Below are 57671 nucleotides of genomic sequence, written 5' to 3'. Positions count from 1 at the left end.
ATGAAGCTCACCATCGTCATCCCTTGCTATAACGAAGAAAGGACCATCGAAAAAGTCCTCGCCAAGGTACAGAGCGCCATCCCGTTCGAGAAAGAAGTCATCATCGTAGACGACTGCTCTCAAGACGGCACCCGCGAGCTCCTCGAAACCAAGCTCAGCGACTTCTACGACAAGCTCATCCTGCACGAAAAGAATACCGGCAAAGGAGGCGCCCTACAGACCGGGTTCGCCGCGGCGACCGGCGACATCGTAGCCATCCAAGACGCGGACCTCGAGTACGACCCCGCCGAAATCCCCGGCTTGGTCCAGCCCATCATCGACGGGATCGCGGACGTATCCTTTGGATCGAGATTCCGCGGAGGCAACGCCTCAAGAGTCCACCACTTCTGGCACATGCTAGGAAACCGTTTCCTCACCCTGCTCTCCAACATGTTCACCAACCTGCACCTCTCCGATATGGAGACCTGCTACAAAGCCTTCCGTATCGACGTTCTCAGACAACTCGAGCTCACGGAAAAACGCTTCGGAATCGAGCCAGAGATGACCGCGAAAATCGCAAAGCTCCGCGTGCCCATCTACGAAATCGGGATCTCCTACCACGGTCGCTCCTACGAAGAAGGCAAAAAGATCGGCTGGAAAGACGGAGTCCGCGCCATCTACGCCATCGTAAAATACAGCCCCTTCTTCAACCGCAAGTAGGCAATCCCCAACGGCAGCCCCCTAGCCTCACGAGTCCCACTTCACTCACACATCAGGCTTCCCCCTTTCTCAACGATGCCGAGCCTTCCCTACCAATCTTCGCTTGCGAAGCTCCTGCAGAGAAAAAGAACGCTGCTCGCGATCGGAACACTGCTTCTCGTATCGCTCGTCACCACCGCGGCCCACAAGCACTACAATCCCTTCGACCACCAGCTGCCGACCGGCTGCGACGAGTTTGGCTACCTCAACATGGCAAAAGCCATTTCCACAGGCCAAACCTTCGCCGACCACAGCCAGCGCCCTTTCCTTCCAGAGCTCCTCCCAGCCCTCAAGGAAAACATCCGCGATCCCAACCACTACCGCTGGATGATCGCTCCTCACGCCTATCACCTCGCCTACAGCGAAGACCGCATCATCAACCAATACCCGCCCGGCGTCGGTCTCATGCTAGCCGCGCTGCCCTTGGAGCAACGGCGAGACGCCTACACCATCGCTTGCGTTCTGATCGGATGCATCGGCCTTCTCATCGCCGCCTACGTCGACGCAGGCAAAAAGCTCACCCTCTGGCCACTCTTCCTCATTCCCGTGTGCGGCTTGCTTCTTCATTACTTCGAGGCGAGCAATCTGGAATTTCGGCGCGTCGGATCACTCGCCCCCACCTATGGACTGTTGATCGCCGCAGGCTGGCTAATGCCGAGACACCCCGCCTGGAGCCTCGCTCTCCTCTCGTTCACCACCCTCTTCCGCATCCCCAACGCGTTGCTCTTCCCACCAATCGGGCTCGCCTGCCTCTTCCTCAGCGCCCCTCACGCCAAAGGAATCGGGCAACATCTCTCCAAAGCCATCCGGCTCGGCATCGCCATCTTCGCCAGCGGATTTGGCATGTACCTGCTCTACGCCTACCTGCGGCTGGGAAGCCCCTTGGCCCTCACCTACTCATCGATCGATCAAGACTTCACCGAAGAAGGCGGCATCAGCAAAAACCTGCACTACTATTTCGTCGAACACAGGAAGTGGCTCTGGCCTCACGTATTCGCCATCGGACTACTCGCAGGCTCAGCGCTATTCAGATCCAAGTCCCTGAAGTGGCTTCTCTTCGGGCTCTTTGTATGCCTTTTCAACTACGCCTTCTACCTCACCCATAAAGTCCAGATAGAATATTACCCATACGCTTCCGCCCTCATCTGCATCGGTCTAGCCATCGGCAACCTCGAGCTAGATAAAACGCCTCAACTCCTTCGCCGATCAGCCGCAGCCGCCGGAATCCTCATCGCCCTCTATTCCCTCTACAAAGCGCCTTCTTTTCCCAAGCTCGACTCCACAGCCAACTTCCAAAAGCACGCCGCCCCCATCCAGCAAACCTTCCAAGAGTTCGACGCCATCTGGGCCGAGCACAGATCCGGCACCATCGAATACGTAACCGGTAAAGCAGGCCTACGCTACAACTGGGGCCCCGACCATTCTCGTGTGTTCATCATCAAGTGGCTCCGAGATCACGGCTACACTCAAGCCATCTGGCACAGCGACCCAGGCATCAACCCTCTCGCCGATATAGAAAAGCTCCTCCAGCGAAACGAAATCGGATACACAAAAAAAAGTGGTCCTGCAGGCGACTACCTCGAGATCGCAAGCGCAACGCAATAGAGCTCCAACTACGAGAGACTGCTCAAACCTCCTGCCATAGCCAATCCAGCAACCCATGCGTCAACAAACGATCCAAGTCCTTTCGCATATCCGAAAACGACCTTGGCACTACCTCTACGCTGGAGTGGTCCTCTATTTCGTCACAACCATCGCCGCTCACTACGCGCCGCCCGAAGGCTTCACAAGCTTCCTAAACTTCGGCGACCGCTTCTACGCTCAATCGACCGACGCCTTCAAAAGCGCCGAACCCCGAGTCTTCGAAGATAGCCCCGGCTACGACGGGCAATTCTACGCTCAAATCGCCCTCAACCCCACCCTAAGCGATCCGCAGCTACAAGAGGGGCTCGATAACTTCGACTACCGCGCCCGGCGCGTTCTCATGCCGTCCGCCGCATGGCTCCTCGGACTCGGCCAGCCCGTTTGGATCCTAAATGCCTTCGCCCTGCTCAACCCGCTCTGCTGGCTCGCGTTCGCCTTGTTGCTCACCCATTGGCTCCCACCTAGCAACTTTCAAAATTTCATACGCTGGGGCGGAATTCTCTTTGGAGCAGGCTGGGCCACCAGTATCCAATCCGCCCTTACAGATGGTCCTGCCATCCTGCTCACCCTACTTGCGATCTACTTCGCCACAAAAGAAAAGCGGTTGTCCGCAGCAGGCTGTATCGCAGCCTCCGCCCTCACGAAAGACGCCAGCCTGCTCACGGGACTCAGCCTCTTCTCCGGAAAAAAGCCGACACTAAAAGAGCTCGTCCAAATAGCAGGACTCGGACTGATCACACTCCTGCCCCTCGTCACTTGGACCCTCTACATCGAATCCATTAGCGAAAGCAACCAAAGCACCACCGGCTCGCGCAACTTCGCTTTGCCCTTCGCCGGGCTCTGGCAAAAATATGGCGAAGTCTTCGAAGCCGTTTCCCTCGATCCCAAGGCCTACATCGTCATCCATCTTCTAAGCCTAATCGGGTTGAGCCTTCAAATCGCCTATTTCCTATTCTTCCCAAACTGGAAATCCGTCTGGTGGCGCTGCGGCATCGGCTTCGCCGTGCTCGGTTGCGTCCTAGGCCATGCCGTCTGGGAAGGATTTCCAAGCGCCGCTCCCAGAGTCCTGATCGTACTTCACCTCTGCTTCAACCTTAGCTGCCCTCGCGGCAAGGCATGGCTTCCCCTTCTCCTTTTCGCCAACGTCTCAGTCATCGATTTTCCCGAACGGCTTCAACCCCCTCCGCCCTCCGATCGAAATCTAGAACTCACCCAAACGATCGTCTTTCTCGAAGTCGACCCATCGATAGACCCCGCACTCTTCGAGCTCGATTTTCAGACCGGCTGGCACAGACAGGAAAGAAGCGGCGACCTTCACTGGAAATGGAGCGAAGGGATCGCAGAAGTCCACCTCTTGAGTCTCGCCCGCAATCCGATCGAAGCCCGACTACAATTCCTAGTGAGCACTCACTACGAGCGAAACTGCATCATTTCCTTAAACGGAGACGAAATCCTCCGCTTCGACCAAAAACCGACGCTCGAGCGATTCGCCAGCGAAACAGTCCTCATCCAGCCCGGCACAAACACCCTCTCATTCGGCGGCGATAGCCTCGGCAAAGAATCCAGCCCCCTCGACCCACGAAAGCTGGGCCTCTCGCTTTTCAAGATCTCCCTGCTTCCCGCCAACCCCGACGGCAGCAATTAGAGCACTTTTCTTTTGAACAGTCGCACTTCAGGCATCCTAAAGTGGGAAGCGGCCTTGTGCCGCGATTCTCAGTGCCTAAACAAAAGAAAAATGCTCTAGTCGCCAGATCCAGAGCCGCGGACCACCCTCGCAAGAGCAAAGCCGCCGGCCAGCGCAGCCAGCACCGCAAGCGCAAGCACGTGCATCGCGATGCCGATTCCCAAAGCGGTACTCAGATCGATACCGATCAGCTTGAATCCAAGCGTCCAGCCCGCTTCCAGCGTGCCAAAACTTCCGAAGGTATTAACAGGCAAAAACTGAGTGATGTGCGACAAGGACGACCCCAAAATCACCTCGCTAAACGAAAGCGCCACATCCGTCTTCCAAAAAAACAGGTAGAAAAAAACCGAAAGCAGAACCCAGATACCAACGGAGAGCATGAACACCGCAAGCCCCTTGCCAAAGCTAGAATACCGAACAACCGCTTCCCTCGTACGCGTCACAAACGAATCTAGCTTCTGCCCCATTTTCCTCAGCTTCGGATATCGGCTAGATGGTATCATAAACGAAAGATCAACGCGCAACGCCACATACATCCCCAAGCCAACCAGCACTCCGAAAACAATCGGTAGCGAGATTACCAATACAAGATCCGATCCTTCTTGATCCGTCCTTCCAAGGCTCGCCAGATACCAGCCAGCCGCAAACAGAACGACCAACGCCAGCGACACAGCGTCAAAGAACCGAGCGACCACTAAAATTCCAGTCGACCGAGATACCTCTATCCCAAATCGCTTCTTCAACAGCAGCGGAAACGAAAGCTCGCCCAAGCGAGCCGGCAAGAGGTGATTATAGAACTGGTGGATACAAACGATCCCAAACAAACGAAAGAAGTTCCGCAAGAAACGCCCCTCAAGCAAAACAGAGAATCGCGACGCTCGTAACGCAATCGTGCACACATAAAAAGCAGAAGCTGCCAGCACCCAGGAAACTCCCATCTTTTCGAAGACCGAAGAAACAACCGCCAGATCCGTTATCTCCAATGCCAACCACAACAAGCCGATAGTTAGCAGAACGGATAAAACGATCCAAAAGGTTCGATTCTCCACCAAGAGCTTCATCGCTTAGGCCGCACGACTACGATAGTCCAAGGAAGCGGACGATACACCGCTTCGATCTCAAAATACGTCGACAAAAAGCGAACAATTCCCCGCGAGCTCCAATGATTGAGATGCCCTGGCGAATTCCCGAAATCCCTCATGTACTTGAAGGCCGCGAAATTCAGCATTCGAAAAATCGGCTCATTCGGCACGCTAACGATTCCGCCCACCCGACAGAGTTCCGCTAGCTTCTTAAGAGCTTTTTCCGGCCCCTCAAGGTGCTCAAACACCTCACAGGCGGATACAAAATCGACGCTATGCGATTCATCGAGATCGAAGATATCAACCTGCTTAAACTCGATGTCAGGATTCTCCGATTTAGCCGTTTCAATAATCTGTTTCGAGAAATCCAAGCCGACAATCGATTCAAAGCCAACATCCTTGAGCAGGCGCGTCGACACCCCTTCACCGCAGCCAACGTCAATCGCGCTCTGGCACTCTTTCGCGAGAGGTGCTGCCGCCCTTCTAAACGTATCCAAAAAGTTCTTAACGAGATATCGCTGTACCGGGTTCTTGCTCTCGTACTTGTTCCAAGTACCGGCAGGGATGCCATCCTCTACTATATTGTCACCTTTTTGGCTCATACCTTTTTCTCCTTCTCAATACCAACCGACTCTCTTATCAGAGCCGACACAAACGGACGGTTCGATTGCTTCGTCATCAACTCAGCCAACAACCCGAACGAGATAAGCTGAACCGACGAAATCACGCACAAGATGCCGAGGAAGAATAGGGGCCGATTACCAATAGGCCCCGCTCCGATACACCACAAAATGCTCAAATAACTAAGCACACCAAATCCAAGCAATCCGAGAATACCGCCAATCGAGCCAAATAAATGGGCCGGCCTCGCAATATAACGGGTCGTCGTCAGCACAGACATCAAATCAATCGACCCTCGAATAAAACGCTTGTATCCATATTTCGATACTCCGTGAGTACGCGGCCTATGCTCCACCTTCACTTCAGACACCGAAAAGCCCACGCTATTGGCCAAAATCGGGATAAATCGATGTAGCTCGCCATAGAGATCGATCGATTCGATCACCTCGCGTTTGTAGAGCTTAAAGCCACAATTCATGTCGTGAATCTTGATCCCTGACAGCAAAGACGTGAGCGAGTTAAAAACTTTAGAAGGCAAAGTCTTATCGATCGGATCCTTTCGATCAAACTTCCAACCGCTCACAACATCATAGCCCTCGTTCATCTTTTCGATAAACTTGGACATCTCCGAAGGGTTGTCCTGCAGATCCGCGTCCAAGGTGAAAATGAATTTCCCCATCGCGTGACGGAATCCAACCGCGAGCGCGTTCGCCTTCCCAGCATTCGTCCGCATGCGAAGCCCCTTCACGACACGAGGGTGTTCCTTCTCAAGCGCCTGGATACGATTCCAAGTCTGATCGCTGCTGCCGTCATCTACGAAAATGATCTCGTACTCGCCGATCTCAAACTTACTCGCGGACTCGCTGATTTCCTCACAAAGCGTAAAGAGCGTTTCCTCCTCGTTGTAAGCAGGAATCACAAAACTGTATTCGCAAGAACCTGACGCCTCTAATTCATTCATTAGCTGTAACCTCACCCTTCATCATTAGTGTCACGGAGGAAGATCTTCCGTAGCGATATACCAAGGAGTCTCGAATCATCAGAAAGACCAAAATCCTTCGGAGACCTCAAATCCTCAAACTCGAAAACGAGCTTCAACGTACGCTCATCCTTCAAAAGAGATTTCGGCACAATACAGCTCGGATTCGAATGATTTTCATTCGCGATCCTGTCTGAGGAAACCAATTCCCCATTGGCATAAATATTGACCTTTCGAACATCACTTTCGTCACCGAGAAAATAGTGAGCATCGAAATCTAACTTCAGATCGCCATCTGGAAGACTCCCAACCGGAAAGCCGACCTCCACCCGCTTTTCATCGCTCCAGACCCAACCCTCTTCAGGATCCGCCCATCCTTCACCCAAGTACTCGAATCTGCCGCCCTCCTCATCGAAGCTCAACGTATCGCCCACTTCGAAACGAGTCGGCCCCATCGCCATCGACTGTATCCAGAAGGCCATACAACGCGTATCATTCGAATGTCCAAGGTCTTTGGGTGAATCACATCCACTCCGCGAAACGAACTCGATGCGTTTCCATTTCCGGTCTAGCGGCAAAGGTATCACTAACTCCTCGGAACTGGTTCCAATCAGCTTCGAATAACAAAGCTCACCCTCGATCGATATATCCAAAACCCGTTCCTCATCCAAGCCGGATCGAATTGTCAGATACAGATCAGCATCTCCAGCCGCAGTCCCCCGGATAAACCCGGTAAACCTATCTTCAGTCCAAAGCCCAGTACGCTCCTTGTGATGAAAGCCCTCCAGAGGAATTAAATTCAGTCGATCGCTCTCAAATAAATAAGCGCGTGACTCGGCATGAGCCGAATAAATTTCGTAGTCACGGGAATGCTCCAACAAACGACCAGATCCGCTAAACAAAATGTCCCCAGGGGAAAGAATCGTCTCCACACCAGGAGCATTCAGTGCAGGCAGCACCGTTTTGCTTTCATAGTCCAGCAAGTACATCTTGTAATCCGGCAAGTACCATTGGACGAAACGCGGAACATCAAACCAGAAAACAACCGTGCTTTCCGCTTCGCTCATCCGTTCAACCTCCAAAACCGTCTGAATCGGAGCCGGAACGAACGTCCTCAACCGGTACGCCTGTTTTCCGGTTGAAACGGTTTGACCAACAAAGAGGACAAGAAGCAACGCCACGACCGCCATCGAAAACAGGTTCCGCCTATCAATCGAAAACGCAGGTCTCAGCAGCATTCCTAAAATCAATGCCGCAGAAGGAAGCATCATCACCGTGACCCGATGCAAGTGCAGCGGATGAAATTGCAGCACGGAAAATGACGCGATCGCGAACCACAAAACAACAAGCGCAAGGCAAATACCGCCACCTCGCTTTTCACCTTCCCCCTCGCGAGACGCCCCAAGTCGATCCCACAAAAAGACAACAAGTCCACACAATACCAGTCCACCCAATACCCACTCCCAACGATCCGAGAATAATCCCCATAATTCAACTACACTTTCGAGATCGAACTGAGCTCTGACATCCGGGTGGTTTTGATACTGTTTCTGAGAAAACTGATAATACCTCGAAAACGAACCATGCCCGAGAGAGATCGGCACCAGCCAAGCAAGCGTACCAACAAGCCCCCCCGCCACAAAGAGCCCCCGCTGCGACCACAACCGGCAATAAACGATCAGCACCAACGCAAACGCCACACCCATGATGATCAGCTGAGGCCGCACGCCTACCGTCCACCCCAAAGCCAACCCGCTCAAAACCGGAAACCAAATCCCTCCCTTCCTGCAGTTCAGCCCCAAGCGAATCGACAACAACAGGAAGAAGACGGCAACAATGTCATTCATCGCCACCAGACTCGTCTGCATACGCGCCGGAGCGACCAACATGACAGCCGCAGCAATGAGCCCAACCTTCCAGTCAACGAGCCACTTCCCCAATGAGAACACCAACAAGATGCAGCCCACTCCCGTAAACACGCTCAGAAGCGTCAGCGTCAGCTGCGGGTCATCCAGCACCGAATCGATCGCACGAGCCGTGTAGACATAGGCGGCATACCCAGGAGGATGCGGCTGGTGCTTCAGAAGATTCAGCTCCTCGATCGCAAGGGCGAAATGAATACTATCCTGATCGTCAAACCAAACCGAACGAAACGGCAAATGAGCGACCACCAACAATACTCCCACCAGCAAGTATTTGGAGATTGGCGACCAGCGATTCGACTCTAGAGCGTTCGGCATAAATTCCTAAGGATGAGATCAAACAAGAGGGATTGAAGCTATCCATGCTCTATTCACCCTTTTCAACCAAATAAATTGGCCCTCAACGAGAGTCGCTCGCTCTGCCGTACGGCTAAAATCAGTTCGGCCAACCAGTCACCACAAGCAATCGATTCGCCCGCCGTCGCACTTGGAGAATCTATCCTCGCCTAATCGAAATCGTAGGCGAAATCTGGGGACAAACCGAGCTTCTCCGCCAGATCCTCGTTCAGGCGATCTCCGCAATAGCACGAAACGCCTTGGTTCGAATGAGCAGCGAAGTTCGCGAAGTGCAAAAGAGAAGTCGGGCAATATACCTTCTCGGCAACTTTCTCCGGCTGATGGTGCCAAGTCACCGCCCGTACGATCACCTCCGGCAAGCCCCACATCGCAAAGAGGAAGCCTCCCACCGCCGCGTGGTCGCAACCGTAATTCTCGCGCTCAAGCTTCCAGCAAGGCGTGTTGGAGTCCACCGATTGCCCCATCAGATCAGCGTAATCGTTCCCTTTCGCCGCTAGAAGAACCAGCTTTCCCAAGTCATGCAACAGGGCCAAACTGCTCAGCTGCTGGATCAGGCGCATGTTCTTCACGTGCTGCCTCATGCGAAGCCCAAATTGGCTCGCCTCGATCGAATGCTGCAAAATCGAATTCGCCAGCTCGTGCAAACCAGGGCTCAACCGGAGCTGCTTCTTCGCCAGCTCGGTGATCGCCAGATTCCGCACAAAATCCATTCCCAGGATCTGTAAGGCCTCCTCAAGCGTATCAACATCGCCCGAAGTTCCGTAAAAAGCCGTGTTCACCACCTGCAGGATCGTCGCCACCGCCGTAGGATGCTGGGAGATGATTCGAGTCAAATCCTCAATCTCGCAATCCGGATCGTCCGCCGTGCGCAACAGCTCCTGCATCGGAGCCGTATTCACGTGCAACTCTTTGGTGTCACGTACGATAGCAGCCACCTCGGGCTTACGAATCCGAAGATGCGTCACCAGCACCTGACGGATCGCCAAGGCCAAGGCCCCCGGCGTCACAGGCTTTTCCATCCGGCGATGCGTCAAGCCCACCGTCTTGCTCAACAAATCTCGCTCGGACTCAGCATACAGCAGGAATCGCAACGAATTTGGCGATAGCTCCTTGCTCTTCTTGAGAAATTCAATCGGTCCGCTGTCAGGAAGACCGCCGCCGACCACAAACACGTCCGCCCGGCCCTCTTTCAAAGCGCTCACCGCGGCCGCCGCCGAAGTCGCCACCCGCACAACCCAACCAGGCAGATTGAAGGCAGCATTAGATCGCACAGCATCGAGATGGTGGGCGTCGCCATCCACCACCAGTACACTTACTATTTTTTTCCCTGCGGAGCTCATTAAGTTTATTTCACCCAACCCCGCAAGGTTCTTGAGGACTTGGGCTTCGACCTCGTCGCCGTGCGTAATCATCGTGTTATGAATGAATTAAATAACGGTATTGATAAGCAATAACGACAAATTCCTAGCAATTTGAAATCCTTTTAACGGCTGTATCCAAGATTTGATAACCCAAACTAGCAAAATAACCTATAGAAAGAGCCGAAGATAACTAGACCCGCTTGCAGCGAACACCAACAGTCTCTACCCCAACTCCACCCAGATTACACTCCCTATACCGAAGCAAGGCCTCAACCCCACCCGTAAAGAAAAGTCCCGATACGCCTCAATTAACTCGAATCCGAGGCCTCTCATCCTACGTATAGCAATCCAGATGGCTACCGCCCACTACTCTCTCAAAGACAACATCCACCGCAGCGTCGCGACCCTAGCACTCTTCGCCGCTATCCAGACCACAAACGCCTTCGAACCCGAAGAAGAAGGCATCTACGCGGTCTTCGATACCTCCATGGGCGAATTCACCGCCAAGCTGGCCTACGACGCCGTCCCCTTGACGACAGGCAACTTCATCGGCCTCGCCGAAGGAACCATCCCAAGATTCGACCCCGAAACCGGCGACATCGTCGAGCAACGCCCCTTCTACGACGGCCTCGTCTTCCACTTAGTATTCAAGGATTTCCTAATCCAGGCGGGTGACCCGCTACCGGAAGACAATACAGTAAACGGACCGGGGTACACCATCCCCGAAGAGCTCCACCCCAACCTCTCGCACAATCCGGACTACTCCCTCTCCATGTACAACACCAGCTGCATCAGCTGCGACCCTGGCACTGCGGATATCAACGACATTTCCACCGGCAGCCAGTTCTTCATCACCGCCGCAGCCCTCCCCGGCCAGCCGCCAGCCGGCTACAATCTCGACGGAAAATTCTCCGTCTTCGGCGAAGTGGTGGACGGGACCGACGTGATCGACGCGATCGGGGAAGTCGCCGTCGATCCCGAAACCAGCCGCCCCACTGAAGACGTCACGATCAACTCCGTGACCATCGTCAGAGAAGGCGACGCCGCCAACGCGTTCTACGTCTCCCAGCTCGAACTGCCCTACCGCTTGCCCACCCCCAAAGTAAAATCGCAACCCGACCCAGACGAAGGAGCCCTCCTCAGCCTGGAAGCCATTCCCGGCGCCCCCTACGAGGTGGAGACCAGCAGCGATCTACAAGCCTGGGAAACAACCACCCTCACCAACACCGGGTCCACAATCGCGGACGCACCCATCGGTCCAGCCCCCCTCTTCGCTCGGGTAAAAGCTCCCCAACAAGCTCCCTACGACTACTCCGAGGTCTTGGACAACGTCACCATAAACGCCGTTATCAACGAAGCGGTTCCCGGCGAGAACTGGACCTTTCAGTTCAACAACGACGGCAAGGGGAAAATCATCTTCTCGGAAGAACTCACCTTCGACATCGACTTCTACACCTACCACCGCATCCCAGACGGCGGACGAATTCGCCTGAGCAGCATCGCCCTCAACCACGAGATGGTCATGCACATCAAGTACGTCGACGAAACCTCAGGCGGCCTCTACGTCTGGATCGACGACTACATCAGCGGAAACCCACTCCGCTATCCGACCACCGGGACCTTCGAAGTGGTCACCCCGTAAGCGGCATCCAGAAAAAGCTCGCCACAAAACGAGCGAATAAAGTCGGACCGGGCACCGTCCTTCTTGCATGAGAATCCCCATTGCCATTCTGCTCGGTTGCTGGAGCGTCGCCGCCAGCTTCAGCCAACCCACTGCAGACGGCATCTACGCGCTCTTCGACACGAGCGAAGGACAAATAACCACCCGCCTCTTCTACAAAGAAGCCCCCATCTCCTGCGCCAACTTCATCGGCCTCGCCGAAGGCAGCATCATCCTCTGGGACGCCAACGGCGAACCCATCGCCACTCCCTTCTACGACGGGCTCACCCTCCATCGCGCCATCCCCGACTTCATCGTCCAAGGCGGCGACCCTCTCGGCGACGGCTACGGCGGCCCCGGCTACTACTGGCCAGACGAAGTTCGCCCCGACCTCAACCATGACCGGCCCGGCACCCTCTCCATGGCCAACAGCGGACCAAACACCAACGGATCCCAATTCTTCTTCACTCTCGAAGCAGTCCCCGAATTCGACGGCCTCTACAACGTATTTGGCGAAACCATCGACGGACTAGAAACCCTCGAGTCCATCTCCCAACTCCCCACCACCGGCCCAGCCAACACAGTCTCCGACCCCGACCATCTCCTCGAAAGTCCCGTCGCCATAAACTCCATACAAATCCTACGAATAGGAGCAGAAGCCGAAGCCTTCCACTACCAACCCCACCTCTTTCCAGAACGCTTCCCGGCAGACATAGAACTCGTCCGCCAACCCAAGACCGACCCCAAGCTCCGCGTCCACAGCCTGCCCAGCGCCCGCTACCAAGTCGAAACCTCCGAAGATCTCGAAAACTGGTCCCACGCCGGCACGATCGCCGGCAAGTTCGACGAAGGAGACACCCACGACCTCGAAATCACCCAAGAGCTCCACAACGGCAAACCCGCCCACTTCAAACGCGTATCAGAAATCTACGGACACCTCTCGCGCGACGCCTCAGGCAGCACGCTCACCGTCACCACCGGCGAGGGCGAAGAGGCCTACACCGAGACGATCGACTTCGCCGCGGAACAAACCGCCACCTACTCAGTTCCCGACCTCAGCTACGATGCAGACTACGTTTGGTACGAGCTCAGCGACGGCCGAACCCAAGTCTGGATCTACCTGCTCGGCACAGACTCCAGCATCCCCGAAATCCAATACTTCCTCGAGTGGACCAGCCACAACGGCGGCTACGTCTACATCCGAGACGCCACCCCCGACTACGTCGAAGGCGAGTCACCCGACGATTGGGTCCTCGAAGGCAGCTTCACCTTCGAATAAACAAGCGAACCGCCCCCTCCAAAAGTCTCTAAACCCGCGGACACCACTCATCCTCGCAACCGCGAACGCCCCTACAGTTGAGCATCCCATAGGCCAGAACCGCTAAGCTCCTCTCGCAAAGCGACAGATTTAATTGCCCAAGCCAGAAAAATCGGAATTGTCACTCCCCTAGTGATTACCGTCCAAGAAGCCGAAAAACTCATCCTCGACAGCATCGGGGAGATCGACCCAGAAACAGTCGCCATCGACGCCGCTCTTGGACGCTGCCTACGAGAGCCCATCAACGCCGACCGCGCCCTCCCGCCCTTCGACCGGGCAACCATGGACGGAATCGCGATCAACAGCTCCACCTACAACACCGGCCAACGCAAATTCAAGATCGGCGGAACCGCCCCAGCCGGTGCCCCCCAGCAAGCCCTCCCCGAGCTTAAAGCCTGCCTCGAAATCATGACCGGCGCCCCCTTGCCGCAAATGGCAGACTGCGTCGTCAAAATCGAAGACCTCGAAATCAAAGACGACACCGCCATCCTGCCAGACGGACTCCAGCTCGATTTCCACACCGCGGTGCACGCCCAAGGGAGCGACTGCAAGTCAGGCGCCGAACTGCTCTCGCCCAACCGCAAGCTCACCGCCAAAGAGATCGCCATCGCCGCCTCCGTCGGCAAAGCAGAAGTCTCCGTATCGCGAAGCCCCCGCATCGCCATCGTCTCCACCGGAGACGAGCTTGTATCCATCGAGCAAACACCCGAGCCACACCAGATTCGCCGCTCAAACGACCTCACCCTTTCCACCGCGCTCGTCTCCGCAGGCTTTCCAAACGTCGAACGCGTACACATCCCCGACGACCAAGAGCAAATCGAGACCCAACTCCGCGAGCTCATGCAACGCTGCGACTCCATCATCCTAGCCGGAGGCGTATCCAAAGGGAAATACGACTACATCCCAGAGACACTCGCCAAACTCGGGGTATCCATCCGCTTCCAATGGGTCAGCCAACGTCCCGGAAAACCCATGTGGTACGGCCAATTCTCACGAGACGGAGCGCGGCTCCCCGTCTTCGCCCTCCCCGGAAATCCAGTCTCCTGCTTCACCTGCTTGCGCCGCTACGTGATTCCTGCCCTCGAAAAGTGGATCGGACTCCCGCCCGCCAAACCCTGCTACGCCAAGCTCAACCACGACCTTACCTTCAAACCCGAGCTCACCCTCTTTCTCCCCGCCGTCGCCGAACCGAAAGCAAGCGGCGAACTGTGGGCTACCCCAGCCCTCTTCAACACATCCGGCGACTTCGTGTCCGTGGCCAAAACCGACGGCTTCATCGAGCTCCCCAAATCCCGCAAAATCTTCCCAGAAGGCGAAGCCTTCCAATTCTACCCCTGGCCCATCTAGGTCAACCTACAGCCAAAAACCTAACGCCTAACCACCTCGTGAGCGCAGCGAACAAATTCACCCACCTAGACGAGAACCAGCAACCGCACATGGTCGACGTCACCGAGAAAGACGTCACCCGCCGCACCGCCACCGCCCGAGCCATCGTCCAACTCACCCCAGAAATCATGGCCCAGTTCGACGGCCAAGAACTGCAAAGCAAGAAAGGCCCAGTCTTCCACACCGCCATCCTCGCCGGAATCCAAGCCGCCAAAAAGACCAGCGACCTCATCCCCCTTTGCCACCCCCTCCCCTTGACCAAGTGCAAAGTCACCATCGAGCCCGTCGACGAAGTACGGGTCGAAGTCCAAGCCACTTGCACCACCGATGCCAAGACAGGCGTAGAAATGGAAGCGCTCACCGCAGCCAGCGGCGCCGCCCTCACGTTGTACGACATGTGCAAAGCCCTCTCTAAAGCCATCGTCATCGAAGACGTCCGACTCCTCGAGAAAACCGGCGGCAAAAGCGGCGACTACAAAGCATAGCAAACCACCCGCAACCCGGAACCTGAGTGAAACTCACCATCCAATACTTCGCTCTTCTCAAAGACCAACGCGGTCTCGACGAGGAAACCATCCAAAGCTCCGCAGCCACCGCGAACGACCTCTACCAGGAACTCGCCCAGACGCACGGCTTCACCCTCCCCACCACCGCCCTCAAAGTCGCCGTCAACGACGACTTCGCCAGTTGGGAAACCCCACTCGCCGACGGCGACTCCATCGTCTTCATCCCCCCCGTAGCCGGCGGCTGATCCCCCAACCCCCTTTCACAATTCAAACTTCATCCTTCATAATTTCCAAAGATCCGCTTCAGCCCGAAGAGCTGAAACGCGAACTGCTCGACGCCCACGCCGGAGCCCTAGCCACCTTCGAAGGCTGGGTGCGCAACCACAACGAAGGGCAACCCGTCGACCGCCTCGAGTACTCCTCCTACCCAGCCCTCGCCAACAAAGAAGGCCAGCGGATCGTCGCCGAAGCCTTCGAAAAGTTCGAGATCGACGCCGCCATCGCCCAACACCGAGTCGGCCTCCTCGAAATCGGAGGCATCGCTGTCTGGGTAGGCGTTTCCGCAGCCCACCGCGGGGCCGCCTTCGACGCTTGCCGCTACATCATCGAAGAAATCAAAGGCCGAGTCCCTATCTGGAAAAAGGAACACTACTCAAGCGGCACCACCGGATGGGTAAATTGCCACCAAGAAACTTAACCTAAGAGAAAACCGGACGATATTCCACATTGGTACGATGCGTTTCTAGCACATGCACTACGTGGAAAAATTACTTCAGTCTCTACAACCTCTCTACAATCAGCCGTGGTTTCCCTACGCAATTGGAGTTTTGGGGCTTATTTTCGCGTACTCGGTCTTCATGACCCTCAAATCACTACCGAAACTCGTCATGTATCCAATCATCGCGGCCACCGCCGTCATTATTTTCATGAATTGGATCTACCACCGCAACGAGCCGGAGATCCTGACCCCCATGGTCAACATGATCGCCCAATTTCTCCCCACCTCCGGAGCTTAGCTCCCCAAGCAGAAAGCCGCCCGCCCCGGAAAAGGCTCCTCACAAGGCTCTTGAGTCGCCGCCTTCAAAGCATGAAGTGTCTTCATAAACCAGACGCGGAGCCTTAATTTCTTTCATGCTTTTCGGGAATCAAATTTATTACCCGCACGAATAGAAGCCATAACCCTACACGTGTGGCAATTTTGCGCTTGCTGGGGAGATTGGGGCGTCCTTTACTCCCCGTCCTCTTAACACGATCCTACTATGTCTACAGCAACATCAGACATCGGACTCATCGGCCTCGCCGTCATGGGTCAAAACTTGGCGCTCAACATTGCCGACCACGGCTTCAAGATTTCGGTCTACAACCGCACCACGTCCAAGACGGACGAATTCGTAGCCAAAAATCCGGACACTCCAGGCGGCCTCTTCGGCGCCCAGACTCTCGAGGAGTTCGTTCAATCTCTCAAGCGCCCTCGCAAGATCATCATCCTCGTCCAAGCCGGCAAGGCGACCGACGCGGTGATCGCAGGCCTCACTCCACTGCTCGAGCCAGACGATATCATCATCGATGGCGGCAACGCTCTCTGGACCGACACCATCCGTCGCGAGAAGGAGCTCAACGACGCTGGCTTCCGCTTCATCGGTTCCGGCGTTTCCGGCGGCGAAGAAGGCGCCCGCTTCGGCCCATCCCTCATGCCAGGCGGCAAGGAGTCCGCTTGGAACGAGCTCAAGCCAATCTGGGAGGCCATCGCAGCTAAGGTCGACGCTGAAACCGGCAAGCCAATCGAAGGCGCAGCCCCAGGCAAGCCAGTCGAAGGCGGCGTGACCTGCACAACTTACATCGGCGAAAACGGCGCCGGCCACTACGTCAAGATGGTCCACAACGGCATCGAGTACGGCGACATGCAGATGATCTGCGAAGCCTACGCCATCATGGGCAAACTGCTCGGCATGGAGCCTAAGGAAATGTCCAAGGTATTCGGCGAGTGGAACCAAGGCGTTCTCGACTCCTTCCTCATCGAAATCACCACCGACATCCTCGCCCAGGACGACCCCGTAACCGGCAAGCCATTCGTCGACATCGTTCTCGACACCGCTGGCCAAAAGGGCACCGGCAAGTGGACATCCGTCAACGCTCTCGACATGGGCGTCGCCGCTCCATCCATCGCCGAAGCGGTATTCGCTCGCTGCATTTCCGCGGTCAAGGAAGAGCGCGTTGCAGCTTCCAAGATCATCACACCAGTCCTCGAAGCCTTCGACGGCGACAAGGAAGAGTTCGTCCAAGCCATCCACGACGCCCTCTACTGCTCCAAGATCTGTTCCTACGCACAAGGCTTCCAGCTCATGCGTGCCGCTCAGGAAGAGTACGATTGGAAGCTCAACTTCGGCGAGATCTCTATGATCTTCCGCGGCGGCTGCATCATCCGAGCTGCTTTCCTCCAAAAGATCTACGAAGCGTACCAGCGCGACGAAAACCTCGCCAACCTCCTCCTCGACCCCTACTTCAAGGGCGAGATCGAGCGTTGCGAAGCGAACTGGCGTAAGGTTGTCGCCGCAGCTGCGACCAGCGGCGTAGCGATCCCAACCTTCATGTCAGCACTCTCCTACTACGACAGCTACCGCAGCGATCGCCTCCCAGCGAATCTCCTGCAGGCTCAGCGCGACTACTTCGGCGCCCACACTTACGAGCGTGTCGATCAAGAGCGTGGCAAGTTCTTCCACATCGACTGGCCGGACAGCACTCGTCCACAGCTCGACGCGTAAGGAACTCGAATCAGTTCAATCACCTTTCAAAGCCCGTGCAGCCAGCCTGCACGGGCTTTTTTGCGTCTCCCATGGAACACTGAACGAATTAAAGTAAAAATAACGAAAGCAGCCGCTCTAATTCCTCGTATTACCAGAACTAAGGCGCAATTTTTTCATAACCCAACCCAATGTCCGCACGCCCCCACTTGCGGAAGAACCTAGGCGATCTGCCCATCGCCTCCCCAGAAACAACTTAGAACCCAGTCTCGTACAATGGCCCTACTCACTCGCTTCACTCGCGTGGCGACAGTCGCTATCGGCGCCGCATCACTGTGTCTCACCTACACCAAGGCAGCGGACGACCCCGATCCCTGGTTCACCAAAGAACACAAGAAACATGTCGAAGAAGATGAGAAGCCCAAACGCTCTGCCATTCCTGGAAAGGAAGAGGAGAAGGAGCCAACCGTCACCATCAGGCGCACCAATCCCTCAACCCTCGTCAAACGCATGCGCAAGGAGCTGCAAAGCGTACCGGAAGCGAACCTCGGTAAACGCATCGCCTTGCTCGAGCAGATCGTCTACACAGACCGACCCAAAGAAGAAGATATAGCCGCACTCGAGGAAACAACCGAACTAAGGACAAACGCCCTCAACGCGATCGACACCGCCAACCAGCCATCCCTCAGTTTGGAGGATTCCGTCAAGGCTCTCGCCCCCTACTCCCAATACTATCTCGGAGACTCCGAACTACTCGTCGAACTCCTCAAGTCCGACTTCTCCAACCGACTAAACGATCAAGTCAGCAGCCTAAGCCGCCGCAACCAAACCACTCAGCTCGCCCTCATCAAAACCCAAATCGACCAAGCCGGACTGAGCAAAGTCTTCGGCTCACGTATCCAAACCTCCGCAGGCGAAGCGGCGAGCTCCATGATCGCAAAGCGTTGGGCAGAGCTGCTCGACGAGACCACCCCACTTCCCGGCGAAGCCTACCTCGTCAGCCAGCTCCTCGGTCACTCCATCAGCAAACTCTCCCTCGCCGTCGAAATCCCGGCCAACACCGACCCACGCCTAAGCGCCAGCATCGTCCGTGGCCTCGAATCCGAATGGGGAAACGAATTTCAGCTCACCACACTTGATCAACGCGAAGCCGATCCCGAATTCGTTCTCAATATCGACATCCAGAATATCCAAAGTACCAATACAGTGGAGGAACGCCAAGTCGGCTCAAAGATCCCTGGGGCAGTCGTCGAAGAACCCAACCCCGATTTCCTCGAGCTCGTAAAGCGCTACGAAAAGGCAGCCGAAGCATATCAGTCCGCCCTCGAGCACTACGAAATCCTATACGAGGACTACATCGAAGCCCTCAACAACGACGAATACAGAAACGCCCAAGAAGACCTGAATCAGGCGAGAGAAAACCTGGCGGCTACCCCACCTCCCGTCGGAGACAACCCACAACAAGCCCAAGCCTACGCCTCCGCAGTCGGCCAGGTGCAAACCGCAGAAGCGATGGCACGCTCAGTCAGCCAACCCATCGCGATCGAGCCCATGCCCCCGCAGCCACATCACCTGAAAATCCTCGAAAATATCCACCTCGTACCCAGCACCCTCATCATTAGCGCTGAAGAGACCCCCTACGAATACACCGAAAAGAGCTTGGACTTCGTTTTCGAAGCCAAGGCGCCCGTCCAGCTCAGCGTCCCGCTCGCCCAAGAAGTCAATGTCCAATCAGAGGTCAGCCTAAACCAAAACCGAGAGTGGATCGCAAACGAGGGAGTCAGCCCGAGAGATCCGAGCGTCGACTCAGGAACGTATTCTGAAAGCGAATACCAATCAGCTCTCGACATGTTCGGCCTCGAGTTCGCAACCAGCTGCGCCAACGAACTCCGCTCCTTGCTCAAATCAGCGGGCCATGAGCTCGAAGCGCAGACCAATACAAATTCCCTCCAAGACAGCCTCCTGCTTCTTTCCCTCAAAACCGCCACAAACGATACAGCCAACCTGAAAGTCGGAGAACAGGAGCTAGCTCAACTCTCCCAACTCGCAATGGACCCGCAAACCGATGCCAAAAGCATGCGCGCCGCCTGCCTCTCAATCCTATTGTCGAAAACTCAGTTCGCCCACCTCGCCGACCAAAAGAGAATCGAGCAACTCCTCTAATCCCGAATCCCCCTCGCCGCCGTTCTCACACCGCCAAAAAGATCCTATGACACCTCGCGCCGCGCTCGCCGTCTTCTCAATCACAAGTAGCATCCTCGTTCTCCCGCATTCCGAATCTAGAGAATTAGACACGCTCAAGGACGTCACCGAAAGGTGGATACAAACAAGAAATCGCATCTCAGAAGAGCAAGCGTCCTGGGCAACCGAAAAAGAGCTCCTCCAAGGCTCCATCAACACCCTGGGATCGACCAAGGAGATCCTAGAGGAAAACGTCAAAATCCTGGAACTGCAAACCAACGACCTTCAGGAGGAAATCGACGCCGCCAACCAAAGAATCGAATCCTTCGAGCAATCCAACACCTTCATTCTCTCCAAGGTAGAGAGCTACGAGCGACGCATCCTCAAACTAACGGAACGCCTCCCCGAGCCCCTCAAAGAAGAAATAGCTCCCCTCATTCGGAAAATCCCAGACGAAGGAGGCAGCGCACCCCCGCTCCCAAACCGTCTCCAAAACGTCGTCGCCATCTCCACCTTGATCGACGAGTTCAACAACGACCTAACTCTCAACCACACCATCAAACCGCTCGATGACGGCTCCGTCATCGAAGTACGAGTCCTCTACTGGGGGCTAGCAGGCGCCTACGCCTCGAACGCGGACGGCAGCAAAGCTTGGATTGTCAAACCCGCCTCCGGCGAATGGAAGTGGATCGAGGAGACCCAAAATCCGATCGCGATCAAACAGCTCTTCGACGTCTACGACAAAACCATCGACCCTCAACTCGTAGAAGTCCCCTACTCATTTCTCAACGCGGGAGGTGAAGGATGAAGATAAAGCCCGCACTCATCTCCCTCGCTGCTCTCTGCCACTGCTCGCTACCCACCCTCCAAGCTCAAGCGGAAGTCGAATTCGCTGAGCTCATCGGCAAAACGCAGGATCGGATCGAGCAAACCCTAGCCGAATACCAAGCCTTCCTAAAGGAAACCCAAAACGAGAAGCTCGAGATCGTCTCACAAATCAACCAAGTCGAAAACGAACTCGTCCGCCTCAGGCACCAAGAGATCAACGCAAAACGCCACGCAACCGAAAGCGAGTTCGACCTCAAGGACAAGCAAACCCGTATCAACGCGCTCGATACCCAAACCCAGTACTCCCACGGCGTGCTCTCCGAGTACCTGACAAACTTCGAGAGCCGTATCCACGTATCCGAAGATCAGAACTACATCGCCCCACTCCGAGAAATCCGAGAAAAGTTGAGCTCCGTTGGCGAAGCCTCAGCCGACCGGCTCCCCGCCCTCTTCGAAGCGCTCGAGCTAGGCCTCGACCGCCAGGAGTCGCTTATCGGCGGAACTCGCTTTAAAGGCCGAGCGATCACCCCGACAGGCGGCGTCAAAGAAGGCACCATCGCCTTGGTCGGCCCTACCGCCTACTTCAAGTCGGAAACCGATAGCACCGCAGGTCCGCTCCGCTTCAACTCCGGCACGATCGAACCTGGGATGAGCCCGATCGACCAAGCCGCCGCCCAACACCTTCACGAACTCTTAAACCAAGGCAACGGTCTCCTCCCGCTCGATAGCTCGCTCGGAAACGCTCTCGTGCTGAAAAAAGCGAAAGGCACAATCCCCGAGCACGTCTCCAAAGGGGGCTGGGTCGGCTACGCAATCCTCGCACTGGGCGGGATGGCCATACTCGTCGCCCTCTATAAACTCATCGAACTGCGAGGCATCCGCATCCACGAACCGCAAGACATTCGCTCCATCGCCATTTCGGCCGTCACCGAATCAGCCGATGAAGCAAAATCGAAAATCGCCTCCCTCAAAGGACCGATCGCCAAGATACTTGGAATCGGTATCGACTTTTCAAAGACGGACATCGACACCCAGCTCGATGCCATGGATTCAATCATCCTCCGCTATCGGCCTCGCCTTGAACGCTTCCTCCCGGTTCTCGCCACCACTGCTGCCGTCGCGCCACTCATGGGGCTTCTGGGGACCGTCGTCGGTATGATCAAAACCTTCACTCTCATCGAAGTGTTTGGTACCGGCGACGCGAAATCGCTTTCCTCCGGAATCTCCGAAGCCCTCGTCACCACGGAACTGGGCTTGATCGTCGCCATCCCAGCCCTCATCTTCCACGGCATATTCTCGCGCATCATGAGAAGTAGGCTCGCCGCCATGGAACAGATAGCGACCGACTTCAGTCGCCAAGTGTTCGCGACCCAACAGGGAGGCTCCAGATGAACCTGCCTCCCTGGCTCGTCACCGTCTGGGAAATCGTACTCAGCGGCGGCCCCATCATGATCGCCTTGCTCTTCTTGGCCTTCTTGCTCTATCGCAACGTAATCGGGCTCTTCCTCTTCACAAGCCGTCTCGACGGACCTCGTGTATTCAAAGAACAAGCGCAAGACGACAGCCGCCCCGCGATTCAGGATTTCCGAGATAATCTCGCGAATATCGTGAGCAACCAGCTCACCTATGCCCACGTCCTCATTGCAGCCGCCCCACTCCTCGGGCTTCTAGGCACCGTCATAGGAATGCTCGACACATTCAAAGGCATCGGCGCAGAAGCTGGGCAAGACACCACCAAAGCCGTGGCGGACGGAGTCAAGGTCGCCCTCATCACGACTCAAACAGGATTGATGATCGCCATTTTCGGACTCTTCCTCACCCAAATCATAAGTCGAATCTACCGGAAGAAAGACTCGCAACTTCTAGACCTCGAAATCGCCACCATGCAGAAAGGGCTTCAAAAATGAGGCGACGCAACTCGGCATACGACCAAGACAGCGTCGACATCAACCTCTCCCCGATGATCGACTGCATCTTCATCCTCCTCATCTTCTTCATCGTCACCACCGTCTTCGTTGAAGAGAGCGGCATCGAAGTGAACAAACCACAAGCCGCCTCCGCCCAAGCCCTCAACAAAAACTCGATCCTCATCGCCATCTCCGATGGGGACCGCGTGTACTACGGAGGCGAGGAAATAGGGATATCCGGCGTACGTCCCCGTATCCAGAGAATTCTGACAACCGAAGAGTCAGACGTAATCATTCAGGCAGACGCCTCCGCCAGCCACGGCACCTTCGCTCGCGTATACGGCGAAGCCAAAGCGGCAGGGGCGCAACGCATCCACTTTGCCACCGACCAGTAGCCAGCACACGAAAACATGAACGTCCTAGAAAAACGGCTTCGCAAAAGCAAACGCAACCCCCTCGCCCTCCTAGGCGGTTGGGTGCTCGCGGGATCCGTCTTTCTATCCATGGGGCTCACACAACTCGGCATCGACTTCACCCCACCCGAAGAGCCAGAACCGCTGACAGAGTTCCACCTACCCCCTCCGCCACCTCCTCCTCCCGCCAAGGTTCCGCCGAAAAAGACAAACGTCTCGATCAATTTCAACCTACCCGCCACCTCCGGTCCCGCCGATGTCCCTCTTGGCTTCCTCGACGTCGACTTCGGCCTCACCCCCAAGAAACTGACCGAGAACAGCGTCAACGTCGAAGACACCATCGACAGCTTCAAAACCGACGGCCTCAAAGATCTCGCCGTCTACGACTACAAGGATGTTACCGAGAAACCCACCGTAACCTACCAAGCCGGCCTCAAGATCCCCGGCAAACTAATCGGAAACACCACCAAAGCAGTCCCCTTCACTTACCTCTGCCGCATCGACCTTCAAGGCCGGGCCAAAGATATCCACATTATCGATACGCCTTACCCCGAAGCGATTCCCCTCATGATCGAGTACGTTCAAAATTGCCGCTTCAAACCCGCAAAAAAAGACGGGAAGCCCGTCCAATGCATCGTCCGCCGAAAAGGAACCTACCGCCCCTCTTCCAGCAACAGTCCATTCACCATATGATTCGCCACCTTGTAGTCATCTCCAGCCTTCTTCTGGCAACCGTTTCCTCATCTCGCGAACTGGGCGAACCAGACTTTTCCAGCGATGAGTTCGTCGAACGCTTCACTGCCAGCTACGGGGTGCTCTCGGAAAAAGAACCACCGCTCAACGATATCGAAGTGGTTATGCTCAAGAAGATCGCCCCCCTCCTCCGCATCAACAAAACCCAGGCCCAAAACTTCCTGCAAAGCATGGTCACCTCCGAGGAGAAACACAGCGCCTCCTTCAACTACCTGCTCGGCAACATCTATTTCGAAAACCAAGAATTCCTGCTCGCAGAAGAGCAATACAAAGCAGCGATCGAAGGCTTCCCGGATTTCCAGAGAGCTTGGACCAACCTCGGCGTTCTCAAGCTTCGATCCGGCGACACCAAATCCGCTCTCATCGCATTTCTGAAAGCCGTCGAGTTAGGCGACACCAAAGGGCAGACCTTCGGCATGCTCGGCTACTGCCACTACGCAGAAGGCAACTACATCTCCGCAGAGGTCGCCTACAACCGAGCGGTGCTCGCAGAGCCAAACAATCTCGACTGGCTCGAAGGCAAAGCCCAGACCTACCTCAAGGCAGAACGCTACGTCGAAGCCATCCGTATGCAGGACGAGCTCATCGCACGAAGCCCCCGAAATGCCGAATACTGGCTCGCTCAAACCAATGCCTACCTTCGTAGCGACGATCACCAGCGAGCTGCCCGCAATCTTGAAATCGTCCGCTCCCTCGGAGCCGCCGACTTCCAATCCCTCTACCTCCTAGGCGGCCTCTACTCGAAACTCAAGATGTTCAAACCAGCGAGGGACGCCTACCTCGACGCAGCGAAATACGCCCGCCCCAGCGATGTCTCGTTCCTGATCGAAGCCGCCAAGCTACTCGTCCACAACAAAGAGATGTCAGCCGCCCAAGAGCTTTTCGATCTGATCGACCTGCAGTCCGCCACTCCAAAAGATCAAGAGCTCGTCGACTACCACATGATCGCCGCAGAACTCAGCTATCACAATGGGCAAACCCAAGCAGCCATAGAAAGTTTGAGCGAAGCGGAAACCATCGACCCCACAAACGGAAAGCTCCTCGTCCGACTCGGGCAACTCCAAGCCGAAACCGGAAATCGCGATAAAGCCTACCTACTTCTAGATCGAGCCGAGCAAGATCCAGAATACGAATACAACGCCCTGCTCACTCGCATAAAATTGCTCATCGAAGAAGAACGATTCTCCGAATCGCAAATCTTCGTCAGCAGAGCGATGAAGCTCAACGCGAACGAGACGATCCAAAACCTCTACACTCAAGTGGAACAAGCTGCCCGAAACACCAGAGAGTAGCTATTTCTCATCCACATCACGAATACAGGCGTCGTCATCCATTTCCAGAAAAACGCCCCGTTCCCCTTCCACCCGGATAAGATCACGAGCCCCGCGATCACCAGATAGAGCACTCAGCTTCTCGAAAAGTCGTTTCGGAAAACACACCGGATGACCCCGTTGTCCCTTAAAAACGGGTACAACCACAGAGGACCCATTGTTACTCGCAAATGCATCGATCACCTTCTCCACATGGTGTGGACGCAGCTTTGGCAGATCGGATAGACACACAATCAATCCATCCAAATCCGCATCCTGCAAAGCCTCCACTCCCGCTCGTAAACTCTCCCCCATCCCTTCCCGATAGTTCGGACTAAGAACCGTACGAACAGGCAAGCCCTCCAACAATGGGAGAATCGAATCCGCTTCGTGGCCAAGCACCACAACCACATCCTCGAAATCGCACGCGGTGACAGCATTCAGCACATGCCCTAAAAGCGGCTCGCCTTCAACGCGATGCAACAATTTGTTCTCGCTGCCAAAGCGCTTCGATTCGCCTGCAGCCAGCACCACTGTCGCCAATTTCTTGATTCGCGTCATTGAGACCGATTTCGTTCCTGGATCAATTGAGCTACGATACTGACCGCAATCTCCGCAGGCGTCTTACTGCCGATTTCAATTCCCACCGGTCCGAAAATCCGTCCCAGTTCCGACTCTTCAATCCCCTTCTTCACCAATCGCCCCAAGCGGGCTTTATGGCTTCGCTTGCTCCCCAAAGCCCCAACGTATCCACAATTCGTCGACAAAGCCGCCGCCAACGCTTGATCATCGATTTTCGGGTCGTGCGTAATCGCCACCAAGGCATCCGCCTTATCGAGCGCATACCTAGAGAGAGCCGCCTCCGGCCACTCCACGTGCAACGCATCCGGTTCGAACTGAAAACGATCTTCGCGAGCGTAGCTCTCCCTTGGATCAATCACGATCACTTCATACTGAAGCATCTTCGCTGCAGAGGCCAGGTGCAGCGCAATGTGCGACGCTCCAATCACGAAAAGCCGCTTTCTCCGCCCCAGGAACCGATAGAGCACGCGGCTCTCGCCTTCTATCGCCTCATAGGTCTCCCGACGAAAAGCTTCGCCAAAATCTAAAGAATCCTGTTTTCCGCAAGATCTCCAAACACACGGGACATGCTCATCGAGCGACTCCATCATCCGCTCCACGAAATGATCATCCGTACCCTCGCGAAGATGCGGAGCCGGTTCGATGCGAACCTCAATCTTACCTCCGCACGACAACTCGATCTCCCAAGGAAATCCTTCTCCTGGTCCGAACTTCAGCCAGCGTGTCTCTCCATCCTCAATGCACTTCTTGGCTGCCTCGATCACTTCATGCTCCACGCACCCCGCGCTGACCGAGCCTATAAACCGCTCGCCGTCCTCGTGCACCGCAAGCACAGATCCCACTCCACGCGGAGAGGGCTTGCTCGCATTCACCACTGTCGCCAGCGCAAAGCGCTCGCGAGTTTTAAACCAAGCGCGAAGTTGGGGCCAAATATCCTGCATAACAATTAGTCGATGTCCGCCTCCACAACGGGCAACGATTTTGCCTTATTGCCGAAAAGCCAAAGAAAAGAGCAAACCCCGATCGGATACAAAAGATAGAACGTCCAGATCGGAAAACCGCGGGCGACCAAGAGATAACCAAGGAAGCATGAAAACGCCACCGTGGTAAGAGCATAATACAACTGCGTATTCACGTGAGCGATATGATCGCATCCCGTAGAGACAGACGAAAGCACCGTCGTATCACTGATAGGACTACAGTGGTCCCCAAAAATCGACCCATCAAGAATGGCCGCAGCAGTCAAAAGAAAGATAATAAAGTGGCTCGGTTCCAACGTCCCGAGCTCAACAGCTAGCGGCATAAGAATCGGTATCAAGATCCCCATCGTCCCCCAACTTGTTCCAGTCGCAAAGGACATGACCGCCGCCACCAAAAACGTCAGCAACGGCAAGATCCAAATCGGCACGCTATCACCCAGCATCGCAATCAAGTAGTACGCCGTCCCAAGACTATCGCAAATCTCGCGCATCGACCAAGCCATCGCCAAGATGAAGATCGCCATCCAGAGAGTCGAAAGGCTACGACTGTAAGCCCTCAATACGTCTCGAACCTTCATCACCCCCTGAGCGAGGGGCAAAACGATCGCCACGATTCCAGCCACAAACGTAGCCGCTAGCATTGCAGGCATAGCCCCAGCATCGCCGTCTCCGGCAGGATCATAGACAGCCGCGCCGAACACCTCTCGCAATCCAGCCAAACTCGTCATTGAAACCTCGATACCGGCTCCAGCCAACCGATTCGCTCCGAGCGTCAAAATCCCAAGCACAATCCCCAATACCAGCAGCAACACCGGGATCGCCGCGTTGTACCAACGAGGCGTCACTCCGCTCTCCTCGCCGGGCTCTTTCTGCAGCCCGATCAAGCTGTGCGAATCATCCAATACCTTCCCTTCATGAAACGCCCTTCGCTCCGCTTTCAACATCGGCCCGAAGTCGCGACCCGACAGCGAGGTAAAGAGCACAAAAAGAAGCGTCCCGATACAATAGAACCGTAGCGGAATCATCTCCAGCAGCATGCCGTATCCAGATATCCCCACATTGTGCGCGGATGCAACTTCGCCTAACAAATACACCTCATAGGCCACCCAAGTTGAGAGTAGAGCAATCCCGGCCACCGGAGCTGTCGTCGAGTCCACGATATAAGCCAGCTTCTCGCGCGAGATTTTCCAACGATCCGACAGCCTTTGCATCGTCGTCCCCACTACCACCGTATTCGAATAATCGTCGAAAAATACGATCAGACCACTTAACCAAATAGCTACCTTCGCTCGACGCCGTCCTTTCGCGAAACGCTCCATCAAGCCAACAAGCCCCAGCAGACCGCCACTGCGCGACATCACGTGCACCATGCCCACCAAGGCCACCAGAAACACGATGATCATCACGCTAAACTGAGACAAAGCCGGCTTGATCAGAAAATCGTTCACCCCCAAAACCGCGGTTGCCAAAGGATTCAATCCGTACGCCAAAAAACTCCCCACCACGAAAGCCGAAACCAAAGCGCCCACCATGGTTCGAAAAAAGGCGGCGATCATGACCGCCAGCAAAGGAGGCAACAACGAGGTCCAATGCCCTCTCACCTGCACCTGCCTCGCCCCTTCTCGTAGATAATCGATGAAAGACGCATCCTCGTCACCAACCGTGACGCTCTGCAATCCCATCACCGTTTCACCCTCCTGGCTTATAGGAACAATCGCCAGAAACGAGCAAACACCCAGCAGAGTCAGGAAAAAGGCGAGCCAACGCTTCGGGCGCAGCCAAGTCGGAGTTTCTTTCATAAAGGGACAGACAACAGCAAAGAGCTTTGCAGCGAGTGGGCAAACCGTTTGTGCGGCCGCCCCACGCAGACACGAAAAAACCCTCGCGTCACAGAGGCGACAGCGAGGGTTCGGAAAATCTTACGGCAAACGCCTTACATCTCGTAGGCCGACAGCAGCTTGTCGACACGCGAGCCCCTGATCTTCGCGAAGACCGGCAGCCCGTTTTCCCAAGTAAGCTGAACTTCGCCCTGGATCAGAGGAGTCGCATACTTCACGAACGGGAAGTTCATGCTGATGCCATCGTCGTTGATCCACTCAGAAGGAAGCTGCTTGGAAGTCGCAGGAACATCCGACAAGTCGACCCAACCCGTTTCGCACTTGTAGGAGTCAGCCTCGGCACGCTGCAAAGTGATCATCTTGCCGCTCTTGCCGTTCTCGACCGCTTGGACCACCGCTGCCGAACCAGCTTGGTAAGCCTCGTCCGAATCAGCCTGGGAAGCGTTGTGCGTCGCCGCGCGCCCAGCTACGCCGAGCTTGCAAGAACGAGCCGAAACACCGAGACGAGTCTCGATCACGCCGCGCAAGAATTCGCCAGCTCCACCGAGCTGCACATGCCCAAACGCGTCGGTGCTGGAAGCCTTCGCGGAAACATAGTTTCCATCCAAGTCAACCAAGCCTTCGCCAACTACGATCAAGCAGTACTTCTCGCGAGCCAGTACCTTCTGCACGTCCGCCACGAACTTCTCCGGATCAAAAGCGATCTCTGGGAGAAGGATGATGTGAGGCGGATCATGCGGCTCGTCACGACGCTTCGCCAACGCCGCGCCCGCAGCGATCCAGCCGGAATTGCGGCCCTGCACCTCAAGAATAGAAACGTAATCGCCTTCGCCGATGGACTCGTTGTCGCACGCCATTTCGCGAACCGTGGTCGCAACATGCTTGATGATGCTGCCGTAGCCTGGCGTGTGGTCGGTGGCCGAAATGTCGTTGTTGATCGTCTTCGGGATGCCGATGATCCGCATCTCGAAGCCCTGCTCTTTGGCAAGAGCGTCCAGCTGGTCGAGCATCGCCATGGACTCGCTGTCGCCGATGTAGAAGAAGTAGCGGATGTTGTGGGCTTTGAAAACCTCGAGAGCTCGCTCCAGATCCTCGTCCTTCTTGAACGCGAACTTGCAAGTGCCGAGAGCGGAGCCGGGAGAAGACTTGAGAAGGCGGATCGTCTGCTGCGACTCGGAAGCCAAATCCACCAAATCTTCATTAAGAAGGCCTACGACGCCGTTAAGCCCGCCGTAGATTTCTTCGATGCACTCGTGATTGAGCGCTTCTTCGATGACGCCTGCGAGGCTAGCGTTAATGACTGCAGTGGGTCCACCCGACTGACAAACGAGGCAATTTCCTTCTAATTCCGACATTTTGAGAAAAGGTTCAATACTTTGGTAACTGGCAAGAGAAAGGACATCCCCAACCGCTTGGCAACTCCCTTTTCACCAATCAACAAACCGACGCCACCATTCACTTGACCCGCCCCCTCGAAACCGCATTTTCACAGCCCTTATGGCCAAATCAAAAGCATCAGCAAATCCACTCATGGATGCCATCGTAGCCGTCTGCAAACGCAGAGGGTTCATTTTCCAGTCTTCGGAAATCTACGGCGGCTATAACGGCTTTTTCGATTTCGGCCCGCTCGGCGTCGAATTGAAGAAGAACATCAAGGACGCTTGGTGGAAGGACATGGTCCATCGCCGCGAGGACATCGAAGGCCTCGACTCCTCCATCATCATGTCCCCCAAAATCTGGGTCGCCTCCGGCCACGTGGGCGGTTTCTCCGACCCCATGGTCGACTGTAAGGTCTCGAAGATGCGCTACCGCGCCGACCAGCTCTTCTTCGCTCCCGTCCTCGTCGACGGCGAAAAGATCGGCTACGTCTCCATCCTCGAAGACGGCAACATGCAGGCCGACGCCCAAGCAGCCGCCGAGAAGATGAAGCGAAAAGGCGGCCACCAAGGCGAGCTGGCCCCCGTCGAGCTCAAGGAGTACACCGAAGCCGACGAATCCGAGTACGAACTCATCCCATCTCCTGCCACCGGCGAGCCAGGCAGCCTCACCGCCCCACGCGAGTTCAACCTCATGTTCGAAACCAAGGTCGGCGCCCTCAGCGACAGCTCCGCGACCGCCTACCTCCGTCCCGAGACCGCTCAAGGCATCTTCGCCAACTACAAGAACGTGGTCGACACCGGCCGCGTGAAGATCCCCTTCGGCATCGCCCAGATCGGAAAGGCCTTCCGCAACGAGATCACGCCGAAAAACTTCATCTTCCGCTCCCGCGAGTTCGAGCAAATGGAGATCGAATACTTCGTTTCCCCGGATGCCGACTGGTCCGAAATCCACCAGGAGTGGATCAAGTACTGCCACGACTGGCTCCTCTCCATCGGTCTCCCCGAAGAGATGCTCGGCCGCGACGTGCACGAGAAGCTCGCCCACTACGCCAAGGCCTGTACCGACATCACTTTCGAGTTCCCGTTCGGCGAACAAGAGCTCTGGGGCATCGCCGCCCGCGGCGACTTCGACCTCTCCCAGCACGCCGAGCACTCCGGCAAGCCGATGGAGATCTTCGACGAAACCGCCAAGAAGAAGTACATCCCGCACGTCATCGAGCCATCGCTCGGCGTGGACCGACTCCTTCTCGCCTTGCTCACCGCAGCCTACACCGAGGACGAAGTTGGCGGCGAGAAGCGTACCGTCATGAAGTTCCACCCACGCATCGCTCCGTACAAGGTCGCCGTGCTCCCGCTTCTCAAAAACAAGCCAGAACTCGTCGGCCGAGCTCGCGAAATCTTCGACAAGCTCTCCAAGCGCTACAACGTCTTCTGGGACGTAGCCGGAGCCATCGGCAAGCGCTACCGCCGCCAGGACGAAGCCGGCACCCCTTGGTGTGTCACCATCGACTTCGACACCATCGAAAAGGACGGAACCGTAACCCTACGTGACCGCGACACCACTGAGCAAAAGCGCGTGAGCGAAGAAGAGCTCTACAAGTTCCTCGACGAATCGCTCTTCTAGAACCTAACCCGTTCACCATCTAGCACTTTCAAACCCGTCCTGATTCAGGACGGGTTTTTTCGTGCTTTTATGTGAATCGTAAAAATTCAGGTCCAGTTAAGGTTGGTTCTCAAGGAGCCTAGGCAGGATCCGATGTGCCATAGGTAGATAAACCGACTCTCTTGTTCCCGTGATTTCAAATTCCACAGACGCCTCCCACCAAGAGGGCGCCCGCTCCTCGCCGGACGCCTCGAGCCGAGCCGTGCTCATCGTCGACGACGACCGCAGCACGCACGGGATAGTGAAAAAGATCCTTACCCCCGTCAATTACAGCCTCCTCCACGCCTTCGACGCGAAACAAGCCAGGGCGATGATCGAGCGAGAGCCCCCGCAACTCATCCTCTGCGACATCGAAATGCCAGGCGAAGACGGCATCTCACTTTGCCGCACCCTAAAAGCTCAACCGGCGACTGCCGACATACCTCTCGTGATCCTGACCGGAGCGACGAGGTCGGAAACCATGAGCGACGCGTTCGACGCCGGAGCAAACGACTACGTCGAAAAACCGCTACGCGCCACCGAGCTGCGCACCCGCTGCAAACACCAGATTGCCGAATACCAAAAGCGGATCGAGGCCCACTCCACCATCGATACCCTCCAGCATCAAAACACTTCCAAGACCAAATTCCTCGGCGTCGCCTCCCACGACCTCCGCAACCCGATAGCCTCCATCTGCGGCGTCTCCCACTTCCTCGAGACAGAACGCTTCGGCACCCTAAACGAAAGCCAACGCGAGATGGTCCGCTGCATCATCGACGCCAGCGAAAACATGCTCACCCTCGTCGAGGACCTCCTAGACATCTCCAAGATCGACCTCGACCACTTCGAGCTCACCCGAGAGGACCTACCCCCTTCCGAGCTCGTAGCCCAAATCGAAAAGCTCCAAAAGCCGATTGCCGAAAAGAAGTCGATCACCCTCGCCCACGTAGATTCATCCCAGGGAGCTGCAAGCTCGATCGACCGCAGACTCATCACTCGCTGTATCGAAAATTTAGTTACCAACGCCATCAAATTCTCCCCCAAGGCCACAGCGATCACTCTGGAAACACGAGCTGACCCGAGCTGGGTCTACCTCTCCGTAAAAGACGAAGGCCCTGGCATCCCGGAAAACGAGTTCGACAAGCTCTTCAAGGAATTCAGCCGTACCTCCAACATGCCAACCGGCGGAGAATCAACCAGCGGCATCGGGCTCTATGTGGTCAAACGAATCATCACCAGCCACTCAGGAGAAATCACCGTAGAAAATCGCCCCGAAGGCGGAGCCCACTTTCAGATAAAACTAAAACGTATCCCATAATGGACTACAGCAACATCACAGCCCTTATCGCAGACGACGAAGCGCACATGCGTACATTCATGAAGCTGATGCTACAAGACATCGGCATCGGAAAAGTCTACCTCATGCAAAACGGCATGGACGCAGTCGAAGCCTACCAGGAATACGAGCCAGATCTCATTCTTCTCGACATCAACATGAACAAGATGAATGGCATCGAGGCGCTCAAGATCATCAAAAGGATCAATCCAGAGGCCAAGGTCATCATGATGACAGCCGTATCCACTCGCAATACGATCCAAGAGACTGCGGAAGCCGGAGCCACCTACTACATCCTCAAGACACAAGCCCCGGATCAAATCAAAGAGCAGATCTGCAAAGTCCTCAACAGCGTTACCCACGCTGCCTCCTAAGCCACGTCACGACCAGGAAGAAGATGCCCGAATCAAACAGCGCCCCCGACATTCCTTCAGAGGTTACCAGTCTCGAAAACCTGATCGTCAGGTACGACATGAGAAAGCTTCGCCAAGAAGCAAAAGAACAACTTGAAAACGCCTCCGACAATCGCGAACTCCTAGGACAGCAAGCGATCGCAAACTTCTTCAACCTCGACGACTCCGACAATGCGAGAAATTAGATGCGACCGCTTTGTCGAGCTCCTCACCGAGTCAGACAAAATAGAATCCGTCCTCCTAAACAAGCTCATCGCCAAGTTTAAGAAGGACCACTCTGGCCTCCTGCTCGAGATCATCGAAAAGGGCTACATGCGCAAGGACCCAGCCGGCGAGCTTTGGGCCCGTGCCAACAACACCACCTATGTAGACCCACTCTCGATCAACATTTCCTATCCAGAGGACCAGCGCATCCCTCTGGAGATGGCCAAGAAGATCCAAGCGATCAGCCTGTACGAGTTCGATGGATACGTGACCATGGTCATGAACGATCCGATGAATCGCAACCTCGTCGAATCGCTCGAACGCTTCTTGCAAAAGCGGGTCAGCCCCGTGTTCGGCCTGCCGGAAGACATCGATCAAGCCATCGATATCTCCTACCAAACAAACATCTCCTTCGACCAAGCCCTCAAGTCGCTGGAATCTCTCACAGATGGCATCGACATAAACGCCCGAGGAGAGGAAAACCTTCTGCACCTCGCCGAAAACAACGCCCTTGTCGAGCTGGGCAATCACGTCATCTACGACGCCTTCAAGCAAAGAGCCTCCGACATCCATATCGAAGCTCACAAGGACCACGGAAAAATCCGATTCCGCGTCGACGGACATCTCCGCGATATTGTCGAAATCCCCAAGCAATCCCACGTCGCCCTTATGGTGCGCATGAAGTTCATCTCGGAGCTCGATATCTCCGACACGAGACTACCGCAAGACGGACGCTTTTCCATCGACGTCGGCTCCTTCAGCCAAAACTTCCGTATCTCCACCTGCCCAGGCTTGCACGGAGAAAAGATAGTGATCCGCCTTCTCGGACAAGCTGGTCAAAACGGCGTACCCACGATCGACGAGCTCTGCTTCGCAAAAAACAACCTCTCCAGCTTCCGCTCGTCCGTCTCTAAGCCCAACGGGATTTTCATCGTCACCGGTCCAACCGGATCCGGTAAGACAACCACTCTGTATTCGGCTCTCGACTACCTCAATGATCGTGAACGAAACATCATGACCATTGAAAATCCGGTCGAGTACCAGCTTCCCGGAGTCAACCACTTCGAGGTAAAGCACAACATCGACCTCGATTTCGCCGCCATTCTCCGCTCCGCCCTCCGCCAGGATCCGGACATCATTCTCGTCGGCGAAATCCGAGACCTCGAAACCGCCAAGATCGCCACCGAAGCCGCCCTCACCGGGCACATGGTTTTGACGACGCTTCACACCAACAGCGCCACCCAAGCCATCCTTCGCCTCGTCGAAATGGGAGTCGATCCCTACATGGTGGCCCCTGCCCTAAACGGCGTGCTTTCCCAACGTCTCGTCAGCCGCATTTGCGAATGCTGCAAGGAAACCTACCAGCCAGACGAAGAAATGCTGCTCAAGTATTTCACGGCCGAAAGCATCGACCCTACGATCCCCTTCTATCGTGGACGCGGCTGCCAGCACTGCCACAACTCCGGATTCAAAGGACGCGTAGGCGTGCATGAAGTCGTCGAAGTTTCTGAATACATGCGAGAACTTATCTCCTCCAGCGCTCCGCTCTTCAAAATTCAGGCAGAAGCCAAACGACTCGGCCTAAAAAGCCTCCGCGAAGACGCTCTCAAGAAAGCGCTCCTCGGCCTGACGACCCTCGAAGAAGTCGAGCGCGTCACCGTCCCCGAATACAAAGAGTAGAGGTAGCGGCCGCTGTCCCCAGCGGCCACCCCGCTACAGGATCAAACCACAAAAAAAGCCGAAGCGATTCACTCGCTCCGGCTTTTGAAATCTATGGGTTTAACAACCTTAGTGGCTAGTGTCCTGCACCTCGCCCTTAGGCTGACCGATCTCCGAGAGAAGCTGGTCGAACCAAGCAGCCGTCGTGTCGAATGGCTTGCCGCCCGCAACACGGTCGAACTCACACGCGCGGAGGATGTCACGGTTGTTCTCGTCGTGACCGATCACGCCACTCTCACCTGCAAACGCCGCTTCAACAGCCTTGTCGGTGCAGCTCTTGATGAGGTTGAGATCCTTCGGGTTAGCCGCTGCCGCACGAGAGTAGTAACCGCTCTTCTGAACGAGAACCTTCTCCGCTCCGATCAGTTCCTTGAACTGCTTCGCGAAGTACTGGCCTGGATTGATGAAGTCGAGCTGCACGTGGCCAAAAGCGTCACGGATGATCTCTTCGCCAGCCGCTTCCTTCTGAGCAACGATGTCTGCGACACCCGCGCCCTCAGAGAGGAAGATGTTAACCGCGTCATGCTCGTCGAGCTGCTTGCGAAGACGTGCCGCTTCGGCTTCCAGATCGATGCTGAGCTCAGGAACGTAAACCGCATGCACGTCGTGACGCTCTTGCGAAAGGCCGATTTCCGGAACCCAGTAGCGGCACTTTTGACGTTTGTGGTACTCGTAAGCCGTGTAAGCCGCGAGCCAACCACAGTGGCGACCCATCACCTCGTGGATGATCAGCATGCGCGGGCTGGAGTTGTGCTCAGCCACCACGTTTTCGAAATAGTTAGCGCCGTGCTCAGCCGCTGTGTACGCGCCGAGAGACTGCTTGATCGGGTAAACGTCGTTGTCGATCGTCTTCGGAAGACCGATCACGCGAAGCGCGTAGTCGTTGGTAGCGAGGTAAGCCGCAAGGTCCGCCGCCGCAGTGTTCGTGTCGTCTCCACCGATCGTGTGCAGCACGTCTACGCCGTCCTTCACAAGCTGGTCGGCCGCCACCTTCTGCGGGTCTTCGCCTTCCTTTACGAGACCACGCTTTACGCAATCCTTTACGTTGGTGAGCTTTACGCGGCTGTTGCCGATCGGGCTACCACCAAAAAGGTGAAGTTTCTCCGCATTGGCTCGGACTTCAGGAGTCACTTCGTAGCTCAAGCCCTTGAGCAGACCGTAGTAACCGTTTTTGTAGCAAATGATCTCTACGTCCGGGTCGATTTCGGTGTAGCGCTGGATCAGGCCACCGATTGCTGAGGAAAGGCAAGGGGCCAAGCCACCTGCCGTTAGGATGCCTACTTTCTTAACTTTCATAGTGCGAAACTCTATTGAGGGTCGGTATCGCTAGAGGACTTTTTCAGGAAACACAAGGAGGGAGCGCACAGCAGGCAGGACAACAGCTCCAGCTACCAATCTCTCGATTCCGGAGCTTGCCTCCCACATGCTTCATCTCTGAGTTATGTCGGTAAATATCCCTAAACGGCATGCCCAGAACGATCTCCCGCTTCCTCTTCGCAGTCCTAGCCCTTCTCCCACTCTTCGTCCTCAAAGCCCAACTCAAAATTGTGGTAGAGGATGATCGCGGCATCGGCAGGATGAGGTCATACCAGAATGGCGTTTTTTCTGCAGAACGAAGCAACGGAAACATCTTCAATTTCTACCGCCAAAGCTACCGAGTCGAAAGCGATCACTCCTTCAAGGAAGGGTTCATCCAGGTGGAACTCAAAACAGAGGATACAAAAAAGACCCCTTCTCGAAAGCGATCGAAGACCTACAGGCCAAGCTATCAGGCGGACGCAATTCTCACTTCAGATAGGGATCTCGCGAAGTGCGTGCTTTTGTTCGCCTACCCTTCGAACGGGCAGATAGGCACTTTTCTGGCTCACGTCGGAAATCTTAAAGCAGGGAAACCCAAACGCATCTTGATCGATCTCTTGAGCTCGGGAATCGATGGACCGGGAAAAGTCCATGTACTCAGCCAAGGGATAGAAGTCCGCTGCACAGATTCGAATATCGCGTACCAATCCTTGAGAGAGCAAATCTACGGCCAAAAGGAAAACATCGCCCCAAACCGCCTAACAACTCCCAACAGATACAGTTTCAAGCTCTCACCTGATGGACGAAAGGTCCTTCGTATCGAAGATCTGTTTACAAAAATCAAAGTAGATTTAATCGATTTAGAGACCCCGAGCATCATCCGTACAGAGAGTTACTACGATGATAAGCTCCACTTGCTTGAAGCGGATTGGGCCGATTCAGACAACTATCTTGTAAACCAAGGTTCTACCCTTTTCCGAGTGGAAGCAGAAAGCGGAAAAAGAAGCGAGATCGCGAAACTCGTAGAACGCGTGATACGGCCTAGTGACGCAACCCCTCAAGACACTATAACAGTAGTAAAAAGAGGAGCAATCGACTGGAGAACATATATATGGAATGGTAAAGCCCACTACAAACTCGTCGGCAACAGAAGCCACGTCCACTTGAACTGGAAAACCGGTGAATCCACAAAGATCCCAATCAGCATTCCGCAAAAAGCGTCGAGGGTCATCGCAGCGCCAGACGGCTCTCCAAATATAGCTTTGATATACAAATCCGGAGGCTACGTCTACCATACATGGGATGAGCAAACAAATACCTGGATAGAAATAGATTCCATCAACAAGGAGGACGGATTAGAATTTAGTTTCATTAATCGCCCTGTCTCCACCCGAATACACGCAACGGGACGGCAATCAAACCTATTGTACTTATCATCCAACTACAATTCCGACACATCGCGATTACACATTTACAATCTCGAAACCGGACGAATCAAGAAGACAATCGCAAATCACAGCCGATACGACATAGAACCGATCCCACCCAACAGCTCTCCATTAGTGATAGACCCAAAAACCAACGAATTGATTGGGCTTTCATACAAAGCGGACATCCCCAGATTGGCGCTATCTCTTGATGCCGTCAAAGACGCTCAAGAACTCGCAGACGCAACCTTTCCCTCGCCCGCACTGAACATCCCCGAGGACTTTAGCGAAAACTACAACAAAGTACTCTACCGCTCATCGGCCCCAACTCAGCCAGACCAATTCTTCATCGTTGATAGAGAATCCGATTCTTTAATACAACTCACTAGCGATCTTTCGGAAAACAACCCAACGCGCTTGTTCGGAAAAGTAACATCTCAAGATGGTAGATCCATCGACTATTACCTGACCGTTCCTCACGGTCACGAGAACAACGAACCGCTCCCCCTAGTGGTAGTCGCTCAGGCAAACTTTTCGGGAAGAGCAAAATGGCACCACGACCCAATCGCCACATTTTTAGCAAAACATGGATACCTCGCTCTCAGAGTAAACAGCAGAGGGACTCGCGGCTATGGAAGAGAATTTCTACAAGCCGGAGTAGAGGACGGACTCGACGGAGCGTTTATCGACGACCTCGCCATAGCCGCCAACTCACTGATTGAATCCGGAGCCGCAGACCCTGACAGGGTTTATATTATGGGCGCACTCATCGGCGGATACGCAGCCTACCTCAGCATCATTGACCACCCCAAGCTATACAAAGGAGGCGTATCATTATATGGATACGAGGACCTCCTTCACTCCTACAACGCTCCAAACTCGCTGAACACACTCGAAGTTTTTTCGGAAACGGAACACACTCGGACTCTAGCTCTGCACGTGGAAAATTTGCGGAACGACAAAGATTACGCTCGAAGAGTTTCTCCGTTAATTCGTTCGGACGAGATCACTGCTCCCCTATTGATAATAGAGGACGACAAAAACACATATCACGAAAAGTCCAGCCACGTAAAAAAGATCGAGAAATCCATGAAGAAAAAGGGGATTCGCTGCGAGAGAGTAAACTTCGCTTATCAAAGAAGTAGAAGCGGGTTCTCTCAAGACGAGCTCTACATGCTACTCAAAACAGTGATCCCGTTTCTCAACTCTCTGGCGACTGAGTCGTAGTCGTCAATCGACAGGTCAATGTACCAGTAAACATCCTCATCTGGAGAGGCCTTGCACTCCTTGCCTATCCCTCAAAGCAGCATCCAGCGACTCGCAACCTCTCGCCAATATCCCTCGATCAAACCCACTTTAGACCGATCCGTTCGCGGGCGAAACGAGTAACGGATCTTGCCGTATCACTAACGAATCCGACTTGCCTAGGGCTACATCGACCCTCCCTAGACGCATACCTCCCCAGCCTTGCTGCGTGATGCGGGTCACTCCGCCTCCCTTACGCCGTAGCTCGACCAATTCATCCAAAAACGTGTGCGAGTGCCCACCGAGCACGAGATCCACTCCCTCCACCTTTTCCGGCAGACGATCATCGCGAAGCTGCTCCCCGTCCGAACGCGTCGGGAAACCCATGTGCGAAAGACAAACGATCACATTGCAGCCGCGAGCCCTGAGCTCGTGAACGCTCCTGCGAGCCGATTCCACCGGGTCCAAATAAACAACACCTTCATGGTGCGACGCGCTCACCATACCCTCCAACTCGCAGAGCAATCCAAACAACCCCACCTTAAAGGGTCCGATCTCCCTGATCGTCCACGGTTTCACCAGAGGAGCCAGAGACTTCGCGCCGCTCCAATCCAGATTGCTCGAAACCCACTCGAAACCGGCCTTTGGCATCGTCTTCTCCAAGCCTTCGATACCGTTATCAAACTCGTGGTTGCCCACAGTCGCCACCTCGTAGCCCATTTGGTTCATGGCTTCGATCTCCACCTCGCCGCCATAGAGATTGTAATAAGGCGTCCCCTGGAAAATGTCTCCGCTATCCACCAAAAGCGTGTGCTCTTCTCGCCTCCGTATCTGGTCGATCAATACCTTTCGGCGAGCGACTCCGCCCAAGCCTTGATTGCGACCGCCATCCATAGGAAACGGGTCGATTCGCGAATGCGTATCGTTCGTCTGCAAGATCGTCAGCTGAGGCGCCGAACTCCCTGATCGCCCCAAGGCGTTCGACAGCACCGTCAGCCCCAAGCCCACACTTCCAATAAACCTCCGTCTATCCATAACCTTCATCCTCTAATCACCGCTCACTACTCTCACCCGCCCCTCGGCCGCGTCGTAAACCTTGATCCCTTTTCTGGTCAACTCAGACAGGTGCAAAACGATCGCCTCACGTTGTCTCAAATTTACGGATACCTTCCGACTCACAATCCACTCTTCCCGAAAAAGAGACGTCCAGTTCGCAAGCAGATAATCGATCGTCACCAAACGGTACGTCCCGTCTGGCACAACCGACTCCCCTCCGATCTCCGCCGATAACAACTCCCCACTCTTGCTCCCCACGACCTTCAACCCGGAAATCGCGGAAGCGCTCCCGCTAGCAATGTTTCGAGCCAGCTCCAACACCAGTTCTCCCCTCACCTCTAGAAGAACGATGTAGTTGTCAAATGGCGACAGCTCCGTAATCAGCCCCATCGTCAAAGGCCCCTTCGGCAGATTGCGTCTCAAGCCTCCGAAATTCGTCACCGCCAGATCGACCTCGGACTCGAACTCCCTCTCGCCCACCACGCGCAACGAGTCCGCCACCAAATTCGAAAGTCCACATTCAGGACGCGAGCGAGACAACGGCTCAGCCGCGTACCCGATCACCTCGGCCGAAAAAGCCTCCACGCCCTCACGGTACGGTTTGATATAGGCAGCCAGTCCCGGATCTTCCGGCCCCGAGCTATCCACTCTCAAAACCGAAAACTCAGCCTCGACCTGAGCTCCAAGCCCTGCTCCCCAAAAAGAAACGATCCCAACCAACACGTATCTCCAAAACATCCCGACACCCTCCACCATCCGCGGCCAACTTTCAAGCAACTCCCCGCGCCAATTCAGTGGCATGAGTTCTCAAATCCAGTCAGCGCCTACAGCATATTTACCTACAGATGAGCTTGACCTGCCAACCATCATAAATGACAGATTCAGACTCCCTCCGATCGAGACAACCGTTCCACACGCACGCCTCCCTCGTTCCCAAGCAATAATCAAAGTGACCGCCACTCGACTACGTCCAAGTCCCACGAAACACGTTGCCCTGCTTCTGTGCGTGTTCGCGCTTCTCCTCGCGCAGCGTTGCATTGCCCAAGATCGCCTGGCCGCTCCGACCATTTCCCCCTACGCCTCCAAACTCTACGGGCCAACCGAGATCACCCTCTCAACCGAAACCTCCGACGCCAGCATCGTCTATACCCTGGAAACCGGCGGAGTCATTTCAGCGCTCAAAACCTACACCGGCCCCTTTCAAATTTCCGAGTCCACCACCGTACGTGCCCTCACCCGCAAGTCCGGCCTCGCCGATAGCGCTCCACAATCCAAACGATACGAAGTCGTCACGACCCTCGACACTTGGGGCCTTTCAGAAACGACCGGCTTTGGCGCATCCCCTCAAAACTACTCCTACTCGGAAACCTACGGCAACGGCGTGACCGTCCTCCAAAACGACGGCACCGTCCTCGACCTGTCCGACTCAAACAACCACCGCCCTCCCAACGACCTGAACGACGCGATCGCCATCGCCGCTGGAGACAGCTACTCCATCGCCTTGAAAGAAGACGGAACCCTCGTCTCATGGGGCGAAGCGCCCTACGGAAGCGGACACGCAGTTCCCTCAAATCTTCCCTCAGCAGCCGCCGTCGCCGCGGGCCGCTACTCAGCCTCCATCATCACTTCCGACAACCGAATCGTCAGCTGGGGAGGGACAGCCCTCAACCACAACAACCAGCCCCCTCGCAACATCGCGAACGTCATCGCCATCTCGGAAGGAGAAGACTACTGCCTCGGTATCCTACGCGACGGCACCCTAGCCGCTTGGCGCAACCGCGACTTCACTCACACCGCCTACATCCCAGAAGGCCTAAACAACGTCATCGCCGTACGAGCCGGAAACCAGCACAACCTCGCCCTTAAGGCGGACGGCACCGTGGTCGCCTGGGGAGACCATGGCAACGAACAATCTCAAGGCGTATCCAGTTGGTCCGACATCGTTGCGATTTCGACCTCCTACTCCCACAGCCACGGGCTGAAATCGGATGGCACCATCCTCAGCTATCCCGATGCCCAAACGGAAATCCCGAATCCGGAGCTCAAGGACGTAGTTGCATTTCACACACAACACTACTCAGGCACCGCCGTCAGATCCTCCCCTCTCGACCAATTTCACCTCACCCTCACCTGGGACGAAGCCAAAGGACACGTCCACCGCTCGCTTCACAAAGACCGTTTCAAATCAAACGAACCCGTACAACTCCTCGCAGTGCCACGCCCCGGCTACGGCTTCTCCCATTGGAGCGGAGCAGTCGACTCCACCAGCAATCCCCTAAACCTGAGAGTATCAGCCGCCACACAAGTCCAAGCCGTCTTCCTCCCCTCCCTCGCCACCCCTACCACCGACTTCGACACGGACGCATCTTCGTACAAGTCAGCCACCATCTCCCTCGAGACCGAAGACGCGCATGCGCAAATCCACTACACCCTCGACGGCACCGAACCCACATCCCAATCCCCCATCTACACATCTCCCATCGAGTCAACCCAATCGCTTCTCCTCCGCGCCCGAGCCTTTGCCCAAGGCTACGCTCCCAGCATGGAGCTCATCATTCCGGTCGATGTCGCCAACATGCTTGGGTTCGGTACCTCAAGCCTGCTCGATTTCCCAGCCGACGCTACAAACGTCGTCTCAGTAGCCTGCGGCCGCAGCAGCATACTCGCCCTCCGAAGCGATGGAACCGTAGCCAGCTGGAACACCTGGCAAGACAAACAAAGATCCGAGTTCGTAGACGCCATCTCAAATGTAGTCGCCGTCTCGGCCGGCCGAGAACACCACACCGTACTGAAAGCGGACGGAGCCATTCTCACCTGGGACCCCGATCTCAACCGCGAATACCCAAACCCGGAAGGCCTAAAAAAGGTCATCGCCATCGCGAGCGGCGACTCGCACATCCTCGCCCTACAAGAAGACGGCACCCTGCTCCAATGGCGCGGCTGGCTGCCCGACATCGAATTCGTGCCCACCTCCGAAAAACGAGTCATCGCGATCTCGTGCGACGCCGACGACAGCCTCGCCCTCCTCGAAGACGGCAGCATACTCGCATGGAACAAAGACGGCCTCACCGACACTCCCACCGACCTGCCCCCGCTCCGTAGTATCGCCTCCGGATACAACTACAGCCTCGGCCTAACCCACTCAGGCAGACTCGTATCCTGGGGAAGCGAGGCCCTGAGCAACGTACACAGAGAGAAGAACGTTGTCGCAATCAAAGCGGCTGACCGCGAGGCATTCGCATTCTACGCCGACGGCTCCGTCAAAACGCTCAAAGCCTCACTTTATAACGGCGGCACCGAAATCGAAAAACTCGAAGACATATCCGACATCTTCCCCGGCCCTTCCTGCTCCATCGTTCTACAAAACGTAAACGGTCCCAAGTTCATCCCGCAGTTTGGAATAATCGCCACCCCCGAATCGGCGTATCAATCCATCGAATACCAAATCCCGAGCGGGAGACACTACCGCATTCTTCGATCGACAGACCTAAAGACCTGGAACCCAGCACACGACACTGCGGACCTACAACTCAGTCTCGGAGAACCGCTCATCTTTTCCCTCGATTCCCCGAACCAGTTTTTCCAACTCATCGCCCCCTAGCTAATGAAAGCCGCAATCGCCGCCATTTGCGTAGCCCTCTCAATAAACGCGTTTCAAGCAGTCCACTCTGCAGACTACCAACTGAGCGAAGAGTTCGATCTTGAGACATCCATTACAGCGGCACCGGAAGCCTACTTGCCGCTCGGAGACGGGCGAGCCATCGCGTTCGGAAACTTCGACCAGCTCAATGGCGAGCTAACCGGTTCCTTCCTGATTCTGGATACAGACAAAAGCTTCAAGCCGCTCACCTCAGAAGCGCCGATCCTCGGATCAACCCCTAGCCAAGCCGTCCTCAACTCAAACGGCACAATCTCCGTACTCTTCGAGCAACACAGCATCAGCGCGATCGACAGCGCTTCCGCCGCCCTATTGACCTACAACGCCAACGGCGAACTCGATCGAGCAATCGGCATCCCCTACGGCCTACTGCTCCTTCCCGACGACCAATTTGCCGTATTCGAAAACCAACGCAACGACATCACAACTCCGCCAACCTGGACCACAAAAGCCATTCGCTATACACTCGAAAGCTCGAACGTCCTGACGCCAGATACCACCTTCACCTCGCCTAGCATCCCCGGGACAACCGAAAGCATCCACACGCTGCCCGGCGGCGGCTTCTTGCTACAAGGCGAATTCCCCCACGCCAGCACACTCGCCACCAGCCTGTTCATCAAACTTACCAGTAGTGGAGCGATCGATACATCCTTCAGCCGAACCGGCATCACAAAATCCACCCCGAACCTCGAACTCCCTCAGCCGATCGCCCTCCCCAACGGAGATATATTCCTTGTCTCATCCCACGGCTACTCGCCCACCCTCATCAGACTCGCTTCAGATGGCACCATCGATTCAGCATTCACCCTCGCTCCTGACATTGGATTCTACCCGCCAACAACAACCCTCACCCCCACAGAAAGCGGGCAGTACTACCTCTCCGGCAACTCCCTCCAAATCGATCAAGACCATGTAAACGCCCTCCGGCTCAACGCGGACGGATCGCTAGACGAGACCTTCCAATTCGACCGGACCAAGCACTTCGTCGAGAGCGGCTGGGGACACTCCGCCTTCGTTTTTACCGACGGCACCGTCCTCACCTCAGGACGGACCTCCGAAGACGACTACCAGAATATCCACTTTGCCCAGCTATCCGCCGATGGAACCGCGACCGCCATCGCCCCGGGACTCATCGAACAACTCACCAAAGCCACCGCAAGCTGGCTGCCCAGCGGAGAACTCCTGCTCGAAGACGGGATCGCCCATGTAGACGGATCACGCCGCGTATCGTTCTCCTCCGACATCATCTACCACTACCTCCGCGCTCGCCCCACAGGAGGCTTCGTCGGACCAAACTACGAAATCTACGACGAAAACGTAACCCTCGTAAACACTCTCGAGCCTCCCCAATACACCAATTTCCTCGCCGTCCTCCCAGACGATACCCTCCTCGTGTACGGGCGGGTAGAAGACTTCGGCGACCAAGTGCTCCGCAAGCTCCGACTCGACGGCACCTTCGATCCCGACTTCCCACAAATACCAGCTCCCTACGAAATCCTCGCAGTGACGGACACCCACTTCTACTTCGCGGCGTACGATGACGCCGTAGGTGACCAAACACTACAAAGATACTCGATCGACGGCACCCGTGACACCTCCTTCTCGATTCAAAACGATCACCTCCGTTCCTCCCAAATCACAATTACCGACGAAGCAATATACCTTCCCTACGTTCGCCCTCTCGGCCAAGCGCCTCAGCAAATCTTCGGCGCCCGCTACCTTTTGGACGGAAGCGAAGACACCAGCTACACCCCTCACAACCTTATCCGCAGAACCTCCCCCTCCGAACTTCCCACAAAACTCAACTTCGCTCCCGACGGCTCCAGCTTCCACCTCGCTCTCGCGGACCAGCAAGAAGAACAAGGTGGCTTCGCCAACCTCTACCGCATCTCTCCCCTAGGTGAGGTCACTGTCATCGACGGATCCCTCCGCTGGAAAAACGCAACCGTATCCGTTTCAGCCGAGGGCGACGTCCTCGTATCAGGAACCGCCAAAACCCCGATCGGCGAAGTAGAAACAGCCGGGCTCTACACCAGCACGCCCGTTAGCTTCTCCACTCCCTTCCTAGAAAAAGTCTCCTACTCCTCCGAAGCCTTCACCCTCGAAGTCGCCACTTTGGAAGAAGCAGATGCCAGCTACTCATGGCTCAAAAATGGAGCCCCCTTGAGCGGCGAAACCTCCACCACGCTCAGCTTTCCTTCTCTCGGTCCAGACGATGCAGGCGACTACACTCTGACAGCTACCTCAAACGGCGAGACCCACAAGTTCGGCCCCATCAAGCTTCTGCCACCAAGCCACCCCGTCATTTCCCAAAACCCGCAAGACCTCTTCGCTTACCTCAACAGCAACCAAGTACTGCAGGGCCACGCCACCGCCCTGCCGAATGCCGACTACCAGTGGTTTCGCGACGGCAAACCACTCGCCGGAGCCAACTCCCCAAGTCTCGAAATCGAGTCGCTTTCCCTAGGCGACATCGGCACCTACCAGCTCCGCGCCCGCAATCCATTCGGCACGAATTGGTCCAAGCCAGCCATCGTTTCCCTGAAAGGCGTGGCCAAGGTCGGCGAAACCCGAGTCAAAGTACGCCACGAAGTTTCCAGCCCCGCAGCCCTCAACGGAAACATCATTCCCCGCAAAGGCGGCGGCTACTTCGATCGTCGCACCGACCCCAACGATCCATTCGCCATCAAACAACTCTACACCGAGCACAAGCCAGACGGCACGGTCGTGGAGGACTACGCATCCACGCTCAACCTAGGCGACTACGACGATATCCGCATCTGCCCCTTTTCAGGGCAAATCTTCCCATACTGGTCGGAGTATATAGACAACGGAACTTCGCTTCGAACCACCTTCACCCGCCTACGGCCAAACGGCTCGATCGATTCGGATTTCGGAGAACACTCGATCGAAGGCGACTACTTCCGCGGAGCCGCTTTTCGACAATGGCCCGACGGCACAGTCTGGGTAGAATCCTACCACCACGCCCTCTCGATCACCTCCGAAGGAGTCGCAACCGAAATCAAAAGAAACCGAGGCAACTCGACGCTCTACAATACAAACTTCATCGACAAGTTCAGCCTCGCCCTAGACGACGGAACCGTAACGCTCGTCGAACAACACGGAGCTCCCGTCTACCGGATCTCCGCCGAAGGCGATCTCGTCGAAGAACACCACACGCTCCAAATCGGCTGGCGAGAGGATGGCCTCGAACTGATGGGGATCTGGCCCAACGGCACTATGCTCTTCTACGACGATGCCAACGCCATGCTTCGCTCCCTCGATTGGGCAGAAGCCGAGCAATGGACCATCCCTCTCGGAGATCGCCGCATCCTCACCATTCACAACTGGGAACAGCTAGCCGCATCTACCGTAGGCCAAGACAGCACTCAGATCCACCTGATCGTTCATCAAGACGACACCTATGCCTCCGCGCAAATCGTTACCGTCAGCCAAGACGGTACCCACAACCTAGATACATCAAAAACCTTTGATGTAGAATTCAAGGCCAAGTCATTTACAGCCCTCGAAAACGACGAGTTCCTCATCACCGGAAGAGGAGCCAACCGAAACAAATTCTCGGAACATATAAGCGGCACTCAAACCGTGAACCCAACAACGGGAGAAATTAAAGTATCTACCCTTTCAATACAAACGAACCGCCAAGTCACCTATCTTTCCGACACCACCCCTGACGGCTCCTTCTTCGCCATCCTGGACGGATCCATTATCGACGACATCGAAACGGGCTTCGTGGCAAAATTCGGCCCGGACCGGAAGCCCGATCCGAACTTTGTGCCAGACATCGACTGGAGCGTAGTTGGTTGGCCAGAAAAGCTCCTTCCGCTACCGGATGGTGGCGTGGCCGTCATAACGCACACACACGGCAGACACTTCTGCCTCGTCCTGCGAGCCAACGGCGAGGCAAGGTCGAGCTTCGAAATAATACCGACCACCCTCACCGACATTCACACGAGCCCCCCAGCGATCCACCTCCAGAACAACTCGCATCTCATAACTCTTAGCAGCAACCTCTACGAGACCGAGCTCCAGCGCCACACTCTGGACGGCGTGAAAGACACCCAATTTTCCCCGGATACCTCCTTCAACCAAATCTCATACCTCGACTCGGACGTCGACAGCCAAGGTCGCATCTACTTCGCCTTCGACCCCGTTCTTCCCGGCCCGAACCTCCTCGTGCGCTACCACGCCGACGGTTCGATCGACAACAGCTTCTCCCGCCCTAGCGAAATCGAGGACATCAAAGCGATCGCCATCGATTCCCAGAACCGCCTCTACGTCGGTGGAAGCTCCGTACACCGACTCACCAACTCGGGGATGATCGACCCCAACTTCGAGCCGCGCCCCTTGAACCTTAGCTTCCACAGTTTTTTCACCGTCCTTCCAAACGATTCATTGGTAGCGGGATACTCCATTTATGACAAAAATGGCCTCCTCCAAGAGAGACTCGGCTCATTCGGCTCAACCTATCGCCATCACGTGGTAGGAGGAGCGCTGGCCATCATTCCCCACGACTACCAGCCTGATTCGGTAAACCTAGAATTCTACTCCCTCACCGGCTTCCCCGCCATCTACCGTCAGCCAAGATCCCAAAGCGCTTCGCTCGGCAGCAGCCACACCCTACAGATACACTCAGAGCCAGTGCCTGGCATTCGCTACCAGTGGTTTCGCAACGGTAAGCTCATCGAGGGAGAAAACTCCGCTTCCCTCGCCTTCCCTTCGCTCCAGCCAAGCGATTTCGCAAACTACTCGGTAACAATGAAATGGCCAAACGGCGAACTCGCCTTCCCCCAGTTCTCCCTCAGCCAAGGCACTGGAAACGCCCCAGCAGCCAGCCTTCCCGAACTCGTTTTCACCAACGACGGAACGACGCTCAACCTGCACTGGGAAGATACTCCCGAAACACCCTTTACCCTGATGCAAAGCGATGACCACCGGCTCTGGCTACCCGCAGCGTATCCACTCGCCAGGGACGGAAACTCCACCCAAACGTCCATCTCCTTGGAGTCCGCCGAGTTACCGATTTTCCTAAAGCTGGAACACACGGAATAGCGCGGAATCTCTGAAATTTCGCGACAATCCCGCCTTGCCACAACCGGCCCGGCTCCCATCCTACCCGGCTTTTCACCAAGCACCTAGGACCCAGAACCTATCACCCAATTTCCAGAAAAATCCCCGGAACCCGCAACCCGGCACCCGGTACCCAATCTCCAAATGCACGAAGACTTCCTCCCAAAAATCGCTGACGAACTCAGCATCCCCGAATCTCACGTAGCCGCCACCGCCAAGCTCATCGTCGAAGGCGCTACCGTCCCCTTCATCGCTCGCTACCGAAAAGAAGCCACCGGCGGCCTCGACGAAGTTCAAATCGCCAACATCCGCGACCGTCTCGACCAGCTCAAAGCCCTCGAAGATCGCCGCAGCGCCATCCTCAAGTCCCTCGAAGACCAGAAAGTCCTCACCGACTCCCTCAAAGCTAAAGTCATGGCCGCCGAAACCATGGCCCGCCTCGAGGACGTCTACCTTCCCTACAAACCCAAGCGTCGCACCAAGGCGACTATCGCCCGCGAAAAAGGCCTCGAGCCCCTCGCCGACAAGCTTTTCAACAACCAGGAAGACGCCGCCATTGACCCGAATTCCGAAGCAGCCGCCTTCGTCGACGCCGAAAAGGAAGTCGCCGACAGCGATGCCGCCCTCGCCGGAGCCCGCGACATCATCGCCGAGTGGATCAATGACGACGCCGACTCCCGAGCCGAACTCCGCGAGCTCTATACCAAGAAATCCACCCTTACTTCCCGCGTCATGATGGGCAAGGAAGAGGAAGGCGCCAAGTACCGCGACTACTTCGAATGGTCTGAGCCCATCGCCGACGCCCCCTCCCACCGCATCCTCGCCATCCGCAGAGGCGAGCAGGAAATGATGCTCTCCATGTCAGTCCGCCCGGACGAAGAGCTCGCCCTCGCCAAGCTGGAAAGCCGCTTCGTAAAAGGCTCCAGCCCTGCAGCCGAGCAAGTCCGCCTCGCCACCAAAGACGCCTTCAAACGCCTCCTCGCCATCTCCATGGAAACCGCTGCCCGCCTCGACCTCAAAAAACGAGCCGACGCCGAAGCCATAACCGTATTCGCCTCAAACATACGCGAACTCCTCCTCGCTCCAGCTCTCGGCGAAAAACCGATTATCGCCATCGATCCGGGATTCCGCACAGGCTGCAAGACCGTGGTGCTTGACGCCCAAGGCAAACTCCTCTTCGACACGGTCATCTACCCAACTCAGTCCCAGCGCCAGATCGACGAAGCCAGAACCGTCATCGCCGGACTTGCCCAACGCTTTGAGTCCCAAGCCATCGCTATCGGCAACGGCACCGCTTCCCGGGAAACCGAAGCCTTCGTACGCTCCATCGGCCTCCCGAAGAACATAGCCATCGTCATGGTCAACGAATCCGGAGCGTCCATCTACTCAGCCTCCGAAGTCGCACGCGACGAATTCCCCGACAAGGATATCACTGTACGAGGCGCCGTATCCATCGGACGGAGACTCATGGATCCGCTTGCGGAACTCGTTAAGATCGACCCCAAATCAATCGGAGTCGGCCAGTACCAGCACGACGTCGATCAACGCGCCCTCAAAGCCTCTCTCGACGACACCGTTCTCTCCTGCGTCAACGCAGTTGGCGTGGAAGTAAACACCGCGTCCAAGCAACTCCTCTCCTACGTTTCCGGACTCAACTCTCGCCTCGCCGGCAACATCGTCGCCCACCGCGAAGCCAACGGCCCCTTCAAGTCCCGCAAGGAGCTCACAAAAGTTTCCGGCATCGGCCCCAAAGCGTTCGAGCAAGCCGCTGGCTTCCTCCGTATCCGCGGAGCCGAAAACCCGCTGGACGCATCCGCCGTTCACCCCGAGCGCTACCCGCTACTCGAGCAAATGGCGACCGACCTCACCGTCAGCGTCAAGGACCTGATGACCAACTCCGCCGCTCGAAACAAAATTGATATCCAGAAGTACACTACAGACGAAGTCGGTCTCCCGACCCTCCAGGACATCATGCAGGAGCTCGCTAAGCCTGGCCGCGACCCGCGTGCCGAATTCGAGCTCGTTCAATTCAAGGAAGGGGTAAACGAGATCACGGACCTTCAAGAAGGCATGAAGCTCACCGGCGTCGTCACAAACGTAACCGCCTTCGGCGCCTTCATCGACATCGGGGTCCACCAAGACGGACTCGCCCACATCAGCCAGCTCAGCGACAGCTTCGTGAAAGACCCCAACGAAGTCGTCAAAGTCGGCCAAAAGGTGAGCGCGACAGTCACCGAAGTCGACGTCGCCCGCAAACGCATCGGCCTCAGCCTCAAAAGCGTAGTTGAAATCGACCGACGCTCCCCAGCTGAACGCGCAGCCGAACGCGGCAACCGTGGAGGCGGACACCAAAACCGTGGCGGAAATCGCAATCACAAGCCACGCGGCGGCAACCGCAGCGGTGGCGGAAACCGAGGTAAAGGCAACCAGAACTTCGGCTCGCTGGGTGACGCGTTCGGAAACCTGAAGCTATAGCGATTCTCGCTTCAAGCGAGCTTTGAAAAACAAGGACTCTGGCATATCGCCCTTTTCGATGTGCCACCCTTTTCCGCAGGCATGGAAGAGCGGGACATCCTCTAGCTTCATCCATTCGTCAGCAGTGATGTCCTTCGAGAAGACAAGCTCCCAGTCTTCTTCGTCTAGCTCCACATAGAAATCCTCGGATGGCAGAAACAGGTACCGTACGCGCACATCGTTCGGATTCAGCGCCACGTCTTCCACTCTCAAAAACGGGAGCGACTCCCTGCTCTCGAACATCAGCTCCCGTTCGAGCAGCCCGAAGGACTTGGCGATATGCGTCATCGAAAAGCGCAAGCTGTCATTCCATTCGATCCCGGTGATCGAGTTAAAGGCGATCAACACATCCGCCGTATCCACCTTTCCATCGCGATTGAAATCCGAGCGAGATGAGACATCCACATCTTCGCCTGCCTTAGCATCATCGTCAGCCCTCGACACGTCCCCCACTCCCACTCCGTTGAAAAAGCTGACGTCTGCGCTTCCTACAGAATTCCCAAAGTAGAATACGTCGTCACTCCGCAAGCCAGTTCGTTCGTTCGCAAACAAACTGACCCGCAGCCACTCGTTCCGAATCTGCCCATCTTCGAAAATAATGGATATCCGATAGTTCCCGTTTCGCAGCCGACGTACCCCGAAAAAAGCAGGATCCGGAGCTTCTTGAGAGAAGTCAGTTGTTTTGGATACACGTAAATCCAAATCTGAAAGGGTGACGGACTCAGGCTTCTTCAGATTCGAAACATCGATCATCACCCCGTTTATACCTTTAACATAACTAGAATAGTTCGAGAAATTCGCCGAACCACCCGGGCGCAACGCCCTCTTGTCCTTAGCGATCGCCTCGCCATCCAAATCACCCAAACCACTGGTTTTGCCATCCCAGACAGAATTGTTGTAAAACAGATGACGCCCTCTCACCCTCGCCCGCTCCGCAGTCCCTCGAAACTCGAAAACCTCGTTTAGCGAAACATCGATAAACTCCACCGGCTGGTAAACGCTTCCGCCTCCTGCTCCAACCGTATCGAAAAACTCGAAACAGCCACTTCTCAACTCTCTGTAGCTGGATACGAACATCCCGCGATGGCTCAACTCTCGAGCGACAACACCTCCAGCTAGGAGTAAGCAAACAACAACTACAAATCGCCGCATCATCTGCCCTACCCCTCGTTACTAGGAAAGTCCCGACGCTGCACTTCTCGACCATCCAGCATCTCAACTTCAGCTTTCAACGTGCCATTCGCATACCAAGAGCGAGACAAGCCATGAGGCACCCCTGACTTCAGCGTCATCTCAACAACCAACTGGCCACTCTCATCCCATTTACGAAACTGACCATCGAAACTCCCATCTACGATATCCCCTTCAGACTCCTTGCCTCCCATCTCAAACCACTTCGTCCGCACGCCATGTGAAACGCCATCTCGGAAATGCTCCCGAACTTGAAGGTTTCCATTCGCGTAGTAGCCGAGAGAGACACCGTGAGGCTTTCCTTCTCGGAACTCAGTTCGCGACTTGAGTCGCCCTGACTCGTAAAACTCCTCTGCCATACCAGTGAATGGCATTTCCGTATCCAAATAAAAAACACCGTCCCTAAGCTCCAAATCCTCAAAAGGAACCGCCGGCATTCTTCCACCTATCCCGAAACCAAGATAGATCAAAAACGCCAACAAAACGGCTCCGCTTGCGAGCCAAACTATTCTCCCAACCGACACTCGCGATTACTCCACTTTGAGCTTAAAGAACGCCGCCTCTCCTTGAGAGCGAGGAATGGCGACCTCGATGATCTTCACATCGTCCGCGCTATAGTCGCGAGTCAACTCCTCGTCCGACACCTCACTGGTCACTTCAAATAGCTGCTTACCCCATTCCTCCATGTTCGAGCTACCAAGAATCGAATAGCTATGACCATCGATCACGAGAAACTCGATGAAGTAAGCCTCCTCGGTAACCGCCTTAATCTTAAGATCCAAACCTTCCAGCAAATCGTAAGCGTAAGTATGGGCGAGATACTCTTCGTAATTACTCAATCCATCGCGATCCAAGTCACCGCCCGGATCGACATCCTCGAGACCATTGAGCCGGACAGACTTAGCGATCACCGACTCCTCCCAAAGGTCCGGCAAACCATCCCCATCAGAATCAACCCCCAAGGTTAGATCGATGTTCGAAGTTCCCCCAGCTATGCCGAGAGATGGGTTCGCGCCCGACATCTCGATCGGCACGTACGTTTGACTGCCGATCTCCACACGCATCGTGAACGGCACCAGAGGATTCAATGCCGTCGGCTTGTACGCACCCGGAGCGACCCCAGCATCCATCGGAACCTCCATCCGATAACTCGCCTCAAAGTAGAGCGAAGGTGCGAGAGCAGCTACGATTTTAACGCCATTGTTTGTAGTCAGATAAACAATACCCTCGTCTTCGACAGGATAGCCCATGGCGTCTCGCACCATGCCCTTGATCAAATGATGCGGAGCAGGAGGAAAAGAATTCACCGAAGCAGCGATCATCATACCCAGGCCAACAACCAAGCTCCCTTTGCTAAACTTAAAACGTCTTCTCATTTTGATAACCTCTATTTGTTTATCCTACTAGTTGCCTGAGTAAGAATAGGTCTCCAAGTGCAGCTTAATGTCCTTAACCGTTTCGATGAAGCGCTCGAGGCCTTCATCCGGATCGTTTAGGAGAGTGCGCCCTGGAATCACGATCTTCCATTTCGTGTTCCAGACCGAACGTCCAATCAAACGACTATTCGTGAATTCGGAGGCAAACAAGCGACCGTTATCTCCCTGGTAGACCGACTCGTCCGAAACAGGACGGAAAGCCTGATGCTTGCGGACCTGGAAGAGCGGCTCCGTCAACGAATCCTGCGTTTGATAGAACGCTTTCGAGGAATGCTCCGACGCCCCGATATTGAACGGCAACGGAATCGTCACGTCCTCCACGCTCCAAGACCTCAGTTCACTCTGATCGCCAAGCGGCGGAGTCCTCATGACGTCCTTACCTACCGGAATCAAATAGATGTATGGAGTCGCCGCGAGAGCATCCTCGTCAAGGAACGCTAGGTCAGGATCACTCGGAGAGCTACCGTTCTGCGTCGAATTCGTTACGCTTGTCGGATTATCCATCCCTTCGTATCCAGATAGCACCACCCCCGATGAGAAGATCTTCGTCGCAAACGAGGTAGGACTATAGGAGTGGTCACCAGCCGCCAGCTGCCTCCCCATGAAGTTGTAGCCTTCTCCAATATGGGAGGAGAACTCGAGGACGATTCCCGGAACCGGCAGTCCCGATCCATCGTCCAGCTGCATGGCATAACGTCGCAGATCCGGATCAGCCTTGAGGTCAGCCACTCGTCCCGCTTCTAGGATATCCTTCCAAGCGTCATCCCCCTCGATACCCGGCAAGATACGGAAGTTCTCGCTTCGCAACGAGAACAGCGTTCCGTAAACATCCGGATTGTTGTATCCAAGACGACTGCGCAAGACTTCCCAATCCGCGCTCATCTCAGCGAGGATGCTGGACAAGCCGGGATCGCCCTGATCGCTACCGGCAAACTGCGGTTCCCCGCCTTGCACAACTCCCAGAGCGCGAGACTCTACGATTCGTTTCACAAAGTCCTGCCCTTCGTCCGTTCCCAGCAGCCCCGTCTCATAGTCATAGGCCTGAGCCGCAAGATAGGAGTAACGAGCAGCCAGATCAAAGAGACTCTTGTAGCGCTCGAGCTTTTCGTTGCGGAACAAACGGAACGACGCATTTCGCGTGCGATAGCCTTGGATAACCGAAGCGGCTCGTTTGCGGAACACTTCTCGCTCGGCCTGGACCGCCAGCCCTTGAGCAAGCAATGCCTGGTACTTCATCCGCGACGCTTCGAGCTGCTGAATGGAACGGTTAATCGGGAAGACCTGCCCCAACAGGTCCTGCAGAGCCGTATCCACAGCAAACACAGCCTCCGTCTCTGCTTGGAGAATTTCAGCCGGAACGATCTCGTTATAGTGAACCGCGGAAGCAGCTGCCTCCAAACCAGCGACCGTCGCGCGTCCCGCGATTTCCGCAACCCCGCTGATCACCTTCAAGACCGTACTATGCACATAGCTCTGCGTCTCGATCGTGCCTGAAATGCTAGACGTGATGTCACCACCAGAAGCCAAACCAAAGAGCATATTGTCCGGTACAAAGCTCAAAGCAACCTCCGTAGCCCCCTTCTTGTAGTCGAGGAATTCTGCAATACCACGGGTTATTAGCTCCGTCGCCGCTTGGGTTATCTTGATGCCTGTATTGAAATCTCGGATCTTCTCGTTGTAGCCCTTGATATCAGCCATCGTCTGAACCTTCGCTTCGAAGATCTCGAGCTGGCGTTCGAACAGGTAATCGAACGTTCGGTAGTTCTCGATCTCCAAGTAAACCGCATTGCGCTTCATCAGGATGTCGTTGATCGCCAACTGGAGTTTGCCGGCGTACAAACGCGATCCATTCCAAGCCTCAGGCTTCTTCAGCAATCCGGTGGAAGTAAGGTTGAAATCGATCGTCGCAGTTCCGTTATCGATCCGATCTCCCAAACCTGCCGCGACCCACGCGCCCTCTCCACTTGGAGGAACCCTGATGTTCAGTTCGTAATCGATATCCTCGTCCTTCAAAAACGCCCCACCAAACTCCAAGGTCGCGTCCTCGACGTACTGATAGTGGAACAAGTCGGGACCGTCGTAACCGGAATCGTAGGTTTTGCCTGGACCGATATCGTCCGGGTAAGGAGTGCCATAGATCTCGATCAAACGATTCTTAAAGGCCAGCTCTTGCGAATCCACTTTCGCTTGGAAATCGCTCAGGGAATCTTCCTCAGAACGCATCAAGCGCGTTACGTCCTTGGCGTCATCGAAGGCAATCACCGCATTGGACAAGGCGAGCTTCGCCCGATCGAGGACTTGCTCGAAGTGGCTCGTAGAACCTGTACCAAAGCCAACTGGATCCAAATCGAAGGCCATGCTGTTCGGATCAAATCCCAGCGGATTTAAGCCCGCTTCCGCGTTATCCAAGCTTGCTTGAGTCGCATCCGCAATTCGCGTCAACTCCTCCAACTCAGTAACCGTCCGTCTATCCACAACTTGGATACCTTCGTGCGAGGCGTCATCGTCAACATCCGGCAACATGGAGTTTCCAACAACCCAATTCAAATACGTGCCCTGTTGCGTACGGGACGCCCAATGATCGACCCCCCAATAGCGACTCGAAGGAAGCGTACGACGGTCGTTGCTACGAGTGCTCGCGAGGTGCTCCCAACCGTTTTCCTCAACCAGCTGGTAATCTTGCCTCCAAGTCAGTTCCATCACTTGCTGACCGGCTTGGGCGACCTGCACCGCAGCAGCAGCAAACTTCCGCTCGTCCTGATAATCTACGGCAACTGGAACCCCCAGGACATTCACAGCTTCGATACGCGGCACCCAGGAGAAATCCTCGTCCATGAACAACTTGAAGTAACCCTTCAACGCCGTGAGGTAGTGACCGTAAGCATCGCCATGCCCTTGTGGATACATCACCGCCGCGTCTTCCGCATTTACAGTACCATCAAGCTCACCGTTCTGATCTTCCTTGATGTTGTAGTTGAGAGCGTAAATCACCTCGCCGGAATCGATCCCTCGCGTGTAGTTCCAGACGAGTCGGTTGTAGACAGGAGCGATTTCAACCCCAGGTTGCAGGAAGTCGCTTCGACCACGCCACAAAGCCAACTCCTCTTCCAGCAGTGACGACAACTGACCTTCGAAAGCAAACATCGAAGTCGCGATGTCTCCGTAGGTGCTGTTAGCCGTACCGATTCCGATCGTCGGATTCAACGCATCCGCTTTCGCCTCGTTACCGAGCATCATATAGAGATCGCTCAAATAACCTGCCGCGAGAAG

General features: G+C 55.5%; 43 protein-coding genes (1 of these 43 cut by a window edge). 27 read left to right on the top strand and 16 right to left on the bottom strand.

All coding sequences use genetic code 11. The features are described 5' to 3' along the window. The 3 genes from JIN87_RS02640 (at position 1) to JIN87_RS02630 (ending at position 4027) form a co-directional block, all read left to right on the top strand. Positions 1–699, top strand: coding sequence for a glycosyltransferase family 2 protein (locus JIN87_RS02640; RefSeq protein WP_200353962.1), 699 nt, complete (start codon positions 1–3; stop codon positions 697–699). A 75-nt stretch (positions 700–774) separates the two neighbouring features. After that, positions 775–2343, top strand: a complete 1569-nt coding sequence (locus JIN87_RS02635; protein WP_200353961.1) for a hypothetical protein — start codon at positions 775–777, stop codon at positions 2341–2343. 55 nt (positions 2344–2398) lie between these two features. Next, entirely contained in the window at positions 2399–4027 is a 1629-nt protein-coding gene (locus tag JIN87_RS02630) for an AZOBR_p60025 family cell surface glycopolymer formation protein (RefSeq protein ID WP_200353960.1), read from the top strand. A 95-nt stretch (positions 4028–4122) separates the two neighbouring features. Here the strand turns inward: JIN87_RS02630 and JIN87_RS02625 are convergent, their stop codons facing one another. The 5 genes from JIN87_RS02625 to JIN87_RS02605 all read right to left on the bottom strand — a co-directional run bounded on the left by JIN87_RS02625 (position 4123) and on the right by JIN87_RS02605 (position 10439). Then, the gene (locus tag JIN87_RS02625; RefSeq protein ID WP_200353959.1) at positions 4123–5127 is read right to left on the bottom strand and encodes a lysylphosphatidylglycerol synthase transmembrane domain-containing protein; all 1005 of its coding nucleotides are present in this window, start codon (positions 5125–5127) and stop codon (positions 4123–4125) included. Then, positions 5124–5750 carry a class I SAM-dependent methyltransferase gene (locus JIN87_RS02620; protein WP_200353958.1) on the bottom strand — a complete coding sequence of 209 codons (627 nt, stop codon included), beginning with the start codon at positions 5748–5750 and terminating at the stop codon, positions 5124–5126. The genes JIN87_RS02625 and JIN87_RS02620 overlap by 4 nt, the downstream gene beginning before the upstream one ends. After that, on the bottom strand, positions 5747–6730 hold the full coding sequence (locus JIN87_RS02615; RefSeq protein ID WP_200353957.1) for a glycosyltransferase family 2 protein: 984 nt from the start codon (positions 6728–6730) through the stop codon (positions 5747–5749). The genes JIN87_RS02620 and JIN87_RS02615 overlap by 4 nt, the downstream gene beginning before the upstream one ends. Before the next feature lie 11 nt (positions 6731–6741). Beyond that, the gene (locus tag JIN87_RS02610; RefSeq protein ID WP_200353956.1) at positions 6742–8988 is read right to left on the bottom strand and encodes an ArnT family glycosyltransferase; all 2247 of its coding nucleotides are present in this window, start codon (positions 8986–8988) and stop codon (positions 6742–6744) included. 188 nt (positions 8989–9176) lie between these two features. Beyond that, on the bottom strand, positions 9177–10439 hold the full coding sequence (locus JIN87_RS02605) for an HDOD domain-containing protein (RefSeq protein ID WP_200353955.1): 1263 nt from the start codon (positions 10437–10439) through the stop codon (positions 9177–9179). 301 nt (positions 10440–10740) lie between these two features. On the opposite strand from JIN87_RS02605, the gene JIN87_RS02600 reads away from it, so the two are divergent. From JIN87_RS02600 to JIN87_RS02530, 15 genes are all read left to right on the top strand, one after another. Next, positions 10741–12030 (top strand): peptidylprolyl isomerase, encoded by a 1290-nt coding sequence (locus JIN87_RS02600; protein WP_200353954.1) that lies wholly within the window; start codon positions 10741–10743, stop codon positions 12028–12030. 67 nt (positions 12031–12097) lie between these two features. Continuing rightward, positions 12098–13327: a peptidylprolyl isomerase gene (locus JIN87_RS02595; RefSeq protein ID WP_200353953.1), complete on the top strand. Its 1230-nt coding sequence runs from the start codon at positions 12098–12100 to the stop codon at positions 13325–13327. 171 nt (positions 13328–13498) lie between these two features. Continuing rightward, positions 13499–14713 (top strand): molybdopterin molybdotransferase MoeA, encoded by a 1215-nt coding sequence (locus tag JIN87_RS02590; RefSeq protein ID WP_200353952.1) that lies wholly within the window; start codon positions 13499–13501, stop codon positions 14711–14713. Positions 14714–14751: 38 nt separating this feature from the next. Further along, positions 14752–15237, top strand: coding sequence for a cyclic pyranopterin monophosphate synthase MoaC (moaC, locus tag JIN87_RS02585; RefSeq protein ID WP_200353951.1), 486 nt, complete (start codon positions 14752–14754; stop codon positions 15235–15237). Positions 15238–15263: 26 nt separating this feature from the next. After that, on the top strand, positions 15264–15503 hold the full coding sequence (locus tag JIN87_RS02580) for a MoaD/ThiS family protein (protein ID WP_200353950.1): 240 nt from the start codon (positions 15264–15266) through the stop codon (positions 15501–15503). A gap of 38 nt (positions 15504–15541) precedes the next feature. Then, positions 15542–15955, top strand: a complete 414-nt coding sequence (locus JIN87_RS02575; RefSeq protein WP_378924141.1) for a molybdenum cofactor biosynthesis protein MoaE — start codon at positions 15542–15544, stop codon at positions 15953–15955. A 61-nt stretch (positions 15956–16016) separates the two neighbouring features. After that, positions 16017–16274 carry a hypothetical protein gene (locus JIN87_RS02570; RefSeq protein WP_200353948.1) on the top strand — a complete coding sequence of 86 codons (258 nt, stop codon included), beginning with the start codon at positions 16017–16019 and terminating at the stop codon, positions 16272–16274. Between the two features lie 243 nt (positions 16275–16517). Further along, complete coding sequence (gene gndA / locus JIN87_RS02565; RefSeq protein ID WP_200353947.1) at positions 16518–18020, top strand: NADP-dependent phosphogluconate dehydrogenase; 1503 nt, start codon at positions 16518–16520, stop codon at positions 18018–18020. Positions 18021–18275: 255 nt separating this feature from the next. After that, the gene (locus JIN87_RS02560; protein WP_200353946.1) at positions 18276–20162 is read left to right on the top strand and encodes a hypothetical protein; all 1887 of its coding nucleotides are present in this window, start codon (positions 18276–18278) and stop codon (positions 20160–20162) included. A gap of 46 nt (positions 20163–20208) precedes the next feature. Next, positions 20209–20988: a DUF3450 family protein gene (locus tag JIN87_RS02555; RefSeq protein ID WP_200353945.1), complete on the top strand. Its 780-nt coding sequence runs from the start codon at positions 20209–20211 to the stop codon at positions 20986–20988. Beyond that, entirely contained in the window at positions 20985–22400 is a 1416-nt protein-coding gene (locus JIN87_RS02550; protein WP_200353944.1) for a MotA/TolQ/ExbB proton channel family protein, read from the top strand. The genes JIN87_RS02555 and JIN87_RS02550 overlap by 4 nt, the downstream gene beginning before the upstream one ends. Further along, a complete protein-coding gene (locus tag JIN87_RS02545; RefSeq protein ID WP_200353943.1) occupies positions 22397–22915 on the top strand; it encodes a MotA/TolQ/ExbB proton channel family protein in 519 nt (172 codons plus the stop codon). Before JIN87_RS02550 ends, JIN87_RS02545 begins: the two co-directional genes overlap by 4 nt. Continuing rightward, positions 22912–23310 (top strand): ExbD/TolR family protein, encoded by a 399-nt coding sequence (locus tag JIN87_RS02540; RefSeq protein WP_200353942.1) that lies wholly within the window; start codon positions 22912–22914, stop codon positions 23308–23310. The genes JIN87_RS02545 and JIN87_RS02540 overlap by 4 nt, the downstream gene beginning before the upstream one ends. 15 nt (positions 23311–23325) lie before the next feature. Further along, the gene (locus JIN87_RS02535) at positions 23326–24021 is read left to right on the top strand and encodes an energy transducer TonB (RefSeq protein ID WP_200353941.1); all 696 of its coding nucleotides are present in this window, start codon (positions 23326–23328) and stop codon (positions 24019–24021) included. Next, positions 24018–25373 (top strand): tetratricopeptide repeat protein, encoded by a 1356-nt coding sequence (locus JIN87_RS02530; protein WP_200353940.1) that lies wholly within the window; start codon positions 24018–24020, stop codon positions 25371–25373. Before JIN87_RS02535 ends, JIN87_RS02530 begins: the two co-directional genes overlap by 4 nt. Here the strand turns inward: JIN87_RS02530 and JIN87_RS02525 are convergent, their stop codons facing one another. The 4 genes from JIN87_RS02525 to JIN87_RS02510 form a co-directional block, all read right to left on the bottom strand. After that, positions 25374–25952, bottom strand: a complete 579-nt coding sequence (locus JIN87_RS02525; RefSeq protein WP_200353939.1) for a nucleotidyltransferase family protein — start codon at positions 25950–25952, stop codon at positions 25374–25376. Beyond that, positions 25949–26914 (bottom strand): XdhC family protein, encoded by a 966-nt coding sequence (locus JIN87_RS02520; protein ID WP_200353938.1) that lies wholly within the window; start codon positions 26912–26914, stop codon positions 25949–25951. Before JIN87_RS02520 ends, JIN87_RS02525 begins: the two co-directional genes overlap by 4 nt. A 5-nt stretch (positions 26915–26919) precedes the next feature. After that, entirely contained in the window at positions 26920–28752 is a 1833-nt protein-coding gene (locus tag JIN87_RS02515) for a Na+/H+ antiporter NhaC family protein (protein ID WP_200353937.1), read from the bottom strand. A 134-nt stretch (positions 28753–28886) separates the two neighbouring features. Continuing rightward, positions 28887–30146 carry a 6-phosphofructokinase gene (locus JIN87_RS02510; RefSeq protein WP_200353936.1) on the bottom strand — a complete coding sequence of 420 codons (1260 nt, stop codon included), beginning with the start codon at positions 30144–30146 and terminating at the stop codon, positions 28887–28889. Positions 30147–30288: 142 nt separating this feature from the next. On the opposite strand from JIN87_RS02510, the gene JIN87_RS02505 reads away from it, so the two are divergent. The 5 genes from JIN87_RS02505 (at position 30289) to JIN87_RS02485 (ending at position 35445) form a co-directional block, all read left to right on the top strand. Continuing rightward, positions 30289–31794, top strand: coding sequence for a glycine--tRNA ligase (locus JIN87_RS02505; protein WP_234033189.1), 1506 nt, complete (start codon positions 30289–30291; stop codon positions 31792–31794). A gap of 169 nt (positions 31795–31963) precedes the next feature. Continuing rightward, complete coding sequence (locus tag JIN87_RS02500) at positions 31964–33130, top strand: hybrid sensor histidine kinase/response regulator (protein ID WP_200353935.1); 1167 nt, start codon at positions 31964–31966, stop codon at positions 33128–33130. Continuing rightward, positions 33130–33522, top strand: coding sequence for a response regulator transcription factor (locus JIN87_RS02495; RefSeq protein ID WP_200353934.1), 393 nt, complete (start codon positions 33130–33132; stop codon positions 33520–33522). The genes JIN87_RS02500 and JIN87_RS02495 overlap by 1 nt, the downstream gene beginning before the upstream one ends. A 23-nt stretch (positions 33523–33545) precedes the next feature. Further along, on the top strand, positions 33546–33746 hold the full coding sequence (locus JIN87_RS02490; protein ID WP_200353933.1) for a hypothetical protein: 201 nt from the start codon (positions 33546–33548) through the stop codon (positions 33744–33746). Beyond that, complete coding sequence (locus JIN87_RS02485) at positions 33733–35445, top strand: GspE/PulE family protein (protein WP_200353932.1); 1713 nt, start codon at positions 33733–33735, stop codon at positions 35443–35445. Before JIN87_RS02490 ends, JIN87_RS02485 begins: the two co-directional genes overlap by 14 nt. Positions 35446–35553: 108 nt before the next feature. On the opposite strand, the gene JIN87_RS02480 is transcribed toward JIN87_RS02485, so the two are convergent. Continuing rightward, on the bottom strand, positions 35554–36780 hold the full coding sequence (locus JIN87_RS02480; protein ID WP_200353931.1) for a pyrophosphate--fructose-6-phosphate 1-phosphotransferase: 1227 nt from the start codon (positions 36778–36780) through the stop codon (positions 35554–35556). Between the two features lie 170 nt (positions 36781–36950). On the opposite strand from JIN87_RS02480, the gene JIN87_RS02475 reads away from it, so the two are divergent. Continuing rightward, positions 36951–39437, top strand: a complete 2487-nt coding sequence (locus JIN87_RS02475) for an alpha/beta hydrolase family protein (RefSeq protein ID WP_200353930.1) — start codon at positions 36951–36953, stop codon at positions 39435–39437. Between the two features lie 129 nt (positions 39438–39566). Here the strand turns inward: JIN87_RS02475 and JIN87_RS02470 are convergent, their stop codons facing one another. Together JIN87_RS02470 and JIN87_RS02465 are read right to left on the bottom strand one after the other, a co-directional pair. Continuing rightward, entirely contained in the window at positions 39567–40490 is a 924-nt protein-coding gene (locus tag JIN87_RS02470) for a metallophosphatase (RefSeq protein ID WP_200353929.1), read from the bottom strand. A 12-nt stretch (positions 40491–40502) separates the two neighbouring features. Next, positions 40503–41312 carry a 5'-nucleotidase C-terminal domain-containing protein gene (locus JIN87_RS02465; protein ID WP_200353928.1) on the bottom strand — a complete coding sequence of 270 codons (810 nt, stop codon included), beginning with the start codon at positions 41310–41312 and terminating at the stop codon, positions 40503–40505. 205 nt (positions 41313–41517) lie between these two features. Between JIN87_RS02465 and JIN87_RS02460 the strand changes: the two genes are divergently transcribed. The 3 genes from JIN87_RS02460 to JIN87_RS02450 all read left to right on the top strand — a co-directional run bounded on the left by JIN87_RS02460 (position 41518) and on the right by JIN87_RS02450 (position 51735). After that, positions 41518–44112: a chitobiase/beta-hexosaminidase C-terminal domain-containing protein gene (locus JIN87_RS02460; protein ID WP_200353927.1), complete on the top strand. Its 2595-nt coding sequence runs from the start codon at positions 41518–41520 to the stop codon at positions 44110–44112. Between the two features lie 3 nt (positions 44113–44115). After that, positions 44116–49242: an immunoglobulin domain-containing protein gene (locus JIN87_RS02455; protein ID WP_200353926.1), complete on the top strand. Its 5127-nt coding sequence runs from the start codon at positions 44116–44118 to the stop codon at positions 49240–49242. Positions 49243–49404: 162 nt separating this feature from the next. After that, positions 49405–51735 carry a Tex family protein gene (locus JIN87_RS02450; RefSeq protein WP_200353925.1) on the top strand — a complete coding sequence of 777 codons (2331 nt, stop codon included), beginning with the start codon at positions 49405–49407 and terminating at the stop codon, positions 51733–51735. On the opposite strand, the gene JIN87_RS02445 is transcribed toward JIN87_RS02450, so the two are convergent. From JIN87_RS02445 to JIN87_RS02430, 4 genes are all read right to left on the bottom strand, one after another. Further along, positions 51730–52929 (bottom strand): hypothetical protein, encoded by a 1200-nt coding sequence (locus JIN87_RS02445; protein ID WP_200353924.1) that lies wholly within the window; start codon positions 52927–52929, stop codon positions 51730–51732. The genes JIN87_RS02450 and JIN87_RS02445 overlap by 6 nt on opposite strands. Before the next feature lie 5 nt (positions 52930–52934). Then, a complete protein-coding gene (locus JIN87_RS02440; RefSeq protein ID WP_200353977.1) occupies positions 52935–53402 on the bottom strand; it encodes a toxin-antitoxin system YwqK family antitoxin in 468 nt (155 codons plus the stop codon). A gap of 93 nt (positions 53403–53495) precedes the next feature. Further along, the gene (locus JIN87_RS02435; RefSeq protein WP_200353923.1) at positions 53496–54341 is read right to left on the bottom strand and encodes a hypothetical protein; all 846 of its coding nucleotides are present in this window, start codon (positions 54339–54341) and stop codon (positions 53496–53498) included. A 27-nt stretch (positions 54342–54368) separates the two neighbouring features. Continuing rightward, positions 54369–57671, bottom strand: partial view of a hypothetical protein gene (locus JIN87_RS02430; protein WP_200353922.1) — the final stretch only. 5661 nt of this gene lie beyond the right edge of the window; the window shows 3303 of its 8964 coding nt (coding positions 5662–8964); its start codon lies beyond the right edge, outside the window — the gene reads right to left on this strand; it ends in the stop codon at positions 54369–54371.

It is taken from the genome of Pelagicoccus mobilis, assembly GCF_016595505.1.
GTDB classification, from domain to species: domain Bacteria; phylum Verrucomicrobiota; class Verrucomicrobiia; order Opitutales; family Opitutaceae; genus Pelagicoccus; species Pelagicoccus mobilis.
This window is presented reverse-complemented; position numbering and strand designations above follow the sequence as displayed.

What these genes read in the sequence shown, in the direction of transcription:
- JIN87_RS02620 (WP_200353958.1), bottom strand. Translation starts at nt 5,750, where the DNA reads ATGAGCCAAAAAGGTGACAATATAGTAGAGGATGGCATCCCTGCCGGT.
- JIN87_RS02505 (WP_234033189.1), top strand. Translation starts at nt 30,289, where the DNA reads ATGGCCAAATCAAAAGCATCAGCAAATCCACTCATGGATGCCATCGTA.
- JIN87_RS02480 (WP_200353931.1), bottom strand. Translation starts at nt 36,780, where the DNA reads ATGAAAGTTAAGAAAGTAGGCATCCTAACGGCAGGTGGCTTGGCCCCT.
- JIN87_RS02450 (WP_200353925.1), top strand. Translation starts at nt 49,405, where the DNA reads ATGCACGAAGACTTCCTCCCAAAAATCGCTGACGAACTCAGCATCCCC.
- JIN87_RS02550 (WP_200353944.1), top strand. Translation starts at nt 20,985, where the DNA reads ATGAAGATAAAGCCCGCACTCATCTCCCTCGCTGCTCTCTGCCACTGC.
- JIN87_RS02535 (WP_200353941.1), top strand. Translation starts at nt 23,326, where the DNA reads ATGAACGTCCTAGAAAAACGGCTTCGCAAAAGCAAACGCAACCCCCTC.
- JIN87_RS02525 (WP_200353939.1), bottom strand. Translation starts at nt 25,952, where the DNA reads ATGACGCGAATCAAGAAATTGGCGACAGTGGTGCTGGCTGCAGGCGAA.
- JIN87_RS02455 (WP_200353926.1), top strand. Translation starts at nt 44,116, where the DNA reads ATGAAAGCCGCAATCGCCGCCATTTGCGTAGCCCTCTCAATAAACGCG.
- JIN87_RS02615 (WP_200353957.1), bottom strand. Translation starts at nt 6,730, where the DNA reads ATGAATGAATTAGAGGCGTCAGGTTCTTGCGAATACAGTTTTGTGATT.
- JIN87_RS02485 (WP_200353932.1), top strand. Translation starts at nt 33,733, where the DNA reads ATGCGAGAAATTAGATGCGACCGCTTTGTCGAGCTCCTCACCGAGTCA.
- JIN87_RS02560 (WP_200353946.1), top strand. Translation starts at nt 18,276, where the DNA reads ATGGCCCTACTCACTCGCTTCACTCGCGTGGCGACAGTCGCTATCGGC.
- JIN87_RS02490 (WP_200353933.1), top strand. Translation starts at nt 33,546, where the DNA reads ATGCCCGAATCAAACAGCGCCCCCGACATTCCTTCAGAGGTTACCAGT.
- JIN87_RS02555 (WP_200353945.1), top strand. Translation starts at nt 20,209, where the DNA reads ATGACACCTCGCGCCGCGCTCGCCGTCTTCTCAATCACAAGTAGCATC.
- JIN87_RS02515 (WP_200353937.1), bottom strand. Translation starts at nt 28,752, where the DNA reads ATGAAAGAAACTCCGACTTGGCTGCGCCCGAAGCGTTGGCTCGCCTTT.
- JIN87_RS02610 (WP_200353956.1), bottom strand. Translation starts at nt 8,988, where the DNA reads ATGCCGAACGCTCTAGAGTCGAATCGCTGGTCGCCAATCTCCAAATAC.
- JIN87_RS02510 (WP_200353936.1), bottom strand. Translation starts at nt 30,146, where the DNA reads ATGTCGGAATTAGAAGGAAATTGCCTCGTTTGTCAGTCGGGTGGACCC.
- JIN87_RS02530 (WP_200353940.1), top strand. Translation starts at nt 24,018, where the DNA reads ATGATTCGCCACCTTGTAGTCATCTCCAGCCTTCTTCTGGCAACCGTT.
- JIN87_RS02540 (WP_200353942.1), top strand. Translation starts at nt 22,912, where the DNA reads ATGAGGCGACGCAACTCGGCATACGACCAAGACAGCGTCGACATCAAC.
- gndA (WP_200353947.1), top strand. Translation starts at nt 16,518, where the DNA reads ATGTCTACAGCAACATCAGACATCGGACTCATCGGCCTCGCCGTCATG.
- JIN87_RS02605 (WP_200353955.1), bottom strand. Translation starts at nt 10,439, where the DNA reads ATGATTACGCACGGCGACGAGGTCGAAGCCCAAGTCCTCAAGAACCTT.
- JIN87_RS02595 (WP_200353953.1), top strand. Translation starts at nt 12,098, where the DNA reads ATGAGAATCCCCATTGCCATTCTGCTCGGTTGCTGGAGCGTCGCCGCC.
- JIN87_RS02625 (WP_200353959.1), bottom strand. Translation starts at nt 5,127, where the DNA reads ATGAAGCTCTTGGTGGAGAATCGAACCTTTTGGATCGTTTTATCCGTT.
- JIN87_RS02470 (WP_200353929.1), bottom strand. Translation starts at nt 40,490, where the DNA reads ATGGATAGACGGAGGTTTATTGGAAGTGTGGGCTTGGGGCTGACGGTG.
- JIN87_RS02440 (WP_200353977.1), bottom strand. Translation starts at nt 53,402, where the DNA reads ATGCCGGCGGTTCCTTTTGAGGATTTGGAGCTTAGGGACGGTGTTTTT.
- JIN87_RS02435 (WP_200353923.1), bottom strand. Translation starts at nt 54,341, where the DNA reads ATGAGAAGACGTTTTAAGTTTAGCAAAGGGAGCTTGGTTGTTGGCCTG.
- JIN87_RS02600 (WP_200353954.1), top strand. Translation starts at nt 10,741, where the DNA reads ATGGCTACCGCCCACTACTCTCTCAAAGACAACATCCACCGCAGCGTC.
- JIN87_RS02635 (WP_200353961.1), top strand. Translation starts at nt 775, where the DNA reads ATGCCGAGCCTTCCCTACCAATCTTCGCTTGCGAAGCTCCTGCAGAGA.
- JIN87_RS02495 (WP_200353934.1), top strand. Translation starts at nt 33,130, where the DNA reads ATGGACTACAGCAACATCACAGCCCTTATCGCAGACGACGAAGCGCAC.
- JIN87_RS02475 (WP_200353930.1), top strand. Translation starts at nt 36,951, where the DNA reads ATGCCCAGAACGATCTCCCGCTTCCTCTTCGCAGTCCTAGCCCTTCTC.
- JIN87_RS02445 (WP_200353924.1), bottom strand. Translation starts at nt 52,929, where the DNA reads ATGATGCGGCGATTTGTAGTTGTTGTTTGCTTACTCCTAGCTGGAGGT.
- JIN87_RS02520 (WP_200353938.1), bottom strand. Translation starts at nt 26,914, where the DNA reads ATGCAGGATATTTGGCCCCAACTTCGCGCTTGGTTTAAAACTCGCGAG.
- JIN87_RS02640 (WP_200353962.1), top strand. Translation starts at nt 1, where the DNA reads ATGAAGCTCACCATCGTCATCCCTTGCTATAACGAAGAAAGGACCATC.
- JIN87_RS02630 (WP_200353960.1), top strand. Translation starts at nt 2,399, where the DNA reads ATGCGTCAACAAACGATCCAAGTCCTTTCGCATATCCGAAAACGACCT.
- JIN87_RS02545 (WP_200353943.1), top strand. Translation starts at nt 22,397, where the DNA reads ATGAACCTGCCTCCCTGGCTCGTCACCGTCTGGGAAATCGTACTCAGC.
- JIN87_RS02465 (WP_200353928.1), bottom strand. Translation starts at nt 41,312, where the DNA reads ATGCCACTGAATTGGCGCGGGGAGTTGCTTGAAAGTTGGCCGCGGATG.